This is a genomic window from Providencia sp. UF-224, from assembly GCF_058245955.1.
In genome coordinates, this window is sequence record NZ_JBSICC010000004.1 from 173015 (window position 1) to 230685 (window position 57671).

At 39.3% G+C, this 57671-nt stretch carries 51 protein-coding genes (1 of these 51 cut by a window edge); 34 read left to right on the plus strand and 17 right to left on the minus strand.

Features of this window, described 5'->3' with window-relative positions; translation table 11 throughout:
• Both AC4IFO_RS06150 and AC4IFO_RS06155 read left to right on the plus strand, forming a co-directional pair.
• Positions 1–3312, plus strand: the end of a protein-coding gene (locus AC4IFO_RS06150; protein WP_490732708.1) for a C80 family cysteine peptidase. It extends 3993 nt beyond the left edge of the window; the window shows 3312 of its 7305 coding nt (coding positions 3994–7305); the start codon falls outside the window, past its left edge; the stop codon is at positions 3310–3312.
• Positions 3313–3515: 203 nt separating this feature from the next.
• Entirely contained in the window at positions 3516–4400 is an 885-nt protein-coding gene (locus AC4IFO_RS06155) for an ATP-binding protein (protein ID WP_490732710.1), read from the plus strand.
• Between the two features lie 32 nt (positions 4401–4432).
• Here the strand turns inward: AC4IFO_RS06155 and AC4IFO_RS06160 are convergent, their stop codons facing one another.
• Positions 4433–5323: an alpha/beta fold hydrolase gene (locus AC4IFO_RS06160; protein WP_490732712.1), complete on the minus strand. Its 891-nt coding sequence runs from the start codon at positions 5321–5323 to the stop codon at positions 4433–4435.
• A 137-nt stretch (positions 5324–5460) separates the two neighbouring features.
• Positions 5461–6648 carry an MFS transporter gene (locus tag AC4IFO_RS06165; protein WP_490732714.1) on the minus strand — a complete coding sequence of 396 codons (1188 nt, stop codon included), beginning with the start codon at positions 6646–6648 and terminating at the stop codon, positions 5461–5463.
• Between the two features lie 94 nt (positions 6649–6742).
• On the opposite strand from AC4IFO_RS06165, the gene AC4IFO_RS06170 reads away from it, so the two are divergent.
• Together AC4IFO_RS06170 and AC4IFO_RS06175 are read left to right on the plus strand one after the other, a co-directional pair.
• Positions 6743–7681: a LysR family transcriptional regulator gene (locus tag AC4IFO_RS06170; protein ID WP_490732716.1), complete on the plus strand. Its 939-nt coding sequence runs from the start codon at positions 6743–6745 to the stop codon at positions 7679–7681.
• 111 nt (positions 7682–7792) lie between these two features.
• Positions 7793–8329, plus strand: a complete 537-nt coding sequence (locus AC4IFO_RS06175) for a metallophosphoesterase (RefSeq protein WP_490732718.1) — start codon at positions 7793–7795, stop codon at positions 8327–8329.
• 20 nt (positions 8330–8349) lie between these two features.
• Here the strand turns inward: AC4IFO_RS06175 and AC4IFO_RS06180 are convergent, their stop codons facing one another.
• The 3 genes from AC4IFO_RS06180 to AC4IFO_RS06190 all read right to left on the minus strand — a co-directional run bounded on the left by AC4IFO_RS06180 (position 8350) and on the right by AC4IFO_RS06190 (position 10437).
• Entirely contained in the window at positions 8350–8973 is a 624-nt protein-coding gene (locus tag AC4IFO_RS06180) for a helix-turn-helix transcriptional regulator (RefSeq protein ID WP_490732720.1), read from the minus strand.
• A gap of 78 nt (positions 8974–9051) precedes the next feature.
• Positions 9052–10020: a threo-3-hydroxy-L-aspartate ammonia-lyase gene (locus AC4IFO_RS06185; RefSeq protein WP_490732722.1), complete on the minus strand. Its 969-nt coding sequence runs from the start codon at positions 10018–10020 to the stop codon at positions 9052–9054.
• Between the two features lie 27 nt (positions 10021–10047).
• Positions 10048–10437, minus strand: coding sequence for a RidA family protein (locus AC4IFO_RS06190; protein ID WP_490732724.1), 390 nt, complete (start codon positions 10435–10437; stop codon positions 10048–10050).
• A 388-nt stretch (positions 10438–10825) separates the two neighbouring features.
• Here AC4IFO_RS06190 and AC4IFO_RS06195 point away from each other — a divergent pair, with 388 nt between their 5' ends.
• The 5 genes from AC4IFO_RS06195 to AC4IFO_RS06215 all read left to right on the plus strand — a co-directional run bounded on the left by AC4IFO_RS06195 (position 10826) and on the right by AC4IFO_RS06215 (position 21518).
• Entirely contained in the window at positions 10826–14560 is a 3735-nt protein-coding gene (locus tag AC4IFO_RS06195; RefSeq protein ID WP_490732726.1) for a DUF4132 domain-containing protein, read from the plus strand.
• Positions 14561–14583: 23 nt separating this feature from the next.
• Positions 14584–15693 carry an ATP-binding protein gene (locus AC4IFO_RS06200; protein ID WP_490732728.1) on the plus strand — a complete coding sequence of 370 codons (1110 nt, stop codon included), beginning with the start codon at positions 14584–14586 and terminating at the stop codon, positions 15691–15693.
• Positions 15694–15763: 70 nt separating this feature from the next.
• Positions 15764–18310, plus strand: a complete 2547-nt coding sequence (locus tag AC4IFO_RS06205) for a DUF5682 family protein (protein WP_490732730.1) — start codon at positions 15764–15766, stop codon at positions 18308–18310.
• Between the two features lie 2 nt (positions 18311–18312).
• A complete protein-coding gene (locus AC4IFO_RS06210) occupies positions 18313–19467 on the plus strand; it encodes a VWA domain-containing protein (protein ID WP_273838886.1) in 1155 nt (384 codons plus the stop codon).
• Positions 19464–21518 carry an SWIM zinc finger family protein gene (locus AC4IFO_RS06215; RefSeq protein ID WP_490732732.1) on the plus strand — a complete coding sequence of 685 codons (2055 nt, stop codon included), beginning with the start codon at positions 19464–19466 and terminating at the stop codon, positions 21516–21518. Before AC4IFO_RS06210 ends, AC4IFO_RS06215 begins: the two co-directional genes overlap by 4 nt.
• Positions 21519–21524: 6 nt before the next feature.
• Here AC4IFO_RS06215 and AC4IFO_RS06220 read toward each other — a convergent pair whose 3' ends face one another.
• Positions 21525–22010, minus strand: coding sequence for a MarR family winged helix-turn-helix transcriptional regulator (locus AC4IFO_RS06220; protein WP_490732734.1), 486 nt, complete (start codon positions 22008–22010; stop codon positions 21525–21527).
• An 84-nt stretch (positions 22011–22094) separates the two neighbouring features.
• Here AC4IFO_RS06220 and AC4IFO_RS06225 point away from each other — a divergent pair, with 84 nt between their 5' ends.
• The 4 genes from AC4IFO_RS06225 (at position 22095) to AC4IFO_RS06240 (ending at position 25725) form a co-directional block, all read left to right on the plus strand.
• A complete protein-coding gene (locus AC4IFO_RS06225) occupies positions 22095–22964 on the plus strand; it encodes an EamA family transporter (RefSeq protein WP_490732736.1) in 870 nt (289 codons plus the stop codon).
• Between the two features lie 49 nt (positions 22965–23013).
• Positions 23014–23649: a DNA oxidative demethylase AlkB gene (gene alkB, locus AC4IFO_RS06230; protein ID WP_490732738.1), complete on the plus strand. Its 636-nt coding sequence runs from the start codon at positions 23014–23016 to the stop codon at positions 23647–23649.
• A 168-nt stretch (positions 23650–23817) separates the two neighbouring features.
• Positions 23818–24843 (plus strand): threonine aldolase family protein, encoded by a 1026-nt coding sequence (locus AC4IFO_RS06235; protein WP_490732740.1) that lies wholly within the window; start codon positions 23818–23820, stop codon positions 24841–24843.
• A 120-nt stretch (positions 24844–24963) separates the two neighbouring features.
• Positions 24964–25725 carry a DUF4184 family protein gene (locus AC4IFO_RS06240; RefSeq protein WP_490732742.1) on the plus strand — a complete coding sequence of 254 codons (762 nt, stop codon included), beginning with the start codon at positions 24964–24966 and terminating at the stop codon, positions 25723–25725.
• Here the strand turns inward: AC4IFO_RS06240 and AC4IFO_RS06245 are convergent.
• Positions 25722–26303: a TetR/AcrR family transcriptional regulator gene (locus AC4IFO_RS06245; RefSeq protein WP_490732744.1), complete on the minus strand. Its 582-nt coding sequence runs from the start codon at positions 26301–26303 to the stop codon at positions 25722–25724. The two genes, AC4IFO_RS06240 and AC4IFO_RS06245, sit on opposite strands and share 4 nt — an antisense overlap.
• A gap of 109 nt (positions 26304–26412) precedes the next feature.
• Here AC4IFO_RS06245 and AC4IFO_RS06250 point away from each other — a divergent pair, with 109 nt between their 5' ends.
• The 5 genes from AC4IFO_RS06250 (at position 26413) to AC4IFO_RS06270 (ending at position 30662) form a co-directional block, all read left to right on the plus strand.
• A complete protein-coding gene (locus AC4IFO_RS06250) occupies positions 26413–27630 on the plus strand; it encodes an MFS transporter (RefSeq protein ID WP_490732746.1) in 1218 nt (405 codons plus the stop codon).
• Between the two features lie 46 nt (positions 27631–27676).
• Positions 27677–28168, plus strand: coding sequence for a GNAT family N-acetyltransferase (locus tag AC4IFO_RS06255; protein WP_490732748.1), 492 nt, complete (start codon positions 27677–27679; stop codon positions 28166–28168).
• Between the two features lie 169 nt (positions 28169–28337).
• Positions 28338–28799, plus strand: a complete 462-nt coding sequence (locus AC4IFO_RS06260) for a YaiI/YqxD family protein (protein WP_353241682.1) — start codon at positions 28338–28340, stop codon at positions 28797–28799.
• Between the two features lie 114 nt (positions 28800–28913).
• Positions 28914–29558 (plus strand): LysE family transporter, encoded by a 645-nt coding sequence (locus AC4IFO_RS06265; protein ID WP_490732750.1) that lies wholly within the window; start codon positions 28914–28916, stop codon positions 29556–29558.
• A gap of 78 nt (positions 29559–29636) precedes the next feature.
• Positions 29637–30662: a transketolase-like TK C-terminal-containing protein gene (locus AC4IFO_RS06270; protein ID WP_490732752.1), complete on the plus strand. Its 1026-nt coding sequence runs from the start codon at positions 29637–29639 to the stop codon at positions 30660–30662.
• A 38-nt stretch (positions 30663–30700) separates the two neighbouring features.
• Here AC4IFO_RS06270 and AC4IFO_RS06275 read toward each other — a convergent pair whose 3' ends face one another.
• Entirely contained in the window at positions 30701–31138 is a 438-nt protein-coding gene (locus tag AC4IFO_RS06275; RefSeq protein ID WP_490732754.1) for a MarR family winged helix-turn-helix transcriptional regulator, read from the minus strand.
• A 195-nt stretch (positions 31139–31333) separates the two neighbouring features.
• Here AC4IFO_RS06275 and aceE point away from each other — a divergent pair, with 195 nt between their 5' ends.
• Positions 31334–34009, plus strand: a complete 2676-nt coding sequence (aceE, locus tag AC4IFO_RS06280; RefSeq protein ID WP_490732756.1) for a pyruvate dehydrogenase (acetyl-transferring), homodimeric type — start codon at positions 31334–31336, stop codon at positions 34007–34009.
• Positions 34010–34085: 76 nt separating this feature from the next.
• A complete protein-coding gene (locus AC4IFO_RS06285; RefSeq protein ID WP_490732758.1) occupies positions 34086–34496 on the plus strand; it encodes a hypothetical protein in 411 nt (136 codons plus the stop codon).
• Positions 34497–34539: 43 nt separating this feature from the next.
• Here the strand turns inward: AC4IFO_RS06285 and AC4IFO_RS06290 are convergent, their stop codons facing one another.
• The 6 genes from AC4IFO_RS06290 to AC4IFO_RS06315 form a co-directional block, all read right to left on the minus strand.
• A complete protein-coding gene (locus AC4IFO_RS06290; RefSeq protein WP_490732760.1) occupies positions 34540–35148 on the minus strand; it encodes an ATP-binding cassette domain-containing protein in 609 nt (202 codons plus the stop codon).
• On the minus strand, positions 35135–35923 hold the full coding sequence (locus AC4IFO_RS06295) for an ABC transporter permease (protein ID WP_490732762.1): 789 nt from the start codon (positions 35921–35923) through the stop codon (positions 35135–35137). Before AC4IFO_RS06295 ends, AC4IFO_RS06290 begins: the two co-directional genes overlap by 14 nt.
• 8 nt (positions 35924–35931) lie before the next feature.
• A complete protein-coding gene (modA, locus tag AC4IFO_RS06300; RefSeq protein ID WP_272538413.1) occupies positions 35932–36681 on the minus strand; it encodes a molybdate ABC transporter substrate-binding protein in 750 nt (249 codons plus the stop codon).
• A gap of 270 nt (positions 36682–36951) precedes the next feature.
• Positions 36952–38148 (minus strand): MFS transporter, encoded by a 1197-nt coding sequence (locus tag AC4IFO_RS06305; RefSeq protein WP_490732765.1) that lies wholly within the window; start codon positions 38146–38148, stop codon positions 36952–36954.
• Positions 38149–38166: 18 nt separating this feature from the next.
• Positions 38167–39297 (minus strand): cysteine desulfurase family protein, encoded by a 1131-nt coding sequence (locus AC4IFO_RS06310; protein ID WP_490732767.1) that lies wholly within the window; start codon positions 39295–39297, stop codon positions 38167–38169.
• Between the two features lie 19 nt (positions 39298–39316).
• Positions 39317–39673, minus strand: coding sequence for a DsrE/DsrF/TusD sulfur relay family protein (locus AC4IFO_RS06315; protein WP_490732769.1), 357 nt, complete (start codon positions 39671–39673; stop codon positions 39317–39319).
• Positions 39674–39861: 188 nt separating this feature from the next.
• Between AC4IFO_RS06315 and AC4IFO_RS06320 the strand changes: the two genes are divergently transcribed.
• On the plus strand, positions 39862–40527 hold the full coding sequence (locus tag AC4IFO_RS06320; protein ID WP_490732771.1) for an ArsR/SmtB family transcription factor: 666 nt from the start codon (positions 39862–39864) through the stop codon (positions 40525–40527).
• Between the two features lie 45 nt (positions 40528–40572).
• Here AC4IFO_RS06320 and mnmH read toward each other — a convergent pair whose 3' ends face one another.
• Positions 40573–41661, minus strand: coding sequence for a tRNA 2-selenouridine(34) synthase MnmH (mnmH, locus tag AC4IFO_RS06325; protein ID WP_490732845.1), 1089 nt, complete (start codon positions 41659–41661; stop codon positions 40573–40575).
• A 186-nt stretch (positions 41662–41847) separates the two neighbouring features.
• Between mnmH and AC4IFO_RS06330 the strand changes: the two genes are divergently transcribed.
• Entirely contained in the window at positions 41848–42111 is a 264-nt protein-coding gene (locus tag AC4IFO_RS06330) for a YjbD family protein (RefSeq protein ID WP_490732773.1), read from the plus strand.
• Positions 42112–42229: 118 nt separating this feature from the next.
• Here AC4IFO_RS06330 and AC4IFO_RS06335 read toward each other — a convergent pair whose 3' ends face one another.
• Complete coding sequence (locus AC4IFO_RS06335) at positions 42230–42481, minus strand: hypothetical protein (protein WP_490732775.1); 252 nt, start codon at positions 42479–42481, stop codon at positions 42230–42232.
• Positions 42482–43068: 587 nt separating this feature from the next.
• On the opposite strand from AC4IFO_RS06335, the gene AC4IFO_RS06340 reads away from it, so the two are divergent.
• From AC4IFO_RS06340 to AC4IFO_RS06395, 12 genes are all read left to right on the plus strand, one after another.
• Positions 43069–43797, plus strand: coding sequence for a type IV pilus major pilin (locus tag AC4IFO_RS06340; protein WP_490732777.1), 729 nt, complete (start codon positions 43069–43071; stop codon positions 43795–43797).
• 66 nt (positions 43798–43863) lie between these two features.
• Positions 43864–45483 carry a type II secretion system protein gene (locus AC4IFO_RS06345; protein ID WP_490732779.1) on the plus strand — a complete coding sequence of 540 codons (1620 nt, stop codon included), beginning with the start codon at positions 43864–43866 and terminating at the stop codon, positions 45481–45483.
• Positions 45484–45494: 11 nt separating this feature from the next.
• Positions 45495–45938 (plus strand): TcpQ domain-containing protein, encoded by a 444-nt coding sequence (locus tag AC4IFO_RS06350; RefSeq protein WP_490732781.1) that lies wholly within the window; start codon positions 45495–45497, stop codon positions 45936–45938.
• Between the two features lie 15 nt (positions 45939–45953).
• Positions 45954–47354 carry a type II and III secretion system protein gene (locus AC4IFO_RS06355; RefSeq protein WP_490732783.1) on the plus strand — a complete coding sequence of 467 codons (1401 nt, stop codon included), beginning with the start codon at positions 45954–45956 and terminating at the stop codon, positions 47352–47354.
• 74 nt (positions 47355–47428) lie between these two features.
• Entirely contained in the window at positions 47429–47971 is a 543-nt protein-coding gene (locus AC4IFO_RS06360) for a hypothetical protein (protein ID WP_490732785.1), read from the plus strand.
• Between the two features lie 10 nt (positions 47972–47981).
• Positions 47982–48797, plus strand: coding sequence for a hypothetical protein (locus AC4IFO_RS06365; RefSeq protein WP_490732787.1), 816 nt, complete (start codon positions 47982–47984; stop codon positions 48795–48797).
• The gene (locus tag AC4IFO_RS06370; protein ID WP_490732789.1) at positions 48785–49306 is read left to right on the plus strand and encodes a hypothetical protein; all 522 of its coding nucleotides are present in this window, start codon (positions 48785–48787) and stop codon (positions 49304–49306) included. Before AC4IFO_RS06365 ends, AC4IFO_RS06370 begins: the two co-directional genes overlap by 13 nt.
• A gap of 1 nt (position 49307) precedes the next feature.
• Positions 49308–50852 (plus strand): ATPase, T2SS/T4P/T4SS family, encoded by a 1545-nt coding sequence (locus AC4IFO_RS06375; protein ID WP_490732791.1) that lies wholly within the window; start codon positions 49308–49310, stop codon positions 50850–50852.
• Positions 50836–51864 carry a type II secretion system F family protein gene (locus tag AC4IFO_RS06380; protein ID WP_490732793.1) on the plus strand — a complete coding sequence of 343 codons (1029 nt, stop codon included), beginning with the start codon at positions 50836–50838 and terminating at the stop codon, positions 51862–51864. Before AC4IFO_RS06375 ends, AC4IFO_RS06380 begins: the two co-directional genes overlap by 17 nt.
• A gap of 11 nt (positions 51865–51875) precedes the next feature.
• Positions 51876–53075 (plus strand): hypothetical protein, encoded by a 1200-nt coding sequence (locus AC4IFO_RS06385; RefSeq protein WP_490732795.1) that lies wholly within the window; start codon positions 51876–51878, stop codon positions 53073–53075.
• Position 53076: 1 nt separating this feature from the next.
• Positions 53077–53919: a prepilin peptidase gene (locus AC4IFO_RS06390; protein ID WP_490732797.1), complete on the plus strand. Its 843-nt coding sequence runs from the start codon at positions 53077–53079 to the stop codon at positions 53917–53919.
• A 108-nt stretch (positions 53920–54027) separates the two neighbouring features.
• A complete protein-coding gene (locus AC4IFO_RS06395; protein WP_490732799.1) occupies positions 54028–54906 on the plus strand; it encodes a hypothetical protein in 879 nt (292 codons plus the stop codon).
• Between the two features lie 35 nt (positions 54907–54941).
• Here the strand turns inward: AC4IFO_RS06395 and AC4IFO_RS06400 are convergent, their stop codons facing one another.
• Positions 54942–57326 (minus strand): M66 family metalloprotease, encoded by a 2385-nt coding sequence (locus tag AC4IFO_RS06400; protein ID WP_490732801.1) that lies wholly within the window; start codon positions 57324–57326, stop codon positions 54942–54944.
• Between the last annotated feature and the right edge of the window lie 345 nt (positions 57327–57671).

Below are 57671 nucleotides of genomic sequence, written 5' to 3' on the forward strand. Positions count from 1 at the left end.
CTCGGTAATATAGATGTTGATGAAGTCGGCCCATGCTATACGATAGAACAGGTAAATTATATTCGAGATAATTTTTTCTATGACGGAGGAAATCACAGATGGGTTAAATCAACATCATCTACAGAAATTAACTATCTAAATTTTAACTGGCGATTTAGTTTGATTGATAAAGAAGCGCCATTTTCGTACAAAGAAATAGGTAAAAATGAAACTGACGATATACTCATATTGAATGAAAATTATGCTAGTGATTTTTTTGACTTATTTTTAATAAATGAAGGTATGCAAAACTATTATGATTCACATAAGGAGGCTAATATATTTGAACAGCTTAAGTTTTTATCTAATGGAGATTTGCGTTTCTTCCGTAGTAGGAATCAATATTCAAATACATCTCATCCGAGCTTTTCTCCTAATGAGGAGGTGCGAAGTATTGGGACTGAGTATATTAGCTCTCCTGATGAAATATTTAGGGAGCTTAGCAAAAAGAATAAAGAAATAGTTTTTGAGGGAATGCATAATCTCGGTTATAGCTTTGAACCCATAGAAAGAAGTAAAAACATAAGTCTAAACTTTGGGCGAGGAAAAGATATTATAATTGGCAAGAAAAACGCAAAGAATGCATTTATTTTTCATGGTGGAATGAAGTTTTTTGCAGGAGGAGATAAAGACGATATTGTTAGTATATATTTTAACAATGAGAAACCTAATAATCCAAAAAACAAGGTGTACTTTGATGGTGGTAAAGGGACAAATGGCATTATTATTAATGACATCCCTGAGTATAGTCAGATTGAAATCGATCTTAAAATAAATAATGGGAGCATTTATACTAATGGGGGAGAGGAAGATGAACTCTATTTGAAAAATGTAAATAACGTAACATTGAATGGGCAATATAATTCTATCTTTTCATTGTCCGGTAATGAAGAAAATAATGTTTTTGATATAAGAGGTGGTGAGTGTTTTGTCAGTGGCGGTGCAGGCAATGATAGGATGTATTTTGAATCCGGTATTGTGACAGGAGATGAAGGGGATGATACATACTTCTTAAGACGCTATGGTCAATCAGTAAATAAAACTATTTCAAAAGATGATGAAAACGATATTTTTCTTTCTGCGACAATAATTGAGAATAAAAAAGGTAAAAGTGCAGTTTATTTAGGCTATTCATTAAAGGAAATAAAAAATGTTTTTGTTGTTAATAATGACATAGTTGTGACTCTTAAAATAGAGAATACCCAAGCAGTTCAGGATGTTCAGTTTAATCTAACGCTTAAAAATGCCTATATTGGTACGGCCGAAAGTAGAATTAAACACCATGACTATCAATTAATTACACGTGATGGCTTTGTACTAACTAGTCAACTTAATGATATAAATGATAGTGAGCCAATGGTCTTAGGTCAGGGAATTTATACCGTTAATTATCAACGTAAATTTGATTTATCTGACAGAACACTTAAAGCAACGGTCAATGTCAACACTAATGAAAATATTATTGCTATAGATAATGATAGCTATTTAATAGGTAGTTGGGCAAGTGTAGGCTTTATAGAAAATAGTGCTGGGTTAGTCTATCATGGCAGCGATAAAAATGAAAAAATCGTTTTGTCCAACTTGGATAATAAAGTCATGGTTAGCAAGGGCACTGATATTTACCACGTTATAACAGATGATTTTAGCCCAGGGAAATTGGTTTTTGACTACTCTGAAGTGCAAGGGATTTATGCAAAAAATGATAGTATAACGATAAAATTTACGTCTATAAATGGTTATGATCTTAAAGTCGATAATAAAGTAATTTATTTGGGAAATAAGTTTGGAGATAGGCTATTAGAAATTGAATTTATCAATTATAATTCGATAAATTTTGACCAAATAAAAATAATCGATGAAAATAATGAGTTATTCAGGTTAGGTTACAATGGTGTAAGTATAATTATAGAAAATGGCAAAAATACAATTCCTACTAATGACTCTGATTATATTCACTTGCAACCTCATTATAAATTTTCTACAGAGATAGTCGATTCTCTAGTGGGCGATGATGTGATCTTCGATGAGAGTGGCCAAGGTAACATTATTAATGGTGGAGATGGTAATGATAAGATTATCGCCGTTAATGGTGAAAACACCTTATATGGTGGTGATGGGAATGATACTTTGTATGGAGGGGCTAAAAGCGACTTGTTACTTTCAGATTTAGGCAATGATATATTAGATGGAATGGAAGGGGATGATTATTATATCGTTGATGGAAATAAAGGTATTGGAGAAACCACGATTTGTGACAGTCAAGGTTTTAGCAATATTTATTTAATGAACTTTCAACAGGACTATGAAATTAGAACGATTAAAAATAATTTATATCATATTTATACATCTAATTCGAATCAGCGTATTGTTAGAATAAGAATCCCTAAAGAAAGAACAATGAGCCCAATGAAGATACACCATCATGAACAACTCCCAAACCATATGCCAAATTATGTTAATGAAAATATGAGTCATCTAGTTCGCTATCTTGCAGAGCAAAAATATTATGCTAAACGAATGAACCCGTTAATCCCTTATCATCCCTTTAATGAGTTTAAATCTAAATTTACCCACAACTTACCAGAAGAAATTTCTTTGACTGAAAGTTCAATACGCATTTCACCACAATCAAATCCATACCATCACGCTATTCATACGAGAGGGGCAGAACAAAAAGTCTGGGATTCAAGTGGACATGGGCGAGTATTTAAAGCAGAAGCCCAAAAGGGGTTGATATCCCTTCCTAATAGGAGTTTAGGCAATAATGTTTTATATGCAGCGCAGGGTGATACCAATTTATCCGCTGGTGGTGGTGATGATGTGTTTATCTCAAATGGGGTTAACGGTTTAATGACCGATGAAAGCGGTGAAAATTTATTTGTTATAAATGGTGATCTCCCAGGCTGGAATTCACTCTATAGTTTAGGTGGGGAGAATACGGTTTATTTGGTCAATTTTAAACATAATGTAACCCGAGAATCACCTGACCATATCAGTAATGCCACTCGCTATATTTATGAGTCAGAAAACGGACGAACAGTTAAAATATTTCAATATCCGAATACACAGGCCCCAACAATTATTCATCAACGATGGGATATTGAAGAGAATACAGACAGTGTTTCACAAAAATTAGAGTATTTAGTGAACACATTAGCGTCGTTACGTATGCAAGATGAAACGCAGAGTATTGCTAACAGCAATCATGGTGATATTTCAGTGAAATGGGAGCCCGTAAAATTGGTTAAAGGCTACCTAAATCATATGGGGTAATTTGCAAACCTAGAATCTACATGAACTATTGTATTAACCCCGTAATAAACATTTTACAGTTTTTGAGTACATTGTTTGGTTTAAATCATCTTTATAGACAGTAAGTTGCAGTAAACTTACTGTCTATTTAATGCTAAAATTTCCCATGGATTTCACGCATACATTTTTACGGTCATTGTTTGCCATATAAGGAGGGCTAAGTAATGAAACGTTTTATGAATCTAGAGCTTCCTCCTGAACCCATCATTAATAGCAACTGTGTGAGAAAGCGCCTTAAAAACAGTATTTGTGACAATTGTGCAGCCAGTTGCCCAGTAAATGCTATCTCATTTAGTCACATGGATGCCAAAATTGATAATGAACTTTGTTTCCAGTGTGGCAACTGTCTTTTTTCTTGTCCAGTTGATGCGATAGAAAATATTGCGCCACATGAACGTACCTATCAACAGGATTACTTAGTGGTCAACCATGATGAGCCTGTTGCAACGACGGAAGAACTTATTGTTTGGCATAAACAATACCAAATTCGAGGTATTCAAATTGCGGAGCCATTGGTCGATAAATGGCTACCCACCTTAGCCGCACTTAATCTTAAATTAAAAACACTGCAACAGCCTGTTTGGCAACTGCGAATTGAACAACCTCCGGTGGTGGATAGTGGGCGCCGTATGATGTTGTTTCGTCAAAAATTAGACCAAAAACCACTGGATAAAGGGCAGGTAAAAACAGGGCTCAATGCACGGAAACAATTTTACCCAGAAGACAGTTGGTTTCAGATTTCACTCGATAGCGGAAGCTGCATTTTGTGTGGGGCATGCGCGAAGGTGTGCGATGAAAATGCGATACAAATTGGTGATAATCAGTTTGTTTTAGATGAAAAACGCTGTACGGGGTGCATGAGTTGCCAAGTGGTGTGTTTTCCAAAATCCATTCACGTTCATGGGCACACGGCCAAACATAGTGAGCCAACCGTATTTCACTACTATGATGCAAAATGCCACACCTGTCATTTACCGTTTTTTTCTTGGGAAGAAGGCGTGCAAACCTGCCCAATATGCTCGCAGCATAAAAAACAAGGGTGGCTATAGAAAAAAGGTGCTATCAAGAGCACCTTTTTCAGTTAGTTGCTGACCGAATTTAAATTTTCAATCACTAATTTTGCAACCTGCGGGTTAATGGCAGGGGGCGTTTCATGTCCCATTCCTTCGATAATGGCTATTTTTGCGTTTGAGATGCTATTTGCAATATCTTGACCTGCCTCCACCGGGAATAACGGGTCAATTGAGCCATGGATAACCAATGTTGGGACATTGATTTGACTCAGATATGGCCGCATATCCCCAGTCACAGCAACTGCAACAATTTGGCGTTTAGTACCTTCCGGTGAATAATTTCGCGAAAGCGCTTGCTGCACATAATCGCGGTAATAGGCTTCATCAAATGGGCAACAACTTGAGCTAATACGACGATAAAACGCAAGTTGTCCAGCCAGATAACCTTCGAAATCTTCATTGGGGTTCGCACCCGAACTCATCAACATTTGCATCACATCAGGGGCACTTTGCGGTAAATTTGGGTTCCCTGTTGAAGACATAATTGGGCACAATGTTAATGTACGTTCAGGGTATTTTGCTGCAAATAATTGGGCAATCATTCCACCCATTGAACGGCCAATAATATGTGTTTTATCAATTGATAAGCTCTCTAATAAACGCACAATATCATCCACCATTTCGAATAACGTATATGCAATATCAAATGGTTGGCCTGTTTGCATTTTTTGAATCAATTCCCCTAGGTTAATTGGTGGAAAATGATCCATATGAGGAGATAAACCTGCATCACGGTTATCAATTCGAACGATATAGAAACCCGCATCAGCGATTTGTTGGCAAAAATCAGTTGTCCAACTAATGTTATGACCGCCTAGACCGGGTACTAATACAACGGCAGGGTTCTCTGGAGTGCCAAATGAATCATAAAAAAGTGAAATAGGTTGCTTGGTTGTCATTTTTTTTCCATTGAATTGAATGTTGTGCTATTTATGCCGCCATAGTGTAGCAAATGCGAGCCCCAAAAATGCACAAAGGTTGCCAAGATAAAACTTTAGCGTCATTGCTGTTATTTTACAGAAAATAACACAGTTTATTATCTAGCCGGTATAAATCGGCTAAATACCAGCACGATAAGTGAAAAAGTTAGCAAAACCAAAGCAATAAGTAAGTTCATATTTAGCGAGTAGGCAGAAACAATAAGGCTGCCCAAGGCTGATCCTAACGCGATTCCGCCATTGAAGAATGCAATATATAGGGCGCTTGTGATCTCAATTTGTGAAATGCTATATCCGATCATCCAATTCATTAATGAAACTGATACCCCGCCGTACGCCACACCCCAAAGTGCGATGACAAAATAGCTCACAAAAACGGTTAACGGCAAATATGCAAATAAGATTAGACTAATGATAATTAAGCTAATTATCCAAAAAATGGAAAGCCTGATATTTCGACTGGAGGCCATTCCAAAGATAAAATTACCTAAAATCCCTGTAATACCATAAATAAGCAGGGCAAAACTGATTTGATTACTATCTAAATTAAAATGTGCAATTAATAATGGGCGAATATAAGTGAACACCATAAAGTGACCCGCGACTAATAACAGCGTGATTAGCAGGCCAGCGGTGATAATCGGGCGTTTTAGTTGTTGCGTAAAAGCGGATTTTACTGCGACTGAATCTGTGGGGAGTTTAGGTAAATAAATAGCCATCAATAAAATTAAAAGCAATGATATCCCCCCCATAAAGAGAAATGCGCTACGCCAATTCCATATGCCACCCATAAAAACACCAAGTGGGATCCCCATAACAGATGCTGCCGCAACACCACCAAAAATCAGTGACGTGGCAAAACCAATATGCTGTTTTTTCACTAAACGAGGGGCAATTCCACCAGCAATAACCCAAATAATACCAATACAGACTCCAACAAGTATTCGGCTGGCAAATAGTAACCAAAAATAGGGCGTGATGGCGGCTAAAAAATTACACACCATTAGTAAGCTAGCCCCAAAGATGAGCAGAAATTTCCGGTCTATTTGCTTAGCAAACAAAATAATGAAAGGGGAGCTGAGCGCTGCGACTATTGCGGGTAAAGCCATTAGCAAACCGCTTAACCCCACGGAAACAGAGAACTGTTCTGAAATTGGTGTCAGCAAGCCGACAGGGAGCATTTCAGTGGTGACAACAATAAAGGTTGCGAGGGTAAGAGAGATAACGGCCATCCATGAGCGAACTGGATGAACCGATGATACATTTTCAACAGAATTAAGTGGCATGGTGTTCTTACCGATAAAATAATGAGTTGAAAAAGCTTATAGGGGACGATATATAAGATAAATGATCTATTTGGATTAACATTTGGGAAAAAACGTGGTCAATAAAGTATCATCATCAATAGATAACTTGCTTGATTTAAAAGTATTTGTTGATGTTGTGGAAACATATAGCTTTACTCAATCGGCAGAACGGCTCGCGTTATCGCGCTCTGCAGTTGGCAAATGTATCGCACGCTTAGAAAATCGTTTACAGACGCGTTTATTTAATAGAACAACGAGAAGTATTCATTTAAGTGATGAGGGGCAGGTTGTTTATGGATCTGCGCTAAAAATATTACAAGAAATTGAAAATGTTGAAAATATTCTTAGCCAAGGGCAACAGCAGCCTCGGGGCTTATTAAGGATTACGGTTCCCGTGGTTTTTGGTAAGCGTTTTATTATGCCGCTTGTGCATGATTATTTAGCACGCTGGCCAGAGATTGAGGTCGATATTGATTTTTCTGATGATTACTGCGATATCGTCAAAGACGGTTTTGATATCGCTATTCGTATTGGCGGTAATGATGATAATCGCTTGGTTCGTAAAGTGCTCGCACCACACCGTTTCATTACTTGCGCCTCACCACAGTATCTTCAGAAATTTGGTTACCCAACAACGTTGCAAGCGCTGGAGCAGCACAATACATTGATTTTTCGCCATCGCGGTTTGAATGTGCCTTGGCAATTTAAATTGGGCTCAGCGGTACAAAATCTCATGCCAAAAGGGCGACTTGTGCTAAATGATACGGAAGCTATTTTAAATGCAGCATTACAGGGGCATGGTATTTGCCAGTTAGGTGCGTTCTTGGTGGGGGAGCACATCGCGCAAGGAAATTTAATCCCCATTTTAACTGAATTTTCGAAACAGGAGGCGCCAATCTGCGCGTTATACCCAACAAAACGTTATTTGCCACCGAAAGTGCGCCAATTTTTACAGCTGTTTGATGAACATTGGCAAGGGCGTGCTATTTGGGATCAAAATGAGAGCAGTTAAGATGATTTTTCAGCCTATTCTGTAAAGCAATTAAAAATCATTGGGATATGATAGGCATCAAGCAATTCGTTGCTTAAGAATATTTTTTAACAACAGATTTTTAGGTTTTATATGATTTACTTTATTTCAGATACCCATTTTTGCCATTCTAATATTATCAACCTTTGTGATCGCCCGTTCAAAAGTACCAGTCATATGAATGATACGCTAATTCATAACTGGAATGCTTATGTGACAGACCATGATGAAATCTACATCTTGGGGGATTTTTTATACAAAGGTAATGGCGCAGATGCGAATAAAATTTTGCGTCGGTTATCGGGCAAAAAATACCTTATTCGTGGTAACCATGACAAGTTTTTAGATGACCCTGATTTTGACGCATCCCTGTTTGAATGGGTGAGAAGCTATTATGAATTGGATTACCAAAAACAAAAAATTGTTTTATTTCATTATCCTATTTTAGAGTGGCAAGGTTTTTTTCGTGATGCGATACACTTATATGGTCATGTACATAACTCAGGTAAAGACCCAGAGCAACGTAAGCGTCTAGATATTTTAGGGCCTCGTGCGATTAATGTTGGCGTTGATGTGAATGATTTTTTCCCGATTAGTATTAAAACCATTTTAAAACGCGCAAATAGTTAACTTACAAACAATAAATAACTTTATTTTTTGGCATACAGGTAAACAGAAGCACGTGATACACCAAGGTGTTGTGCAACAGTTTCCATGGCTTTTTTTACGTCAAGCAAGCCTTCGTTACGTAAAATTTCAATGAGGTTTTTTCTTTCTTCTGCTTTTAATGTCCGCGGTGTTGCTGCAAGTGTTGCGGCATACTGATCGATTCGATGGCGAATAGCTTCAGACCCATTGGGCTCAATATGCTCTTTGATTGGGCTATTTCCAACCTCGATAAATTGCGACAACATACTTTGCATGCCCCGAAATAAAGTCATATCTAAATTTAGGCACAAGGCAGCAACATATTCACCACTGTCATTTTTGATCCCGATGGATGTGCTTTTTACTGGGCGACCATCAGAAAATTGATTGGTATAGTTGGCAACAATGTTCGGGAAATCAGCAGATTCAATGCGAGCCAAGCCTAATTCAGTGGTCGGCTCACCCACTTGACGACCAGACAAATTATTGTGGATCGATAAAATTGAGTGCTCGGGGTTTTTTAAGTCATGAACGACAACCTCACAAAATGGCGCAAAAGTTTCGCTGAGCCCTTTTGCTATTGTGTCGATTTGTGCCAGTAATGTATTTTCATTGGTGTCAGACATAAAACCCCCTTATCTAAAAGCGCTAATCACTTAATTTTAACCTATTTTTTATCTCGCTAATAGATAAAGGGCGGGGAGTTACTGTGAAACTAACTCAGCAAACCGATTAATATCAACATTACCACCACTGACGATAATACCGACACGTTTACCCTGAAACTGCGCTTTTTGCGCGAGTGCTGCTGCGAAAGAGAGGCAACCAGTTGGTTCAACAACCATCTTCATGCGCTCCGCGTAAAATTTCATTCTATCGATAAGCTGTTCATCGGTAACAGTGAAAATATCATCAACATTATTTTTAATAATTTCAAAGGTATATTGTCCCAAATGCTGCGTCTGCGCCCCATCAGCAATAGTTTTAGGGGTATCGATATGAACAATTTTACCTTGACGGAAAGATTGCTGAGCATCATTGCCTGCAAATGGCTCAACACCGTAGACTTTGCAGTTAGGGGATAACTGGCGAGCTGCAAGCGCACAGCCAGAGGTCAAGCCACCACCGCCTAAGCAAACAAATAAGGCATCCAATTCACCCACTTCTTGGAACAGTTCCATGGCAGATGTGCCTTGTCCCGCAATGATATGAGGGTGGTCATAAGGTGGAATGAGGGTTAAACCGTTTTGTTCTGCGAGTTGTTTGCATAGCGCTTCGCGGTCTTGTGTATACCTATCAAAGCGGACAACATTTGCGCCATAACCTTGAGTTGCAGCAACTTTGACGGCAGGTGCGTCATTTGGCATTAAAATGGTTGCCGGAATATTCAATAGTTGTGCTGCAAGGGCAATCCCTTGAGCATGATTCCCTGAAGAAAAAGCAATGACGCCTGCTTTTTTCTGCTCTGGCGTAAATTGAGCAAGCGCATTGAAAGCACCGCGAAATTTAAATGCACCCATTCGTTGGAAGTTTTCACATTTGAAAAACAACTCACCACCGAATTCTTTGTTGGCCGTTGTTGAGGTGAGTACTGGGGTTTTGTGTGCAAAGCCCGCTATGCGTTTAGCGGCTGCTTCAACATCTTGATAGGTGGGTAAAGTTAAACCAGTCATGTTTATGCCTCTTGAAAATTTTTTGAGTTAGCCTAAAACCGCAGTCGCTTCAATTTCGAGTGCTGCATTAAAATGGAGCTCTGAAACACCTGCAACAGCACGAGCAGGGCGAAAATCACCTATCCATGCTGCATAAATTTGATTAAATTCCTGCCAATCATTCATATCTGCTATATAAACCCGCACTTGAACTAAGCTTGCTTTTGTCAGATTGGCGGCTGACAAACAAGCATCAAGGTTGTTTAACACTAATTCCGCTTGAACCTTAAAGGGGGCATCAGTGATTGCTTGCCCAGAAGCATCAACGGGTAATTGCCCCGAAATAAACACAAACCCATTAGCACTAACACAATGGGAATAGTGGCCTCGTGGCTGGATCAGCGTAGGGGCATTGATATATTGAATTGATTGGCTCATAGCAACCTCGAACATGATAAACTCACAGATTGGATTTTTAGTCTAATATTATACTATGTGTATAGTCAATCTGTTTTTGAAGAAAAAAACATCAATCTTTTAGTAATAATATGGGAGAAAAAACAGAACAATTTACAGTGAATGTTTTTGTGGATTGTTAGCGTGGGTGTTACTCATAAATATTTTTGCTTTGCAATTCGCCATTCTTTTATTCAGTAAAAGCGAATTTTTCAGTGAAAAAAAATGTAAAAATCAAAATGAATAAAATTAAAAATCGCTCCCAATCAAAGGGAGTTATCTTAAATAAAAGTGATTAAGAATAATCAAATTGTGACGATAAAAATAAAATGGTAAGAAGTTGTTATATAAAAACTTTTAGGGATATGACATGGCGAAGTTTACGTTTGATATACTTTCTATTTTTGGGAAAAAAAGCAGCAAAGTGGCTGAACAATATGTTCAAGAAGCCGTTTTACCATTATCCGTCTTGGATGGTTCTTTACCCAAAATGGTGGTTGACTATGTACTGGAAGGAACATCGCCAGAAGTTTTGGTCAAGTTAAGCCAATTAGACACCGAAAAAGCGGTTATTTTATTAGACAAACCAGGCACTGTGGATTGGTGGTGGGGCGGTAATAATTTTAATACGGGCCAATATAATAAAGTGATCCGCCAAGGGATTAATGCTCGCCATAAACTTTACGCCAAAGTCGGTGATGGGGTGAGTGCAGAACAAATTGCGCGTTTTGCCAAAGTCTTAGCTGCTGCATGTCAAGATATTAATATTAAAGTGCTGACCTCTGAATTACCATCGTGGGTCAGTTATTTAGTTGGCGATGCATTTTCCAAAACTTTCGATAATTCTCGTGATGAAAAATTAGAGCACCGTAAGCATTGGAATATGGAATTGCTAGCTGAGATTATTGGTAAAGAAACCGATAAGCCAGCTAATTCAGTTTTATATATTATTTTTGATAGGCAACATTTATCTGACTATCACTATGAAAATTTAAACCGCTTATTTGTTCTCCCCGGTTTTAAAGAATATTTAATTGCGCAGCAAGATTTTATTAAGCAAACATTGATTGGTAATTTGTCTGCCGCTGGGCAGGTGCAGCTCATTAATGCCCTTAAAAAAGATGAGGTGTTATATTCTATTTTTGCCGATTGCTTAGTGACGTTTGCAACCAGCTCATTAAAAACGGTACGCAGTGCAGCAGAGCCTACACTGTCTATTCTGCCGGATGAGTCAGTCAAAATCTATTTAACCAAAGTACTGACTGAAGGGACACCAAAGCAACGTACGCAAGCTGCAGATTTATTTGCGCGAATTGGTAAAGATAGGGACGTTCTCGAAGCCGCGTTGCAAACGGAAACAAACAAAACGGTATTAAAAAGTATCGAAAGCGCCATTTCACGTTTTTCAGTGATGGATACGGCGAGCGAAATTGAAGAAACAGCACTACCAGCGCTTGTTGAGTTAGAAGATACTCCGCTTCCAGAAAGTGCAAAAGATATTTTAATCAGTAACTTCAATGAAATGCTGCAAAAAGCGAAAGAAAATGCAGAAAATGAAATTGAAGAAAATAAAAAGCAAAAGCACACATACAATTGGGCACAGCGCCATTATAAAGAATTCCAAAAGCTGGATGCGAAAACCTGCGCAAAAATTATTGATAAGCTGAATTCAGGTAAAGAGGTTATCACCGATCACGAATACAACGTGGTGAAATTCAAAGAGCGCATTAATAATCTTCCAGAGTTTACGTTATTTCATGCATTACGTCTGATAAGCCATAACCGTACAGGAATGGATCATTTTTCCCACTATTATCTGACCCGTGAAGTGCCACCGCGTATTATTGGCCAAATTGAATTACGCCAATTAGAACAAGTTTTAACCCATTGCCATTACCAGCAAGCGAACCGCTTAATCGCCGATTTCTGCTTGCGTTCATACAATGACGGTTTAAAACTGTTTAATCAGCCAGAGCAAGTATGGCCATTCTTTACGCAATATCCTGATTTTATCGCCGAAGCGTTAGGCTTGATCCCTCAGCAAGCCAAACAGCGTTATTACCAAGAATATGATGCTTCAAGTGGTATTGAAGTATTAGCGATGTTACCAACCATTCCTGCACGCTTTATTCCACGTATTATGGAATTAGCGTTAGGGGAAAATAAAACCCATCGCCTAAGCGCACAGAAATTACTCGAAACATTGCCGAATATTCATATTAATGCCGCAGAAGGGTTAGATTCAGGTAAGCAAGAAATTCGTGTAACGGCGATTGAGTGGCTAGCGCGTCTAAAACACCCTGACTCTTTAAAACCGCTGTATGCGTTATTGAAAAAAGAGAAACGTGAAATTGTGCGCGCTGCATTATTAACGGCGTTAGAGCAATTCGGCGAAGATATTTCCAGTTATTTATCGCCAAAAGTCCTATTAGCGGAAGCACAAAAAGGGCTTAAAGCTAAAGCTCCAGCGAGTATGTCTTGGTTTAATTTAGACACATTACCAGCACTGACTTGGCAAAATAATAAACCGGTGGATGGGGATATTATTCGCTGGTGGGTTATTTTAGCGGTGAAATTAAAAATGCCTGCAGGGAACGGCCTATTACAGCGTTATATCAGTTTGTTGTCTGTGGATAGCCAGCGCAAGCTTGGCAGCTTTATTCTAAATAGCTTTATTGCCCAAGATACTGCGGGGCCATCACTCGAAATGGCGATGGCAGAAGCAGAACGTGATGCGCCACAGCGTTTAACCAACTACCAAGATTGGGTTAAGCGTTGGCCGGAATATTACAGTCAGTATGAAAACTACACCCTTGAGCAGTGCATCAATGATATTAAAAATGAAGTGCTTCGCCGTTATTTAGGGTCAGCGATTACGGATAAAGGCATGCTAGCGCTCATTTGTGGCATTGAAGGGCATATTGCAGTTACTGCGTTACGTAATTATATGCGTGATCATTATCAGCGACGTGCGCAAATTGAAGCCATGATTGATGCAGTCGCAACTAGCAATGATCCGTTAATTATTCAGTTGTTACTCTCGCTATCACGCCGTTACCGTACCGCATCCGTGCAAGAAAAAGCCCGTGGTTTAGTGGCTCAAATTGCTGAACGTAATGGCTGGAGCGCCGATGAACTTGCTGACCGAACAATTCCGACGGCAGGTATGGATGAAACGGGGATTCTCGCCCTTGAGTATGGCGAGCGTACCTTTACCGCTAAGCTGGATGCTCAGCAAAAACTGGTGTTATTTAACCCTGAAGGCAAAGAAATCAAAGCATTACCCGCTGCACGTAAAACGGATAATGAAGAGCTGATTAAAGAATCGAAAAAACTACTGAGTTCCAGTAAGAAAGAGCTTAAGCAAGTGATTGATCTACAAACTGCACGTTTATATGAAGCGATGTGTGCAGAGCGTTTGTGGACGACTCAAGACTGGCAAGAATATATTCAAGCTCACCCAATTATGCGCGGCTTGATTGAAAGACTGGTCTGGATGGAAGTTGATAATGATAAGGTTATCAATATATTCCGTCCTTCTGATGATGGCAGTTTGCTGAACCTTGAAGATGATGAAATCGAGCTAAGCGCAGGGTCATCAATTAAATTGGCCCATGCTGCGTTGGTTTCTGAAGAAGAAAGAAAAGGCTGGATAGCCCATTTTAAAGATTACAAAGTGAAATTTTTGTTCTCGCAAATGGAGCATAAAATCCCTGAGTTAGACCTTGCACTCACTGAAATTGAAGACCGCAAAGGTTGGCTAACGGATACCTATACGTTACGTGGAGTACTCACCAAAATGGGTTATCAGCGTGGCCAAGCTGAGGATGGTGGTAGCTTTATGCATTACTCCAAACACTATGCTAGCCTAGGTTTCTACGTTTACATTGAGTTCAGCGGCAGCTATGTACCGGAAGAAAATATTCCCGCGGTCTTGTACTCCTTAAGCTTCGAAAGTGGGCAACAAAGCTCATGGAACCGCAGTTATATAGAGCTGAAAGATATCCCGCCAATTTTATTAGCGGAAAGCTATGCGGATTACTTAAAAGTGGCTGACGCGTGTGCAGGATTTGACCCTGAGTGGGAAAAGAAAACACCTTGGTAATTAGGGTTTAATAGGATAACTCGATGAGTAACAAAGACACAATAAAAGGACATGTTCTGCGCGAAAGCGCAGAAATTCGCTTTGCCGATGAACTGGTAAAACTCACGCAAGCCGATAGCCATAACCCGAAACCACAAGGCTGGTTACGTTCACCACGTGCGGTTCGCCAGTTTATTTTAGGTGATGAAGCACTAGGCATTACACCGAAGTTTTTTGGGGACGACGCCTTAGTTGACCGTGCAATAGTGACCCTGTTAGGTAAACAGGGGCTGATGTTAGTCGGTGAACCCGGAACAGCAAAATCAATGCTATCTGAATTATTAGCCGCTGCGATTAGTGGGGATTCGGGCTTAACCATTCAGGGAACTGCGGGAACAACTGAAGACCATATTAAATACTCATGGAACTATGCGTTGTTATTGGCAGAAGGGCCAACGGAAAAAGCGTTAGTTAGCTCGCCACTTTACCAAGGCATGATGGAAGGGAAAATTGTACGTTTTGAAGAGATCACCCGCTGCCCACCAGAAATACAGGATGTGTTGGTTAGCTTGATGTCTGAAAAACAGATGATGATCCCCGAAATGAAAGACAATGCGCGGATCAGCGCCAAGCAAGGTTTTAACTTAATCGGCACCGCCAACTTACGCGACCGTGGCGTTCATGAAATGTCGTCGGCATTAAAACGCCGTTTTAACTTTGAAACCGTTAGGCCGATCCAAGACCCTGCCTTTGAAATTGAGCTAATTAATAAACAGCTAACTAACGAATTAGGTGAGCTGAATGGTTTGGTAACGATCCCCGCAAATGTGATTGAATTATTAGTCACGACATTCCAAGAGTTACGCTCGGGTAACACCAAGGACGGCGGTAATATCAAAACTCCCGATGCAGTGATGTCGACCGCAGAAGCGGTGAATATCGCTTATGCATGTGCATTAGAAGCCCACTATTTAGGCGATGGTACGTTAAGCGCTGGGGCGGTAGCTCGTCAGTTAATTGGTGTTGTACTCAAAGATAATGCGGATGATATCAAGCGGATGCGCTATTACATTGATAATGTCGCACGAGAAAGAGCCAAACAAAGTCCAGAATGGAAAGCGTTTTTTGAAGCTTCTCGTCAGTTCTGGCAATAGACTCAATGACGTGTAGTGCAATGGCGAGGCCTTTGGCTTCGCCCATTTTTATCAATCAGGGAATATCACGGTGAGTTTGCCTTCCATACCTTTACCAGAGCGGCTTGAAAAAGCATTGACTAGCTGGCAACAGCTTGAATCAGAAAATATTTATTTTGCGCCGGTGCGCCACCATAGTCCGGCTTGCGCCTACAGTACACTTTCGTTAATCGAAGAAATTAAGCCTGATTATGTACTGATTGAAGGGCCTGATAGTTTTAATGGATTAATTGCAGGGCTGCTGCATCAAGACACGCTGCCTCCTGTCGCCATTATGGCGCAAACGGAAGTTAAAGCAGAGTCATTGAAGGGTGAAGGTGACACTGTCACGCGATCAGCTTATTTTCCTTTTTGTGAATATTCCCCAGAGTGGCAAGCAATTAAGCAAGGTTCATTGCATAAAGCACAATTACAATTTATTGATTTGCCATGGTCTACGCAGGTTAATATTGATGAGGCGGATGTTGGGCAAAGCCAAAGCTTGCAAAAAGAGCGTTATTTAGCACACAGCTTGTTTATTGCGCAATTAGCCAAAAAGAGTGGTTGCCGTGACCATGATGAGCTTTGGGAGCAACTATTTGAATTACGTACGCTAGAGCAGCTCACTGATTGGTCAACGTTTTTTAAAGACAGTTTTATCTGGTGCGGGTTAGCACGATTAGATTATGAGCCTGAAGTCCTTGAATCTGAAGGCTCAACACAGCGTGAAGCCCATATGCAGGCGCATATTCAAACCATTAAAGCACAACAACCTAACGCCAAAATTGTTGTCGTGACAGGCGGCTTCCATACTCTAGCGTTAATTGAAGGCTTGTCTGAACGCATATCGGCAAAATTTGCATTAACCGCGACAGAGCAAAAACAGTTTATAAAACAACAAAAAACGGCTGAAGACGATAACGCATGGCTGATCCGCTACAGTGACGATAAGCTGGATGCATTAAACGGTTATGCATCAGGTATGCCATCCCCCGCGTTTTACCAAAAGGTATGGGAAACGCTATTGCAGCAACGCCAAGACCATGAAAATGGCCACGTGCGCCCGACTCAAGCATATCGAAATGAATTGGGTGTTGCGTACCTGTCAAAAGTTGCGACTATTTTGCGCGAAAAGCAATTTGATGCGGCCCCGGGCTTTTTATCGGTAAAACTGGCTGCGGAACAAAGTATTCGCTTAGCGGCTTTCCGTGGGCATGCAGGGACAGGGCGCTATGATTTACTGGATGGACTACAAAGTGCATTTATCAAAGGCAGCTTGGATGAGAGCCAAGATGAACTTTGGCATGAAATTAAAACCTGTTTTTCAGGTTTTCGCCTAGGCCAAATCCCCAAAGGCACAACAACGCCGCCGTTGGTGGCACAGACCTATGAGATGGCAAAAGCGTTCCGCTTTAAACTCGATGATACATTAAGCAAAATCAGTCGGTTAGATGTTTACCGCAATAAGCAGCATCGTGTACGCAGTCGCTTTCTACATTTATTGGCTTTTTTAGATATTCATTTTGCTAAACACCTTTCTGGCCCCAATTTTATGTCAGGAAACCAAATGGATGTGCTATTTGAAGAGTGGCAATATGCGTGGACGCCAAATGTGGAAGGTGAGCTGATCGCGTTATCTGAAAAAGGCACCCAGCTTAAAGGGATCGCATTAAACCGTTTATTTGAAATGGAAAAAAACCTTGAGCAACAAGGCGTCAGCCGTTCAAGCCAAAGTGCAGTGACATTGCTAATGCAAGCTGCGCTTATTGGCTTACACCAGCGTATTCCTGCTTTATTTTCATTACTCGACAACTATATTCAACAAGATGCTAAATTCGAATCGTTAGTTGCTTGTGGCCATAAGTTAGTGCATCTATGGCGTGGTCGACAATTCTTTGATATAGAAGAAAACTTTGCGATTGAAGTCCGTCTGGATACCTTATTGCAACAAGTTTTTTATTGCTTTGAACAAATTACGCAGGGGGATGAACAGCAACAAGAAATGCATTTTAATGCGCTGCTTTCATGTCGTGAATTAATCACCTTTATGCCTGAAATTAATAAGGCTCATGATTACTCAAACGATTTTTATCACCAGTTGGCGCGTTGTGAAGGCAAACTAAACCATGTTCCTTTATTAAAAGGGGCCGTGGATGCGCTGCGTTATTTAGGCGCCAAAACCGATGAAAATACCTTAGTTAATGAGATCCAAAAGGCATTTAGTACGGGAAGTGATCCGGAAATTGCTATTGGCTATTTTATTGGTGTAATGCGAGCAGCCCCTGAGTTAGTTTTACGTATTCCTCTTTTAATCGAACTGTTGAATGATTTGCTTAGTGAATGGGATGAAAGTCGGTTTATTCAAGTATTGCCTGATTTACGTTTTGCATTTAGCCAATTGACACCAAAGCAAAATGCGCAAATGGCACAGCATGTCGCGCAAAACTTATCAATAGAAGCCCAAGATTTAACGCTGCACCAAACTGAGTTTAATGAGAATCAAATGCTGCAGGCGTTGCAATTAGAGCAACGGCTACAAAACCAACTTACTGAGCTTGGGCTACAAAGCTGGTTCACCCACCCGTCGGAGGCGAAATAACCATGAGTAAAAAAGAGACGCCATTGACGCCAGAACAGCTACAACTCGCTAAACGTTGGCGCTTGGTATTAGGCCAATATGCCGATAACGCACTGGGGCAAGCCGCCTTCAGTGCGCAAGAGTTAAAAATTGAACGTTCACTGGATTTTTTGTATCGCCGTGAATATCAACGGCGTGGTTTACGGCAAGAAAGCGGCCGTCATGGTTCGTTGGATGCCTCGCAACTTACCGCGGTTAATTGGTTAAACCAAGCACGAAAATTGTTTCCGAACAGTACGTTTGAGCGCATGCAATCACAGGCGCTTGAGCGCTATGAAATAAGTAGTTTGCTTAAAAACCCTGACGCATTGAATGCCATGGAGCCCACAAAGGCATTAGCAAAAACGTTAATGAGCTTACGGGGAAAAATGAACGAAGATACGCGTGATGCGGTGAAAAATATTATTCGCAAAGTAGTGGATGATATCCTCAGCCAAATGCGTAACCAGTTCCGCCAAGCACTAACAGGGCGCAAAAACCGTTTTCGACGTTCATTAATACCCAATAGCCGTAATTTCGATTGGCGGGCAACCATTGCAGCAAATTTGAAAAACTATGATGTGCAACATCAACGGTTAGTCATTAAAACACCGTATTTCAACTCACGCCAGCAGCAGCATTTACCGTGGGATGTCATTTTGTGTGTTGACCAGAGTGGCTCGATGGCAAGTTCAATTATGTATGCAGCGGTCTGCGCCAGTATTCTAGCGGCATTGCCAACGGTTCGGGTTTCATTAGTGGTTTTTGATACACAAGTGGTTGATTTAAGCCATTTAGCTCATGACCCTGTTGAGGTTTTAATGACGGTGCAATTAGGTGGTGGAACCGATATTGCGAAAGCGATGCAGTATTGCGAGAGCTTAATTCGCAACCCTAAACGAACAGTGATCAGCTTGATCAGTGACTTTGAGGAAGGCGGTGCGTTAAATCATCTGCTTAACTGCACACAGCGCCTGCACAGTCAGCAAGTGAAGCTTTTAGGCTTAGCCGCATTAGACGATGATGCATTACCTGTTTATGATCCTGAAATTGCCCAAAAATTGGCCGATAGGGGCATGCATGTCGCGGCCTTAACACCAGAGCATTTTGCACAGTGGCTGGCGGAGGTGATGCAATGAGTTGGCAAGCAATTTACTACCAATACGACGATGATGCATTAACTGTGTTTGCCAATGTCGGGTTATTGCGCCGGGCACGTAAAGATATAGAAAATCAAAAAGTTAGCCCTATAGATCTTGCGGTGGGGCAATTTGATAGTGATGGACAAACCGTACAGTTAGATGAGCAAGGTGTGCAAAAAGCAACCTGTAATTGCAGCGCATCAGGTTGTTGTAAGCATATTTTAGCCGCTGTACTTTGGGTTCAGAATAATGTGGCGAGTGAAAGTATTTCAGGCATTGATAGCGATATAGCGATTAGTGAACCTGAGCCACTACTGCCTGAATTGCTCACATTAGAACCGATGTCACTAATTAAACTCGCTTCTAAACCCGATTGCCGCTTAGCTATCCGCTTGTTAGATGAGTGGCAAGGGCGTGAGCTGACTTTTGATGATCAATGCAACCAGTTAAGAGTGACATTAACTGAATATGATGAGCCAATCATTTACCTGAAAGGTAGTGGTTTTCAGGGGATGATTTCCTCGGTACCTGAAAAACAGAAAAAAGCCGTTCACCTTGCAGTGATTGCTAAACTGTTGATACAAAATGGTGCGGTTTGGCAATGGCCTGATGATTTAACCCCTGCACCTGATACTGCACTGTCATTAACTGATGATGACAAAACCGTTATCGCCACTATCGGGCAATTTATCCAAGATTTGTTGCGCCAAGGTTTGTCGCACATTAGCCAAAGTAGCGCCACGCAATTGCATCTGTTGAATATGTCGGCGAAAGCGGAAGGTTTACCTCGGTTAGCTAATTATTTGAAAAGGCTCAGTCAACAAGTGAAATTGCTTGCTGATAAGCACTTTACCATGGATGAAGGGCAAGTTTTGCGGCTAATCGCCGAAATTGCTGCCTATCTACAGCAACTTTCAACGGCAGATGAAGCACAACTTGCCGTGCTTAAAGGTTTACAGCGTCGGCAATATACCGACCAAGCGTCAGTGCTTGATTTAACACCGATTGATGCGAATTGGTGGCAAACGCAAAGTGGTGCAATTGGCGCAACATTTAGTTTTTGGGATAACCAAGAGAAAAAAATTATTCAATGTACGCAAGGGCGCGCAAACCGACTTGACCCGATGTTTGGTCGACAAAACGTTTGGCAAACGTTATCCATTTGGAAGCAAACGGCTGATAATTTGATGCGAACGCCGTTTAAATTGCATGATCCACGGCTTTCGGATGAAGGTAAATTATCGGCCAGTGGCGACAGTTTTGCTGTAAAAAATAGCCAAAAACTGTTAGCGGATGATGACTACCAAGCGCTTCAAAGGGAATTGGGCTTTACGCATTGGCAAGAGGCTAGTGAGTTCCTTTCGAGTTTATCTAACGAAAATGTTTATCAACCGGTTATTTTGCATATTGCTGATTACGAACAGTTGTATTGGGACGAAGCAGAACAGTGCATTTTGTGGGCGGTAGCCGATAGCGAAAAAAATAGGGCGTTTTTGCGGTTAAACTGGGAAGGGAATGAAAATCATAAAATTGAAGAATTACGTTTTATCACTAAGGAAAAATGGCCTATTGCCGCGGTGAGTGCTCTGGTCAATCAGACTACACAAGGTATTCAGCTGGTGCCCAAAACGGTGTGGTTGAAGAAAGAACAAGGTATTGAGCTGTTTTACCTTGATTTTGAATCCATTCCCCGTAAGAAACAGCGTTCAGGTTTTTTCAATAAAATCATGGAATACATGGAGAAAAAACAACAAAAGCGCAATACATTCGTACCGGAAATCACACTTGCAAGTCAGTTAGTTCGTCCAATTTTATCTGTACTGGAAACCCAAGCCTGCACGGGAAGGCAGCAGCTTTCTTCATCTCAACATGCAGAAATTGGCTATGTAATACGAGTTCTGGAAGATTTAGGGGCATTATGGTTAGCCAATCAGGTTAAAGCGTTAACGGCTTCAGGGGAGATCACTCCAGAAAACGTATTACGATTAGTGTACCTATGCGATAAATTTGAGCGCTTGCAAATACCGTTACCGTTTCAATTTACATAATAGTACTTAAGATTCAAACGTCCCAAGAAATGTCCGTAATAGTTGGTTGAGCGCCTGTTGCTCTTCCAACGTCAACTTGGCGACTAGCCGTGCTTGGTTTTTTGTATGGGCCTCAATGACTTGGTTAATTAATGTTAGCCCTTCATTAGTCAGTGAAACTAAAAAACCTCGGCCATCATCTGGGTTGGTGTGTCGGGAAACTAACCCCGCTTTTTCCAGTTGATCAATGCGGTTTGTCATGGTTCCCGAGGTTACCATTAGCGTCGCAAGCATATCCCCTGGGCTCAGGGTGTAAGGTTTACCTGAGCGCCGCAAAGTGGCCAGCACATCAAAACTTGACCGATTAAGGCCAAATTCAGCGAAGACTTTTTCCATTTCACGGGTGAGATGATAGGCAATATTGCCTAACCGACCAATTAACCCCATTGGGCTAATATCGAGATCTGGGCGCTCACGCTCCCATTGTTGAGTGATTTTATCGATTCTATCCATAGGCAAATAATGGGCTTTATTTATCTTGACGTCAAGGTAAATAAAAACTATCTTGACCTCAAGATAAAAATTGAGAGTCAAACTATGAATCGCTATGTTGTTTTATGTTTCACTGCATTAGCCCCCATTGTGTGGGGAAGCACCTACTTGGTGACGACTGAAATGCTGCCCTCGGGCCTTCCATTAACATTGGCTGTTTTACGTGCACTGCCTGCCGGATTATTGCTGGTACTGCTTTTACGCCAGTTACCCTCAGGGATTTGGTGGTTGCGAGTGGCTATTTTAGGGGCGTTGAACTTTTCACTGTTTTGGTGGTTATTGTTTATTGCAGCTTACCGTCTTCCCGGTGGTGTTGCCGCAACGGTGGGCGCGGTACAGCCATTAATTGTACTGTTTTTAAGTCGTTGGTTATTGAATAACCGATTGTCCAGTATTTCAGTAATCGCTTCGCTTAGCGGAATTGTTGGTGTGGCGATTTTGCTGTTAACACCTACAGCTGCGCTAGATTGGGTTGGCGTAATAGCTGGCTTGGCAGGGGCATTTTCAATGGCCGCGGGCACGGTTATGAGCCGCCGTTGGCAACCCCCCGTTAGCGCATTAACTTTTACATCGTGGCAATTAACTGCGGGCGGTTTGATTTTACTCCCATTTGCCTTCATTTTTGAGCCTGCATTGCCGACGTTAACATCCGTGAATATTATCGGGCTCAGCTATTTAACCTTAATTGGTGGGGCATTAACCTACGCATTATGGTTCCGTGGGCTGGCATTATTAGGGCCGAGCTCAGTAGCATCATTAGGTTTTCTTAGCCCTGTCAGTGCGGTGGTCTTAGGGTGGTTTTACCTTAATCAGCAGCTCAGCACCTTGCAATTTATTGGTATGATAGTGATCTTAGGCAGTGTTTGGGTGAGTCAACGCGCAGAAGCACGCAAAGCACGGAGAAGTGGCGTTTAATGGCGTATTATGCTCAGTTATCACCGTTAAATTAATGAGATAGTCGAATATGTTATTTTCTGATGATGAAAACACCATTGAGATAGCGCCAGATGCTTTCTTGCTAAAAGGCTTTTTGCTGGGCAATAGTCAGGCGTTATTACAATCATTAAATGACATTACTTCGCTATCGCCATTGAGAAATATGGAAACTCCGGGAGGGTACCGCATGTCAGTTGCGATGAGCAATTGCGGTGATTGGGGCTGGGTGACTGACAAAACAGGGTACCGTTATGCTAATAGTGACCCTGTCACTAATCAACCTTGGCAGCCTATGCCAATAATATTTCGCCAATTAGCCCAAGAAGCGGCAGAAAGAGCGGGTTTTTTGGGGTTTGAACCAGATGCCTGTTTGATTAACCGATATGCTGTGGGGACTAAACTGTCACTTCACCAAGATAAAGACGAAGCGGATTTTTCACAGCCGATTGTTTCGTTTTCATTAGGATTACCCTGCATATTTGATTTTGGCGGGATGACACGTGAAGCGCCTAAAATTGCGCTGGCACTGGAACATGGTGATGTGCTGGTTTGGGGTGGAAAATCCCGTTTAAATTACCATGGTGTTCGAACCATAAAGGCGGGTGAGCACCCATTGCTGGGGCCATACCGCTTTAATCTCACATTTCGCCGTTCACAAAAGTAACGGTTTATAAGCGTTGGTTTTGTTTACAAATTTCGTTGGTAGCTGTTATTTTTGTGTACCTATAAAAATGTATCAGTGAACGATAAAAAAGATCGTTGAATAATAAATTAGTTGTCTCTATAACTATTAGCTAATTATTTACATAACAGGGTATTAGTGGGTGAATTAATGTACGGCTTTACAAATGATTATAACGAAATTGCGCATCCTAACGTGATGGAAGCATTGAACAACTTAGCTGGGAAACGTTTTACAGGTTATGGTACAGACGGTCTGTGCAAGCAAGTCGCTGAGCAAGTTAAACACCGTATTGGTCAGCCTAATGCGGATATCCATTTCTTTAACGGCGGAACGATCACCAATTTAACGACGATTTCCCATATTTTACGTCCACACCAAGCGGTGATCTCCGTTGTTGGTGGCCATATTGATGTTCACGAAACAGGGGCGATTGAAGCATCTGGGCATAAAGTTATCACAGTAGAATCTGCCTCAGGGAAACTGACTCCGGCGCATATTCAAAAAGTATTGTCTGAACATCCCGATGAGCATTCAGTTCAACCAAAAGTGGTTTATATCAGTAACTCCACTGAAATTGGTACGGTGTATCGCAAAGCAGAATTAGTCGCTCTGCGTAAAATTTGCGACGAAAACGGTTTGTTCCTATTTATGGATGGCGCACGTCTCGCATCGGGTTTGATGTCCTCCGCCAGTGATTTAACCATTGAAGATATCGCACAACTCACGGATGTTTTCTACATCGGTGGAACAAAAATTGGGGCATTGACTGGGGAAATTTTAGTGATTTTAAACCCCGCGATAAAATCCGATTTTCGTTATAGCATTAAGCAAAAAGGCGGGTTACAAGCTAAAGGCTGGTTATTAGCTGCGCAGTTTGAAGCTCTCTTTAATGACGACCTTTATTTCAAGTTAGGTCAGAAAATCAACGATGCCGCAAGTGAACTTGCCGATTTCTTTAGCGAAAAAGGGTTCGGCTTTTTAGCACCGGTGGAATCAAACCAAGTATTTGTGATTTTACCTAATTCACTCAGTGACAAAGTCTTGGCTCATTATGTCGTCAGTAAAGTTTGCCAGCCAACGGCAGATACAACCTGCTTACGTTTTTGTACATCTTGGTCTACAAGCTCACAAGATATTGAAAAACTGAAACAAACTTTCAATTCATTAATCTAGTTTGTTTTAGATATATTGCCCGCATGAATGTGTGGGCAAATCTTTCCGATTTCTCGTATATCGTTTTCACAAATAAAACGGCATGATCCTAGTGTCTACTCAATTGATCTGGTCGTAAGTATGCCTTGGACGTTTTCCCACCCCGCGGTGGTTTTTCCCATTAAACAGGCCAAATATTTCCGTTGGTTAAGCTTGCCAGCACTTATTTTAGGCAGCTTGAGCCCAGATTTATTTTATTCATTGACGTGGTACCGTGCGGCATCAGTGGCGCATGAATATATTGGATGGTTCTATACTGGGCTTCCATTATGCATATTGGTTTATTGGTTAACGCAAAAAATGGCACCCGCATTGAATAGAATGAGCCCTTTGGCTGTTCATACCATGAATAAACTTACTATTCGACATACGTTAATTATCTTTATTTCGCTGTATATCGGGGCGTTAACCCATATTGTTTGGGACGGTTTTACGCATGAGTCCGGGGCATTTGTGCGGGAAATTTCATTTTTACAAATGAAGCTATTTGCGATGTCTGATAGCCAAGAAATTGCGTTTTATAAACTATTACAACACCTTGGGTCTGCGGGGGGCTTCGCCTATCTTTGCTATAAATACTTTCAATTTCATCGTTTTCAACCAATTGAAATTAAAAATAAAAATAATAAAAAGCTAAAGAGATTGATTATTCTTGGTGGGCTTGCATTCGTATCGACGTTGCCTTTCGCTTATTGGCTAACGCCGAAAATAAATGGTTTTAATTTCAACCGGTTCGTTTATTTAGAGTTAACACTAACGGTACCTGTATTTTTACTAATTGTATTGATACTTGGATGGCGGCTTTATGTGAAAGATAAGCCGCTCATGGTCAATAGCGATTAGTTTTCCAGTAGTCCATTAAGAATTTTATCTATCGCAAAAATACTTTGTTGTAAGCGTTCTTGGCTATTAGCCTGAGAGATCCAATAGGCGGATTCAGCAAGCCCACCATTGATTAAAAAGGCAAGGGCGCGAGTATTAACATTGCTAATGATTTGCTGGTTCATTAATTCCTGTAGCAGGATATCGACTTGTTCGGTGCATTTAAGATTTGATTTTGCGAGATCTTCAGCCACAACAGATTTGGCATCCCGTAAAATAATCTGCTGATAGTCAGGTTCTAATGCCATCTCTAAATAAGCGTGGCAGCGTAGCCGGAAGTTATTCCACAGGTCAGTGGAATTGGCAGAGATTTTTTGTAACCGCCCATTCATTTCGCTATCAATCTGTTCAACTACAGCAGTGAATAAGCCTTTTTTATCACCAAAATGGTGATAAAGAGCACCGCGCGTTAAATCAACACTTGCCGCGATTTCATCCATGGAAGTGGCTGCAAAGCCCAAACGGCTAAAATGTTCCCGTGCTGTAGTTAATAAAAGTTCGCGCGTTTCTTCCATTTGAGCTTGTGTTCTTCTTGCCATAAAACCTCTTACAAACACTGAGTATAATTATTTACATTCACTGTGTATGATTATATCATTATTATACATACATAGTGTATGTATAAAGAATTTATTACCGGGAGCTTACATGCTAAGTCGCTATCAAGAACTCTTTAAAGCCAAAGGCAGCCAACAATTTGTCATTGCTGGGTTATTAGCCCGTTTAGCGTTACCGATGATGGGCATTGGTATTATTACTATGCTGGCGCAATTAAGGGGGAGTTATACGTTAGCGGGGTTAGTTTCAGCCACGTTTGTGCTTACCTACGCATTGCTGTCACCACAAATTTCCCGATTGGTCGATAAATTGGGTCAGTATCGAGTATTACCCGTGGTCACGCTTATCAGTTTATTGGGTGTTGTGTTGCTCGTTGCGACAACGTGGCTGGCGTTACCTGATGCTGGGTTATTTATTGGTGCGTTTTTAGCCGGCGCGATGCCGAGCATGTCGGCCATGATAAGGGCACGGTGGACGGCATTGTATAAAGGGAAGCCCATTCTACAAACGGCTTATTCACTGGAAACTGTGTTTGATGACGCGACGTTTATTGCAGGGCCTCCGTTATCAGTTGGGTTGACAGTTGCCTTATTTCCGCAAGCAGGCTTATTGGTTGCCGCTGTTTTGTTACTGGTGGGCGTGATGCTTCTTGTGCAACAACGCGGTACGGAACCCCTTGTATTTGCACAAGAAAGTTCAACGCCGAAGCAAAAATCGATTTTGTCGATGGCAAGCTTACAATTGCTTATCGCATTGATGATTGCATTGGGGGTTATTGTGGGTTCTGTGGATATTTTAAGTGTCACGCTCGCACAATTACAGCAACAACCCGCTGCGGCAAGCTTAGTTTTATCCGCTTATGCGATAGGCTCTTGTGCGATGGGCTTGGTTTTCGGGGCACTCAATTTAAAAACACCATTACACCGCTTATTATTTATCAGCGGGATAATGACATTTTTATCTATCGTGCCAATGTGGTGGGTAAGCGGCGTTTATTCCCTCGCGGTTGTGGTGTTTATTTCAGGCTTATTCTTTGCACCGACCATGATTATTGCAATGTCATTGGTGGAAAATATTGTTCCACCAAATCGATTAACGGAAGGAATGACTTGGCTATTAGCTGGGTTAAATATAGGTGTGGCTATTGGTGCTATGATGACGGGAAAAATGGTTGATACTTATGGGTTGTATGCTGCTTTTCTTGTGGCGATCATTGGAGGTGTGTTTGTTCTGTTATCTACCGCATTAAGTTATTTACAACTGAATGCGCAGCAAAAGATGGTAGAAACGTGCGAGAATAGATTTTAACAATATGAATATTTCAATAAAATAAGTAAAAACAAGAGGTTAAAAAATGCATAAGCCAATATTTAGGCAAGCAACACAGGGTGATGTCGAGGCGTGCTTCACGATTGAAATTGAATCGTATGAAGGGGATGAGGCAGCGACTAAAGAAAAAATCGCAACGCGAATAGCGCAGTACCCACAAGGTTTTTTATGTATGGAGGTGGCGGGTGAAGTTGTCGGCTTCATTAATGCCGGCTGCGCGTGGGATGTGGTAATGTCCGATGAAGAATTCAAAGAGCTCATCGGCCATGACGCACAAGCGCCAAATGTGGTGATTATGTCGGTTGTGATCCACCCAAATCACCAAGGAAAAGGCTATTCATCGTTATTGATGAAAGAATTCATTGCGTTAATGCAAAAAAATAACAAAGAAACTATTCATCTAATGTGCAAAGAACGCCACGTTGATTTGTATAAACATTTTGGTTACCAATATGTCAAACCCTCTGAGTCAGATCACGGTGGAATGACATGGCATGAAATGGTTATGGTGCTTTAGTTTACCAATTATTGCCAAGTTTATTTCAGATTAATTGCTAATATTATCAGTAATAAGCTTGGCCGATATAATGTTTAATTAACCCCCGCTAAAATCACATCGGTACTTTTTCTTGCTGTGATCGTGTTATGATATCCCCATAATATACCGCTAAGTTTTGGATAAAATAATGGAAATATGGGTTGATGCGGATGCGTGTCCTAAAGTTATCAAAGAAGTTTTATATCGCGCAGCTGACAGAGAAAATGTGCAAATTACATTTGTTGCCAACCAACGCTTGTCGGTTCCACCATCTCGTTTTTTAAAAACCTTACAAGTTCCCGCGGGCTTTGATGTCGCAGATAATGAAATTGTTCTTCGTGCGCAAAAAGGGGATTTAGTGATCACCGCAGATATTCCTCTTGCCGCAGAAGTGATGGAAAAGGGCGCGTCCGCACTGAACCCTCGTGGCGAGCGTTACAGTGATGCAACTATTCGTGAGCGTCTGAATATTCGTGATTTCATGGATACGATGCGGGCGAGTGGTGTGCAAACTGGGGGCCCTGCAAGTTTAAACCAACGGGATCGCCAGCAATTTGCAAATGAATTAGATAAATGGTTATTACAACGAAAAAAAGTGTTAAGCCAATAATACGATTTGTCGAATAATCACCCTGATTTTGTGCAGTAAATCTGCATTTTGAAATAGAGTTGATAATAATTTCGTGCCTATAATGGAAAACCCTAAATTTTCGAAGACAAAATTATGGATCCGTTACACAGCATTATTATCACTCTATTTTTATTTGTACTGACGTTTTTTAACCCTGGCGCCAATTTATTTATTGTTGTTCAAACCACGCTTAGTTCAGGGAAAAAGGCGGGGCTGACCTGTGGTTATGGTGTCGTTTTAGGTAATGCCATTTATTCTGGCCTTGGGTTATTTGGGCTTGTGACCTTAATGTCAGAGTTCGGTGCGTTGTTTTCGTTAATTAAAGTACTAGGCGGATTATATTTACTGTATTACGCGATTAGCGTTTTTAAAAATAAAACCCAACTCAATTTATCCACGGAAAATATTACGGAACATTTCCCAAAAGGTGTGTATTTTCGCCGAGGTTTAATTTCCGATCTTTCGAACCCGCAAACTGTGCTGTTCTTTATGAGTATTTTCTCAACAACCATTTCCCCCTCAACGCCATTATGGGCAAAACTAGTGATTTGGCTTGGGATCGTCTTGGCTTCATTGATATGGCGAATCATTCTCTGCCAAACATTTTCTCTTTCATCGGTCAGACGGAGCTATTCGCGCATCCACAAAGTGGTGGGGAAAGTGGTCGGGTTGATTTTGGGGACATTGGCGACAAGGCTTATCTACCAAGGCGTTACTGAGCTAGTGATTAAAAAATAAGGGCATTAGACGTTATTTGACTTCGCCTTATTATTGCAATTACAATAATTGCAATTGCAACAATAAGAGTGAGCGATAATGTTTATCCAATCAATGAAAATGCCAGCTGCAACAGCACAAACGCAAGCCGCCGCTAATTTGTGCTTACAACAGATTCATCAGGTCGCTCATGACAGCGCTAATCTGCCAAGCTCTCCGGCAAGTTTGCTTCATAAAGCGATTAAACATAATAACGCTTCGATTTGGGTTATTAATCAAAATGGCGTTACGGGCCAACAAGAAACAGCGTGGCCAATTTGGTTTAATAGCCAAGAAACCTATGAGAAACCCTTGTTTTACTTTGTGAATACTCCCTTAATTGAGCAGTTAGGCGCACTAGAGACAGAAACAAACCATAAAGGAATTTTCCTCAACTGCATCGATACCAGTGAAAGCTATTTACCAAAAGGGGTTTATCCGTGGTTTCCATTAAAGCTTACGTCGATGGAAAATTGGCTAGCTTATGATATCGCGAATGCGCAAGAAGCCGCAGCTATCGCCCAACAAGCATTAACACATTTGTATATATATGGTGATAAGTCATTGGTGTATATGGCATTACACAGTGTTAATCAAACAACTGAGCCTTTATCTGAAGACGCAGCCATAGCAGCTTTTAAAGGTATGTACCGGTTATCACGTAGTGCACCAAAAATTGATATTCAATTGTGTGGGGCAGGAAAATCACTCGAAAGGGTTAAGCAAGCAGCCCAATTATTGCAAACAGAATGGGGCGTTGAGTCTGAAGTATGGAGTTGCCCAAGTTATACGCGACTCGCGTTTGATGCAAAGCAGCAATACGCTTCTTCCCACCTTAAACACTGTTTAGGGAATACCAAGGTGCCTGTCATTGCGGTAACGGATTACTCTCACCATATCGCTAAGCAAATAAAACCATTCATACCTCAAGAGTTTATGGCGTTAGGTTCTGATTCTATTGATAAAAATGGCATTATTTACCCATCAGTAAATTGGATTGCCTTGTGTGCATTGAAGCAACTTTATGAGGCAAACCAGCTTTCTGTTGCTGTTTATGAAGAGGCAATTGAAAAGCTAACTCATTAGATTGTCGCGGTATCGTGAGTGGTACCGCGATATTTACGTTAATCTTTTGCACTTAATGCGGCGTTATCAAGGGCATTGGCAAAATCATTGATTTCAGTTTCGCTAAATTGACTGAGAAAATGTGTTTTAACCACTTCTCGGTAGATTTCCCACATTTGCTTGCGCAGCAGTTTGCCTTTTTCTGTGATTGTGGCAAAAGATGCTCGTCTGTCATCGTCTGAACGAGAGCGAATGACGAGGTCTTCCTTTTCTAAGCGGTCAATTAAACGTGTTAAGTTATAGCGTTCAATCACCACGACATCCGCTAATTCATGCATTCGCCGCGTTCCGTTTTCGCCGCTTTCCAAGCCCCATAAAACATCATACCACGCATAAATAGGCAATTTTGCTTCGGAAAGTTTAGCTTCGATTTTTCTGATGATGATCCGATGTGCGCGGACAAAGGAAAACCACAAATCCGCTTGTTTAGTTTTCATATGGCCTTTCTTGATTAAAGGGAGTTAGTTGCAATTGCAATTATAAAAGGATAAAGTCTTTTTTACCATTATTGTATATGCAACTATACCGTTAGGTATGATAGTAATCGCAACTATAGCAATTGCAATTCAAGGTCAATAATCCGGTTTGAGACGTAAACCTGCCCTGACGGGAAAGTAGATTTGGGAGAAAGTATGAACCACACAACAATAGAAAAAGATGTCGATCCTCAGGAAACCGCGGAATGGCTTGAGTCCTATGAAGGCGTTACCGAAATTGATGGCCGTGAGCGCGCACATTTTTTACTTAACAAAATGGCGCAAGCGGATCAACGAAAATACGGTGATTTTCAAAGCATTGTGACCACACCGTATATCAATAGTATTCCTGTCCATAACCAACCTGAATACCCGGGTAATTTGGCAACGGAAGGGCGCTTAAACGCGTATATTCGTTGGAATGCGATGGCGATGGTGCTCCGCGCGGGGAAACACTCTAATGTGGGGGGACATATTGCAACCTACCAATCCGCGGCAGTACTATACGATATTGGTTTTACACACTTTTTTAGAGGGAGGACGGATGATTTTGCTGGGGACATGGTGTATATCCAAGGGCACTCTGCACCGGGAATTTATGGCCGTGCCTATTTAGAGGGGCGAATTGACGAAGAACAGCTCGATAATTTCCGCCGTGAATCTGTCCGCCGTGGCTTATCATCTTATCCTCACCCGCGCTTAATGCCTGATTTTTGGCAGTACCCGACAGTATCGATGGGGCTTGGGCCATTAACTGCGGCGTATCAAGCGCGTTATATGCGTTACCTTGAGTATCGTAACCTCAAACCTCATCAAGGCCGTAAAGTTTGGGCATTCCTTGGTGATGGGGAAATGGATCAGCCTGAATCACTAGCGGCAATTTCCTTAGGTGGGCGAGAAAAACTTGATAACTTAGTGTTTGTCGTAAACTGTAATCTACAAAGACTCGATGGCCCAGTACGTGGCAATAGCAAAATTATTCAAGAGCTTGAGTCTGTATTTAAAGCAGCTGGTTGGAACGTCATTAAGGTTATTTGGGGAAGTGCTTGGGATAAATTACTGGAAAAAGACACTTCTGGCTTATTGATGCAGCGAATGATGGAGTGTGTAGATGGTGATTACCAAACGTTTAAATCGCAAAGCGGTGCGTATGTGCGTGAACATTTCTTTGGTAAATACCCTGAGCTGCTTGCTTTAGTGGCGGATATGAGTGATGACGACATTTGGAATTTACACCGTGGGGGACACGACCCAGAAAAAGTTTACGCTGCCTATCATCAAGCGGTAAATACCAAAGGTAAGCCATCTGTTATTTTAGCCAAAACAGTAAAAGGTTTCGGGATGGGAGAGGCGGGTGAAGGGCAAAACATTAATCACCAATTGAAAAAGATGAGCCAAGATGCGGTTCGCGCCTTCCGTGACAAACTCAATTTGCCTGTGGCAGATGAGCAATTAGACGAAATTCCGTATCTCAAACCTGAAGTTGATAGCCCAGAAGCCCTGTATATTAAGAGCACGCGTCAAGTGCTGGGAGGCTATATTCCAGCACGTTTTGGCCAAACAAGCCCTGTGGTTATTCCGCCATTAGCCAATTTTGCTAATTTATTCAAAGGCAGTGGGGAGCGTAATATGTCCACCACGATGGCATTTGTGAACATTTTGAATGTGTTACTTAAAGATGCCGAAGTTGGCAAGCTGGTGGTGCCAATTGTACCTGATGAATCAAGAACCTTTGGAATGGAAGGGCTATTCCGTCAAATAGGCATTCACTCCTATTTAGGCCAGCTTTATACCCCACAAGATGCAGGGCAATTAAGCTACTATAAAGAGGCAAAAGATGGGCAAATTCTGCAAGAAGGGATCAACGAATCTGGAGCCATTTCTACATGGATAGCTGCGGGTACGGCATACAGCAACCATGATGTGCCAACGATCCCTTTCTATATTTTCTATTCCATGTTTGGTTTGCAGCGCGTAGGCGACCTAGCTTGGGCTGCGGCCGATGCGCGCACCAAAGGCTTTTTGCTGGGGGCAACGTCTGGACGAACCACCTTAATGGGTGAAGGCTTACAGCATGACGATGGTCACAGCCATGTTTTATCTTCCGTGATCCCAAGTTGTGTCTCTTATGACCCAGCGTATGCTTATGAGTTAGCTGTAATTATTCAAAATGGTATGCAACGCATGTTCGTTGATAATGAAGATATTTACTATTACATCACGCTACTCAATGAGGGCTACCCGCAACCCGCCATGCCAGAAGGGGTCGAGGATGGTATTCTAAAAGGCGCTTATTTATTTAAATCCTACGATAATGCACCTGAAAATTCCCCGCGTGTTCAGTTGATGTCCAGTGGTTCGATTATGCGTGAAACCCTTGCGGCGGCGGAGCTTTTAGCAAATGATTTTGGAGTGAATAGCGACGTTTGGAGTGCAACCAGCTTAAACGAATTACGGCGCGAAGCGATGAAAGTAGAGCGTTGGAATATGTTGCACCCGGAAGATGAGCCTAAAAAACCGTATGTGCAGCAAATGATAGAGCCATACAAAGGGCCATTGGTGGTTGCGACAGACTATATGAAAATCGTAGGTGACCAAATTAAACCCTATGTATCAGATAGAAAATTCATCTCATTAGGTACGGACGGATTTGGGCGTTCAGATACTCGTGAGGCATTACGCGAATTCTTCGAAGTCAACCGTCATTTTATTGTGGTGGCTGCACTGAAATTATTAGCGGATGAAGGCACGATTGCTCGTTCAGAAGTTAACCGTGCGCTACAACTTTATGAGATAAATGTGGATAAACCTGCACCTGATTCGATAAACTAGCCTTATAAATGAATGTGTATAGCGCAGCGGGGGGTAATCCCCGCTGTTGCTATATTCAGACAAACAAGGGCTTAACATGAGCAATATCGCATTGTATCTCGGTTCATTCTGTACATTTATCGCTGCATTACTGCATTTTGCGTGCTTGTTTCTCGGTGCAAAAGGGTACCGTTTTTTAGGTGCAGGGAACTCTATCGTAGAAAAAGCGCAAAAAGGCCATTGGTATCCGCATGTTACAGCCATTGTTGTCGGAACTATCCTGCTTATATGCTCTGCTTATGCGTTGACAACAGCGCTAGGGCAGCCAATTTTACCGTTTCACCAGCCTATTTTGTTCGCTATTGCGACCGTATTTTTACTTCGAGCCGCTTTATTTCCATTGATAAAAGCACGTTTTGTAGGAAACAGTGATTTATTTTGGTATGTCAGCTCGTCCGTGTGTTTTGTGATGGGAATGCTGTATTTAGTTGGTGTGGTTTTTATCTAATCGAGAAAGACAAAAAAGAGGTCTAAGCCTCTTTTTACTAACTCTAGAGTATATTGCCATTTTCTATGGCAACGTGGTATTCCGCCAATGCAGCCGCTTCTTTCGGTTCATGAGTAACTAATAAAATAGTGACGCCATCTTGTTTTAATTGATTCACTTGCGACCAAAGTTGCTCCCTTGTTTGCCAATCTAAGCTGGAAAACGGTTCATCCAATAAGAGCAAAGATGGCGATGAAATCATTGCGCGAGCAAGTGCAACACGTTGTTGTTCACCTCCCGAGATTTCATGGGGGTAACGTTTGGCCAAGTGCGCAATATTCATCTTATCTAACAAAGCGATAATGCGTTGCTTATCTCTGGGTATTTTAGCCGCATACTGGGCTAAACGGAGGTTGTTCATCACGTTCAACCACGGAAATAAATACAAACGTTGGTTGAGATAACGGCAAGGGCGCTGCCAGATGGGCAATTTATTCAATAAATTACCTTGGTAATAAATATCGCCTTGATAACGTTGATAGCCTGCAATGCAATTGAGCAGCGTGGTTTTCCCGCTACCAGAGGGGCCACAAATCGCGGTACAACATCCCTCTTTAAGTGACAGCGTCACGTCTTTTAAAATCCCTGCGTGAATATTCTCAAGGTTTAGCATGGGTTTTCCGCCTTTTTAAACGGTGAAGCGCGAGCAACAACACAACCGCTAATGCCATTAAAATCAGAGCACACCCAAGTGCGAGTGAAAAATCCCCGCTGGCAATATTCAAATAAATTGCCATGGGCAACGTTTCTGTTTTAAAGCGAGTGGCGCCAGCCAACATTAAGGTAGCTCCGAATTCCCCCAAAGCCCGTGAGTAGGCCAATATGCCGCCACTCATTAGTCCTTGCCAACAAAGCGGGATCTCAACCAAAATTAATGTTTTCGCAGGAGATAGCCCCAAATTTAACCCGGTTCTGACAAAAGCAGGGTCAATGGAGGCAAAAGCCCCTTGTGCAGAACGATACAGCACCGCACTTGCCACATAAGTTTGTGCAATGATCACGCCGAGTGGGGAAAATAACCAACGGCTGAGTTCTGGGAAAATCACGGAAAAAGGCCCTTGGCTACCCAAAAGTAGCAATAAGCCAATCCCAATGACTAAAGGTGGGGTGACGAGGGGCAAGTCAAATAATGCGTCAACGGCACGTTTGCCGAAAAATTCGCTGCGTGCCATCACCCAAGCCGCTGGAATGGCAATTAAGAATGCGAAAAATAATGACGTCAAGGACGTAGCAAGGGACATTAAAATCGCGAAATGGAACTCAGGCTCTGCAATTAATTGCGAAAGTAGTGACGGCGTGAGTTGAAACAACAGCGCCGTCAATGACCCGACAATCAAGAGTAATAAGAGTAATAGGGGCACAAGTGCCCACTTCATGATTGGGTACATATTGAGAATTATTTTTTAGCAGTAACAGGTAAAAAACCGTAGTCTGTAAAGGCTTTGATACCTTCAGGCGCAGCAAAATACTCAGCAAGTAATTTAGCCTCTTTTGGCGCAGCACTGGTGCTTAGTACCGCAATAGTGGCGATTTCTTCAGGGCTACCTTCTGGGGATGGCAACACAAGCAGTTTATCTTGGTTTTTCATCGCATCCGCTCGGCCAATAATTGCGGCATCGACTTCGCCATTGAGCAAATACATGGACAGATGTTTAATTGTTGCGGCGCGCACTATCACTTTATCACGTAATTGGTCGCCATAACCGCTGGCATCAAGTAACAGTTCACCACTACGACCTAAAGCGATAGCTTTCGGATCGCCCATACCTAGACGCAAATTACTTTTGGCGAGATCTTCAATACTGGCTATTCCTTGGGCTTTATCTTTTCGTACGGCAACGACTGGGATATGGCGTACGATAGGGTATGCATCAGTTGCTAAAGATTTGGCTTGCAGTTTTTCAACATAATCTTCAGATCCTGGGAAAAACAAATCCCCTTGCTGAGTTAACTCAAAGCGCGTCAAAATTTGCCCCGAACCACCATATTCAACAGTGACCGTGTTGCCTGTTTCTTTTTCGAATTTTTCGACCACTTTTTCAATCGGTGGGCGCAATCCTGCTCCTGCGTACATGTGTAGCTGAGCAGCCATCGCTTGGGGTAACGTAAAGCAGATAAATAAAGAAGAGAGTAATAGGCGGCGCATGAGTACCTCGTTATCGTTATATAAAAAAACACATAATGAAGAATCAGGTTAAGTTGCGCAAGGCACAACTGCGTAAGTTTTGATATTCATTAAGCTATTTGAGAATTTAATGATGCGTTGGCTTATCAGTCGAATGAACTTAAAGCCAAATCTGATTTGCAGGAGAGACAATTTGAAAAGGTTTCACACTCCCTGTTATCGAGGGAGTGGAAGCTAAAATTAGCGCTCTTCTAACACCTAACTGCAGAAGATTGGCAAGCCAAGAGAAATTTAATTAATGCGGGCGGTTTTACGTTGAACGTAAATCAACCACACAATGGCAAGAACAGCACACACTAACCATGGCAACAACATGATATTTAAGGTTTGCCAACCTAGGTAATCTAATAGCCCGCCAGCAGCTAACGAACATGCAAGGCTAACCATAAAGATACTCATGTCATTGGTTGCTTGTGCTTTAGCCTTTTCTTCTGGCGTGTAAGTTGATGTCAAAAGAGCAGTGCCACTGATATACATAAAATTCCAACCAGTTCCTAATAAAATCAATGCACTAGCGAATGATGCAAAAGAAACGCCAGAGAGTGCAAATAGAATATGCCCAATAAACATGGCAATACCCGCAAACATGATCTTAAGCACACCGAATCGAGTGATAAGGCTACCAGTAATAAAAGAGGGTAAAAACATACTTAATACATGAAGTTGCATTACGGTCGTGGTTGCACCTAATGAATGCTGATGGTTCATCATTGCAATCGGCATTGCAGTCATCGCAAGTACCATTACGCCGTAGCTGGTCATCCCAATAAATACCGCGACCAAATAGGTTGGTTGTAAAACGAGGGTTTTCCATGAGCGAGCTGATATAGGGGTGTGAGCCACCGTTTTTGGCTCAGCCATTGGGATATCCAATTTGCATAAAACGGCGATAGCACCGAGGGAAATTACCGCTAATAATAGAAAGGTGCCTAAATATTGTGCGTCAAAAAAGCTGGCACCAGAACGGGCGAGTAAAGGCCCTAAAAGCGCAGCGACGACGCCACCAGTCATCACTAACGAAATTGCTTTTGGGCGATACAAATTATCGGCTACTTCACTGGCTGCAAATCGATAAAATTGCGCAAAAGCTTGGTAACCACCAATTAAAACTGTTCCAAAGCTAAGAACATATAATGATTGGATAATTATTCCATATGCTGCAACTAACCCACCGATTATCCCTAAGAGTGCACCAACCAAAAAGCCATTACGCCGCCCAATTTTTGCCATCCAAAGAGACGCGGGAAACATCATCGTGGCCGTTCCCAAAAACATACCTGCAATGGGTAATGTAGCTAATGTTGGGGATGAAGCCATCTGAGCTCCCGCAAGGGCTCCAACGGTCATCACCATGACAGAGACAATTTGAAATAATGCTTGGGCACTCGCTAGCAGCCACACTTGTTGGTACATTTTTCTGGGGTGCATAAAATACGGCCTTAGAAATTAATTAGAGGGCAGAACATGTTTGAGCTTTTGAATTACCAAGTCTATGTCTGCTTGGGTTACACCAAGGCCAAGACTAAAGCGGATAGCACCAAGACCATAACTAGGATCAACGTTCATCGCCGAGAGCACAGGTGAAAGGGTGGCTTGACCTTCGTGGCAGGCAGATCCTGTCGACGCAGCAACACCCGATAATTTACCTAGAAGATCAGCGCCTTGTTGGTGTTTAAAACCCACATTTAATGTATTTGGTAAACGGTGAGTTTCATGGCCGTTTAGTAAAACCCGATCACCATAAAGATCAACAAGTTGCTGCCAAAAATTGTCGCGTAATTGTTTTATGTCAGCGTTTTTATTTTGTGTTTGTGCAATTTCACATGCAAGGCCAAGTGCCGTGGCAAGTAATAGGCTTTCCGTACCAGCACGAAGACCATTTTCGTGCCCAGCACCGTGGTTAATGGGCTCTAACATCGTGCCGCGGCGGACATATAAAGCCCCAATCCCTTTAGGGGCATAGACTTTGTGTCCAGCAATACTTAACAAACCTACATTCAGCTGATTAACATCGATTGCGACTTTTCCAATGGATTGTGCTGCATCAGTGTGAAAGCAAATATTGTTCTGTTTAGCAATCTCACCAATTTCCTCAATGGGTTGGATAGTGCCAGTTTCATTGTTGGCGTGCATAATACTAATGAATGTCGTGTTAGACGTGATTGCATTACGCACATCTAGCGGTGACACACGACCCAATTTACCAACAGGAAGATAAGTGACTGTTGCACCTAATTTCTCAAGGAATGCGAGAGGGCTTAAAATTGAAGGATGTTCAGTGACTTGCGTAATGATATGTGGATTAGGATGGCGTGATAACTGCTTAAAAAAATGCCCTTTGAGTGCGAGATTATTTGATTCAGTTCCGCCACTGGTAAAAATAATTTCATCAGTATGTGCCCCTATTAGCGATGCAACTTGTGCTCGGGCATGTTCCAAACGCGATTTTGCATTATCGCTAGCCCAATGCTGGCTAGAAGGGTTGCCATACAGTGAATTCAATAGCGGCTGCATTGAGGCTTGAACTTCAGGGTGAATCGGTGTGCTTGCATTAAAATCAAAATAGAGAGATGGCATAGTTAACCCAATTAAGTAATTAGAATGTTAATAACTTATCACTAGTCATGACCCAAGTAGAGAGATCTTGCATGGTTGCTTTCTGCGCCCCTGCAAAATAAGGCTCATTTTTATAAATACCGCAGCGAGCTTGGCAAGTACCACACACTTTGACATAAGCACCTTGGGTGATTAGGTCTTTTAAATTTTGGCTAAGATCTTGGTCGTAGTCTGTCGGTGGTATGCAGATATCACGGGCGAGATCCACTGAGTCATTCATTAAAAAAATGCGAATTTCACATCCATCGGATAATAACTGTTTTGCTAAACGCAAAGCATTCCATGTGACATCGGTTCCATCATAGGGCTCACGGTTTAATATTATTAAGGCTTTCATGGCATTTTACCTGAATTTGGATTATAGTAACAATTGAAACATTCAATCAATATCGATAATGATTGATCATGAAGTTGACTATGTCAATGAGTTAAACGAAAAATTGCGGTATAGGGGAAAGGGATAAGGTACAATTCAATACAGATGAGCATGGCAGGTGAAAAGAAGTGGGATTTTCGGAGGAAAATATGGCCAATATCGACCCTAAACAGCGTATTTATGCCAATTTGGCAGAAATAGCGCAAAGTATCAGCCATCCAAGCCGATTAGAACTTTTAGAGTACTTAGCACAAGGAAAAAGAAGTGTTGAGGAACTTGCTACCCTTTGTGGCATTGAATTTGCCAACGCTTCCCGTCATTTACAAACATTACGTCGTGCGCGATTAGTTGAAACGGAGCGTAAAGGAAAACATGTTTATTACTCAATTGTGAACCAAGATTCGGTGATAGAACTCCTTAATGCTTTAGGCATTGTTGGTAAGCAAAACAATGCTGAAATTAAGCAAATCATGGCAGACTATTTTGAAGCAAGAGACAAACTAACACCGATTTCGCGTGAGGATTTGCTGGCTCAATTAATGGATGGCAGTGTCACTTTATTAGATGTTCGTCCTGAACACGAATTTAACCAAGGTCATCTACCTGGTGCGTTAAATATTAGCGTGGAGAAGCTTGCAGAGCAGTTGTCACAACTCCCTAAAGGAATGGAAATTGTGGCGTATTGTCGCGGCCCATATTGTTTGTTATCACTTGATGCCATTGAATTACTTACAGCCCAAGGGTTTAAAATTAGGCGGCTTGAGGAAGGTTTTCCTGAATGGAAAGCAGCAGGTTTGCAAATAGAAAATGCTTAAATTTTTAAATGAGAAAAGGCCCACAGTGTGGGCTTTCAACGTCTATTAACGGTGGTTTAGCCACTGTTCAACTTCTTGATATGTACCTTGAAAAACAATTCGCTCTTGTTTCTGGCTTAATTGATAACGATACATTGGGTCATAATATTCATGCAGTAATGGGCAAAGCCAAGAAAAATGTGATTGAGTTTCACCTGTCGCTTGTTGGTGAATTAATGCAGTATCTAATAACTCTGTTAATTCAGCAGCCCGTTGAGAGCCCAATCGCTTTCGAATTGCAAACAGGCCATGATGCAAATACTCACTGTAAAATTGCCAGCCTCTCTCTTCACCGTATGCAGCAAGAAAATCATGTGTCATTCGGTCAAAATATTCATTTTTAAGGCGTTCAAGACGTAATTCAAAAGGGTCATCAATAACAGCGATAGCCGCTGATTCCATTTGAGAACGTAATGATATAGGCAGGCTATTTGCACCAATTGCTCGCCCTTCATCTTCAAGTACCCAACGCGTATGATTTGAAGACTTTTTGAGCATCTCGACAGCGAGATGATTTTCAAAAGTTGCTTGGGAAAACTGTGCTTGTAATGTACGGCCAAAAGATGAACCTCGGTGGTGGGCAATACCTTCTAAATCAATACCATCAGATTGGCTATGCACTAATGTTGTTTTGCCATTCCCCGTACAACCTCCAATTAAAATGGTTGGTCTCATCGAAAATTCATTGATGATATCGATGGTTGTTTGTCGAAGGGCTTTATATCCACCATTGATAAGAGGGTACTCAACGCCATTTTCTTTAAGCCATGCTTGCACAATATGAGAACGCATTCCTCCTCGAGCACAACAAATAAAGCCATTCGGATATTGTTGGCAGGCTGCCTGCCACCTGGCGATACGTTCGTCTTTGATATCACCTCTGACTAATTGATGGCCAAGTTCAACCGCTTTATGAGAACCTTGCTGCTTGTAACACGTGCCAACGGCGGCGCGTTCTTCATCATTCATTAGTGGGATATTTATTGCAGAGGGCATGGCTCCTTGCTGAAATTCAATCGGTGCTCGAACATCGATAATAGGGGTGTCCGAAATGAGTATCTGCCGAATGTTTTGAGGTGAGGGGGTTAATTCCATATTATGACAAGTTAGTTCATCTAAGTGATATTGCGCCATACTATACGCTTAATTCTGTCTTTTTGCAGCCAATGAACAATCAAAAAACACGACTGTCGCGACGGGAGACGCAGTTTTTCATATTCGGGTTTAACGAATGATGGTATATTGAATTCAGGTGATTAAACATGAGTAAGGGGCAGTAGAATGAAAATGTTAACTATCCAAGAAATGACCGAAACACAAAAAAATCGTGTTCGAACTCGGTTAGCACAAGAACGGAAAAAATTAGAACGTGAATTAACCAATGCAGAGCAGGCAAAAGTAAGAAAAGAAATTATTACTGAAATTTCTAATGAAGTTGATAAAGAAGCAAAGAAAGCTAGAGCTCAGCAAAAAAAAGATAAATTAGTACCAAGTGATGCAACATACAGTTGGTCATCAACAAATCATAGGCGGGGATATCGTTAAGTTAAATGTACTAATAATATGTTCGATTTAATTTTCATTGTAATTCAGTATAAAAAAATCGCGTATTTCAGGGGGTATGAGATACGCGATTTTTTTATATTATAAGAGTTAATATAGTTTATGAGTCCAACCTGGAAACATCGCAGATGATTTTTTCTTTTAATGCTTCGATAAGATAAGATGAAAATGATAATGATGTGTAACCTTCATTTTTGATACTTTCAAATGCATCTATATATATCATTGGAACTTGTATTAATTTTGCTTTTTTTACATCAGACTTGATTTTTTTTCCTTTTTTTGGATTCAGTGTGGATTCATGATTTGATGTAAAAGAAGTACCAGTAAAAGCTAATTTAGAGTATGCCATATTTATAATCTCATATCAGAGCTATTTGCTTGAATGTCATGCTATGCAATAGCGATAATAATTAGTAAAAGTAGTAGTTCGACTAAACTATAGAACATGATTTTATGTGTGAATAATAAATTGCATTTTAAAAGTAATAATTACTTTGAATAAGTTTATTTAGTCGAATATAGAGTAAAATATATTAATATTGCTTATTTGTATATGCTTGCAATGCATGAAATTAAATAAATAATGTAAGAGAATATTTCTTTTGATTTTAATTACATTAGGAATAATCCTAATTAATTTTTTTTGTTATATTTGGCGTGTATTGAATATATATGTATTTAATATAGTCAGTGTATACAATATTGAAATAAAGTTAATGATAATAACGTTAAATTCACAATGAGAAATAATAACAGTAATAAAATTCTATTGACTGATAAATAATTTGAACTAATAATTATTGTGATGAGAGGCAGTTATAAGGAAGTTAATTAGTCAAAAAAGTTATTAGTTTAATTAAAATAGTTTTCGTGTGTAATGTAAAGATTGAAATTAATAAATCAAATTAAATAAGATTAAATTCTTGAGGAATACCTATGTTTAAAGTCTACCAACAGACACAAAGCTTAAAAATGAAACTGCTTAAAAAAATACATAAACATCATGAAGCAAAAAAACAAAGGGGTATGACGTTATTAGAAATTATCATTGTATTGGGTATTATTGGAACCATCGCCGCAGGCGTAGTTATCTTGGCTCAGCGTGCATTTGATAGCCGTGCTATTTCTGATTTAGTCAGTAATACAAATACCGTTCGAATTGTTACCAAAGAAGCATACCAACGTGCTGCAGGCTATCCTGTTAATGTAGGAACTGAATCGGCAAATTATACATTTGATACAATCAAAGACCCTGCAGTAGCAAAATCAATTGTGGCACGTTTAGTACAACTCGGTAAAATTTCAACGGATGAAGCTTACAACAATATTGCGAGTAATTTTGTTGCAATTTCTGGTGCTAAAACGGCTGCAACTCAAACAGATAAAGGTTTACGTGGGTTTGTTATTGAGCTGAATGGTCTTAGTCAAGAGCAGTGCCGTGCGATAATCTCTCAATCAGGTAATTTATGGGATTATGTTGAGGTTGCAATTGCAGGTACAGGCGCGAGTAGTTTAAACGCAACAGCAAGGGATATGTCTGTAAAAGTAGAGGGAAATATTTTGAGATCGCTTGATGCGGATGGTAATAAAAATATTCAGCCTGACGATATTGCAAACGTCTGTGTAGAATCCTCAACCAATGCTGTAGTACTAGGTAGCCGCTAATTAATCAGTAGTAAAAGCAAACTAAAAGTCTCCCTATATTTTTAGGGAGACTTTAGAGAAATAAAGATGAAAAAAAATAAAATAGCAGGTTATTCATTACTCGAGGTGATCGTCGTTTTGGGTATTATTGGCGTTATCATGATTCCATTAAGTCGATTTATTATTAATCGAATCGAGGACAATCATCGGCAGCACATTGCAGATGTTGTTGTAGATGAAATTTATCGTTTTATCGATTTTATAAATAATGATGAGCTAGAGAAAGAAGATAACAATTTTATACGTAACCCTTTATTTCAAAAAGGCCAGAAGAATATCGCTTATAGTAAACGTACAAAAAATTATAAAATTGAAGACGCGATAACGAGCGATAATAAACAGTTTAATTGGGGAATTGGTTCGAATAGTGATAGACATTTATTTATTGATGAATCCTGTAAAGGGAGCATATTAGGTTTATCATTAAAAAAGGAATTTTTAAAATGTTCATTGGATTCATTACTTACTAACAATCCAGAGTTTTCTATAGAAAGAATAGACTTAGTTGGTGATGAATTAACAAAAACTATCGAACGTGTGGATTTTATTCTACTGTATCATCCGGTAGCAGATGAGAAAGGCCTCTATATTGAATCATTTTATAATAACTTCACTGAGGCATTTAAAAATAAATCGCTCTATATAACACAGGCAAGCATTGTTAAACGGAAAAAATCAGCTAACAACACAAGTTGGGAGTTAATTAAAAAAAATGAAAAAAATATTCTTTTTGGTGAGTTAGCATTGGATGCGGAACTATTGAATAATGCAAATTTTGAGTATGGTATTCGTTTTAGTTTTAATGTAAAAGCAGGGAAGTTTTTAAAGGCTGATGGTTCCGTAAATGCAGATAAATTATGTTGGAATACAAAAACAAACCAATATGGCCCATGCCTAAAAGCGAAAGATGAAAATACATTAATCTTGACAAGCGGTGATATGGATAATGAAAAAAAATCTCCAACCTTATGCTGGGATAGGGAAAATAAAACAAAATCAGTCTGCTTAGCATTACGAAAACAAGATCCAAAACTTTCAATTACGGATGCTCAGTTTTTACCTGAAAGTAATTTCATGCTAACGGAAACTGATAATAATGGTAATGAAACTACCGGTACTTTAGTGGCGAATGTCATTATTGAAGATAGTCATTATGAGGGGGGGCAACTTATAAAAGAGTATAGGACAGTACCTGAAGTGAGTTACCACAGTTTTACAGGTAATGATGAGATGATGATTAAGGACGAAAACTATGTGGGTGATGATGAAAAGGAAAATGGCAAAATAATTATCCCATTAAAAACGTGCCCTGTGGTACAGAATACTCGGTTATGGCCAAGACTCACTGTTGCTGTTTCATCAATGATGCCAGTTGTTTATGACAATGGTTTGGATATTGACCTAAGCAAAGAAGCTGGCACGCGTAAGAATAAGATAACCAATGTCGGTTTAGCCGCTGGTATTGTTTTACAGTCAAGAAATTCTTTTATCAACGGTAAAAATGTATGGATTATTAGCGCATCATTGGGTGTGAATAATCCAGCATTAAATGAATCTAAAATGTATATAAATCCGAAGTCTTTATCAGTAATGGCAGTTGAGTGGTGTAGCTCAATCAAAGGGGATTACACAACAGCATATGATTAAAAAGGCAAAAAATGATGAAATATAAATATATTATTCTTCTATGTAGTTTTTCATTAACCAGTTTTGCTGATTCTAATATAGAGCAGCAAGAATGGATTAATTTAAAACCGATCAAAGAGATTAAAGCCGTAGACAGTTTACCTCAAGCCGACACACAGAAACTTGATGAATTGAATTCTACACAAAATATTACTCCTGAAATAGATTACCTTAGTGAGTTAGTTTTAAAGAAAAATGAACTTCTTAGCCAAAGTGTAGATGATTGGGCGAAGTATAATGGTATCGATTTTATATGGAATAGCCCAAAAGACATCGTCGTATTTAATGAAATTAAAATTAATGGTAAAAACAAAATTGAAGTGATGGAGAAGCTAGGAAAGCAATTATCTTATCAAAAGGCCGGTTTTTACCTAAAGTTTTATGAAAAAAATAATGTTCTTGTTATAGATAACTAATAAGTAGAAACAGCAATGAAACTAAATAAAATACTTTTTTTACTACTACCATTATTAGTACAAGGTTGTAGCAGTTTTTTTGAAGAAAAATATGATAAAAAGGAGCTTTTTGATCGCGTGACAGGGTTGAAAGATATTGATGACAGTAAACAAAATACTTTTATGTCACTTGATACCCCATATCTAGGAAAAGAAGTGGATTATGGTCAGAAACAAAAGAAGGTATTAGATAAAGAAATTTCATTAACATCCTATTCACCCATTAACATTTATACAGTAATGGAAATGTTGGGTGAGCAAATGGAAATCACCTATAAAATTGATGCAAGTACACCTGGTGATGTCGAAAATCAAACATCAGGTGACGAAATATTAAAAAATACGGTTTACACTATTAACTTTACAGGTGATCTTAAAGAGTTTATCAGTTATTTATCCAATTTGTATGATGTAAACATTCAGCTTAAAAAGAATAATTTACTGGAAGTTAACTTATATACAAACTACGCGATAAGCCTTGACTATTATGGCAAGGATAATAATTACGAGGCTAGTTTAGATATCTCCAATAATGAAGCAGCATCATCAAGTGGTTTAAAAGGAAAATCAACAACATCTTTTAAATCCTCATTTTGGGAGGATGTAAAGGATATGATGGAGAAATATATATCCTCGGGTGTTTATAATATTTTTCAAGACTCTTCAATTTTAACCTTTGTTGGGCGACAATCTGAGTATGATCATGTTAGTCAGGTTTTAGAACAGTATAAACAAGCTAATAATCGTCAGTTTGTTGTGAGTTATAAAATATATATCATTGATAAAGGCAAATCAAAGAACCTCGAGGCGGAATTAGGTTTTTCTTACAATAATGGTGGTACACAAATTGGTTTCAACCAACATTTGTTATCGAAGTTAACTGGAAAACTTAATGCGAACTCTAATTTTCATGGTGGAGAAGATGCTAAATTTCGATTAGCGAGCCAGCTAGATGCGGTATATAAATTAACGGGAAGTAAAATATTGCAGAGCGGATCCTTTATTACCCGTAATAATATGCCAATACCGCTGAACTTAACGAAGACACAACATTATGTTTCAGGGGTGACAAGTACGAAAAATGCAAATATGGATATTACTGAAAGCCAATTAACAACAGATCAAATTGTAACCGGAAGTAGTTTTATTATTACCCCAAGGGCATTATCAGATGGTAAAATTGAAGTCGCAAGCGGATTCACTCGTAAGAATTTGATAAGCATAGAAAAATTTGATGGCGTGCAATTGCCGAATTTCACTACAACGGAAATGTTTAATACTTCGACAATTAAACCTGGGGATTTGCTCATTGTCGGGAAATATGATGAAGACAGTGATTCAGACATGCAACAAGCAGGTATTTTTCTGGCATTTTAAATGGTGAAGATGCAAATTCCACGGTGATTATGATCGTAGGTATAGATAATTATTTTTCAATTAATGAGTAAGTTATGACATTAAATGAATTATTAAAAGACAAACTAACGATTAATGGTATTTGGGTTGATTCCAACCAAACTGATGAGCATCGCCATCGATTTTGGCTGGAATCAATGAAAAAAAAGTATAAAAAAATACGTTATCAAACACAAAACGGGATGAAGGAAGTTTTATTTCCTAAACACGTTAAAGTACATGAAATTTTAGCTTTATATATTAAAGAACTATATGGTGATGGTTTTTTTTATGCTCCAATATCTGAAAATAATATCATCAACTATTATTTGATCTGTATTAAAAATGATTGTGTTATTTCACCTATTGACACTATCGTTTCAGAAAGAATGTTAACATATTTAATTAGTAAAAAAGAAAACACAGAATATGATTCATTAAATATCACTGTAATAAATGATGATATTTTTAATGCGATCTATGAGGAATACTTAAATCAAGAAAGAAAATACAAGAGTAAGAAAATGAAAATATGCATATCAATATCGATGGGTATTTTTTTGTTTTCATTATTAACCTTTATTCTATCCATATATTAAGGCTGTTAAAATGAAAGACATTCTTTCTGGGTGGCGTGAACATGGCGTGATGAAAAATAAGCGCATGATTATAATGCTTTCATTAATTGTTTTTTTGATAATGAGTTCGGGATTAATTTATCATTTCTATCAAAAAAAAGTTGAGGCGGATAATTTAGAAAAACAAAGACTACAATTAATTGCGAATGAAAAAAAGAAAATTTCAGATTTTTATATTAAAGAATCAAATGGCTATCAATACCATGATTTATTAAAAATACTTGAGCAAATCATGTTTAGCCGATATGCACTAACAATGAGTGGTTTTTCTGAAGAAAGCTTTCATTGTGATACACAAGATTGTCATTTCTTATACAAACTAAGGCAAGGGGCAGTTTATAATGTACAAGAGAAATTGTTTTTTAATGAAAATTATGAAGGAACAATAAGCCCAGACAGCATTGAGTTTTCAAATTTAAGTATTAAATACAATGCGAATGAATCGATTAATAAAATAATCTCTTCAGGAGAAAATACACCACTGTGTAACGATTATATCAACTATGTTTATGCATTTAACTCCACAAAAAAAAATCAAGATGATCAAATTACTCTAATGGATTTGCCATCATCCTCTGTCACTAATTTAGAGGAGAAATACTCAGATTACATAGATAGTCATAATTTACTATTTGCAAGTTTTGAAATGATTTTTGATGAAAACCCAGCGAAAATTAAAAGCATACTAGATAGGCAACCTTATATTAATTTTTATATTTTTAATTCAATAGAAAAATTTGAAAGCAACAAAATTAAAGTAACAGGAGTTTTTACATGTACAAGGTAATTTTTTCTATATTGATTATTTCTTTAAGTATGAAAACTGTATTTGCTGAAGAGTTGACGCAAGAAGAAAATGAAGCACCAGTTACATCAGAAACAACACCTTTATCAGTTGAACAAAAAAATATTATAGATTTAATGCAAAACAACTTAAAGTTTGAATCTGAAAAGTTAAATATTGAAAATCAAATAACATTAGCGAAACTTAGAAAAGAGCTTAAAGAAGTTAATGAACTTCTAAATGAGCCTTCAATTCAAGAAAAGCCAGTTACTAATGAACCCGAAAATGAAGCTTATGAAAATAAAATTAATGAGTTAATGGATGCACCTATAAAGCCAGCTGAGAGGCCTAAAGTTATTATGATTTCTCATATAGCAGGCGTTAAAAAAATTGGGGTGATGAACCCTGAAAATAAACAAGTTACCTTCATTGCAGAAAATATTCCTTTTAGAATGAATGGGATGCGTTACCGTGTCGTCATGAAAAATCAACAATATAGAGTTGTTGAATGAAATGAATCAACCTGTAGATTTTATTTACTTAAATAACCTTGATAATGGGGTTAAAGCATTGGAGAAATGCCACTTTGATTTGCTTGAAAAGGGCTTGATCACTGTTGACTATAATAATCAAAAATACCTTATTGTTAATAAGCTAGAGATTGACCAACTCGAAAAAGCTTATATGGATTTGAATTATGTAATATCAGTCTATAAAAAGAAAATATCGGGGTTTATGTTAAGCACTGAATCCCAGTACTATCAAATAATTGAAAATGTCACCAGAGCAACGAATAGTAATATCTTGCTTGAATCGAGCAATGTACAAAAGGAGCTTGAAAGCCTTTTACAAATTGCGGTAGATACAGGTGCGAGCGATCTACACATCACCCGTGGAGATGTGATATCAAGAATTGAGTTTAGAGTTAATGGTTCTTTGATTCTTTATTCACAGATGACATCAAATAGTTGCGATGAGCTTGTGTTTGTATTGTATAACGTCGAGGCAACAACAAAAGAAACAACATGGAACCGTCAACAGCCTCAAAGCGCGAATATTCTTTATGACTTGCAGGGTAAAAAATATCGTTTTAGGTATGCTCATTTTCCTATCTTTGGCGAAAGTAGTGATTGTTATCATTGTGTATTAAGGATAATTCCTGCAACGATTGACACTAATCCTAACCCCAAATTGGAAAATACAGGGCTTTCTACCGTAGAAATTGAAGATATTAAAGCAATTTTAAGCAACCCTTATGGTGCATATTTTATTGCTGGTACGACAGGTTCAGGTAAATCAACAACATTGAAAACATTGATGGAATGGTTACAGATAAACCGCTTCAACAATAAAGGTTGTTTTTTAACTGTCGAAGATCCTGTCGAATATTATATCTACGGGACAAAGCAAAGCTCGGTATTAGATGTAGATGGTGGCGGTTTTCATTCAGCAATTAAATCTGCATTACGTCGTGACCCTGATGTTCTTATGATAGGAGAAATTCGTGACAAAATTTCTGCTAATGCATTATCTGGTGCAGTTGAGAGTGGTCATTACTGTTTCACCACAGTACATGCAGGAAGTATTGTTACCTTATTACAGCGATTATCTGCGCTAGGTATTGCGGGCGATAAGTTGTGTACACCAGGTTTTATCGCAGGCTTACAATGCCAAAAATTAATGCCTCTTTTATGCACACACTGTAAAAAAACGGAGACAGCGGTATTTGGCCAATTACAAAAAGAAGTTTCGGTTATTAACAATAATGGCTGTAAGCATTGTAAAAACACTGGCATCAGTGGGCGTAAATTAGTGATTGAATATATGCTTCCTTCTTTAGATGAACTTTCTGCGATTGCTAAAAATAACTGGTTAGAAGCTTATATGCATTGGCGAAAAAAACGTTTTGTAGGTAAAGGGATCGGTGAAGGTTTTCAAATAAAAGAAAAAACAATGCTACTCGTGATAGAAAATAAAGTTTGTTATCACTGGTTTAATCATGAATTCGGTGTTATTCCACAAGAAGATTTGGAGGTGATATTTGAAAAAATTCACTAAGTCTCAACGATTGTATTTATACCAATTTTGTGCAGATATGATTAATGCTAATCTTCCTATCTACGATTCTATTATAAAATTAAAGAATGAAGGCGGTAGCGTTATTGGTAAAGGTTTTATAAAGAAATTAAATTTTCTTTTAGATAAAATGACAAATAAAGAATCAATAGCTTCTGTTTTCGATGGCATGGTGCCAAAAAATGAATTGAGTTTGATTTATTCGGCAGAGAAAAGTGGTGCGCTAGCGAGTGGTTTTACAAGTATTGTAGATGTTATAAAGTATAAAGATCAGTTAATGGCGAAAGTGATTAAATCAATTACTTTCCCAATGATTATGTTTATTTTATCACTAATTGTCATTACGGGCTATGCACTCAAAGTATTTCCTGCTTTTGAGCGTGTTTTACCGGTAGAGCGTTGGCCTTTTGTAACAAGTTCACTGTATAACTTTGGATTATCACTCTATAATGGATTGTGGATGTATATGCTTGTTTTTATTATCATAATGACAGTTATTACCCGCTTTTTAATGGCCAATCTGACAGGGACAATACGAGATCGATTTGTTGATAAGATGATTCCATTTTCAACGTTCAAGCAATTAAATGCATCAATTGTGTTAAACAGCTTATCTGGAATGCTTAAAAATAAAATACCAATAAATGATGCACTGACTATATTAAATTTGAATGCAAACCGGTGGTTGAAAAGCCATATTAAAATTATGCAAATAAATATGGCGAAAGGTATGAATTATGGAGATGCTCTTAATACTGGATTGTTAAATGTTCATGAGCTTTTGAATATTAGTTTATATTCTGCATTACCTTCTTTTCATGAGGTATTAACTTCAGTATCTGAAAAATCAAAGGTTAATATTAATGATAAAATGGATAAACTAGCGGCTATTTTAAAATCTTTTTCGACCTTAATTCTTGGCGGATGTGTAATTTGGGTTTTTATAGCGCTATTTTCGCTTTCCGATCAGCTATCAAAAATGTCACAAATGTAATGGAGATAAAAATGAAATTTAATAAATTATATTTAATAACATTATTGTTACCATTGGCTGCAAATGGAATTACGACTAAAGGGACTAAGTATATCGATGGTTCCGGGCCAGTGAACCCTGAGGGCATAGTGTGTGCTAATGCCTCGACACCACTGCCAATAGTGATATCAACATTAAGAGATTTTGGCTTGACTTCAATTTATAAAAACCGCGTAAAAGTAACATTAGAAGTGGTATTTTGGACTGAAAAAGAGCGAGGCATACCATTAAAATTAGCTAATTTTTTTAGTGATAGGCAAATTGATTGGGGGGGAACGCCGGCTTTTGGTGAAGAGGTATCAGGTAGCCGTGTTTCTCAGATTCCATTGAGCACTCGATATGTACCAGGAATGAGTGTGGCTGATGCAGGGATTGGCAGGCCAACTAATGCTGATCAAAAAAAGAAATTTGAAGCGTATTACAGCCAAGTTGACTATGCAAAATCGCGTAATTTTTACACCATTAAATATAGCCCAACAGAGCAATATGGCGATTATCTCTTAAGGCAACCAGATGAAATTATTTGGTTACCAACACGCTCAATAAAGAGTTTAAAAATAAAAATTGAGGACAAAAAATCCCCACCAAGGCCTGAGATTTCAAATATCACCGCTTTTGTTGCATTTACTTGGACTGCAAAACCAGGTTATAACCCTAAATCCATAGCACCACCTGTGTTAGAACTTAGTAAGGTTGAAATGTCTGGCTGGGATGCAGAGAATGGCAACAATATTTCAATGGCGGTTGATAAGGAATTACAGGTTGCATATTTATCAAACTTAAGTGCAAGAGTGAGTATGTCCTTAGGAGAAACGTATGTTTTAGCTATGAACTGGAGCCGCATTCCGGATATTCGAAATCTTGCAACGAATACTCATTATTCAAAGCAATATAGAGAAGCGAGAAATGCATTTGGTAACACTAAAAATAGCTTTGCTGACCTTTATAATGGAATGGAAAATGGCAAAAAATTTCCACAATATGATATCTATTTAAAAAAGCTTGATTTCATTTATACCAATGCAGATTTGATTAAAGAAAATCTAGGCGATTTTGGTTATAACAATTTCGAACAAACGTATTTCCGAGGAAGTATTAATGCCTACAACAATGTTTATATAGATGAAGTAGAGTACAGAAAGAACGGAAATGTTTTAAAGGTTTGTGATTAGCATGAATGACTGTATTTATTTATTTTATGCTTTTCTTACTTTCATCATCGGTTGCTGTATTGGCAGCTTTATTAATGTTGTTATTTATCGATTGCCATTAATTATATTTAATCGAGGGGAGGGGAAGTTACTGACATTAAGCTATCCACCATCTCATTGCCCAAATTGTAAAACTAAAGTTTTTAAACGAGATAATATCCCTGTTATTAGTTGGTTTCTATTAAAAGGGCATTGTAGACATTGCCATAATAAAATTTCAAAGATATACCCATTTTCGGAATTTATTTTTGGCATTGTTTTTTTGAGTGTTTTTTGTTTTTTTTACCCGAATGTCGGGTTAATGACACTTGCTATCTTTCTAGTATTGTTCAGCACTTGCTATGCCATAATTTTTATTGATCTAAAATGGTTTCTCATTCCTGATGAGCTCAATTATTTCTTAATTTGGTTGGGGTTACTCAGTTCAGTGATGAAATGGACATCCGTTCCTCCAATTCAAGCTGTTTTTGGTTGTATCGTTATTTGGTTATTGATTAAAAGCATCATAAATTTATTTAAATGGGTGACAGGGAAAGAGGGGATGGGAGATGGCGATGCTAAATTATTTGCAGCATGTATGCCGTTTATCGGTATTGCACAGATCCATTGGTTGATTTTACTTGCCTCACTATTTGGTTTTTTACTGTTTTTTATCATTAAACATATCAGCTATATACCGGATAGAGGACAATATGCAATTTATTATGATATTGATGAGAAATATCACGTGCCTTTTGGCCCAGCTATCTGTATAGCGGCTTTATTATTATATTTTTATAATCAAGTTATTTGGCCTTGGTATTAACAATAGTGATGATGCTAAATATTATTTAATGCACCTATAATTATTTGTATGCTATTCATTTATCAAATTCCTAGTTATTGTTTTTTATTTTAATAGCGAGGTATCATAATGAAAAAATATGAAATTATAGATGAATCAATGGAATATGAAGGTACAATATTATACCGAATAAGGCTGATATTAACCGGTGAATTGGGGGGCTGGATTGAGCACGAAGGTAACTTAAGTCAAGCAGGAGCAGCTTGGGTTTCCGATGATGCTAAAGTATTTCAAGGCGCCTTAGTCACTGGAAATGCAAAAGTTAAAGAAAATGCGACTATTTCAGGTCAGGCGAGTATATTTGAAAATGCCATTGTGACAGGTAATGCGAAAGTGACTGGACAAGCAAATGTATTTGGTTCGGCATTTTTAGACCAGCAGGCGCATATTAGTGGTGCAGCTAAAATAAATGCATTAGCGATCATCAGTGGTTCTGCAAGAATTAACGGCACAACAGAAATTACAGGTCATGCATATGTTTCAAGTCAATCACAAGTTACTGATAGCGTAGTCAAAGATTATGCTAAGGTGGCTAATAATACGGTCATTAATGACTCAACTGTCGCTGGAAGCGCTATTATTTTAGAGAATGCAAAAATTGATGGTGGTGCCTTGGTGACAGATAATGCGATTGTAACTGGAGATGTTCGGTTAAATGGAACGGTTGTCATATCGGGTAATGCAACTGTTCAGCAAGAGGCGATTATACTCGGTCATTCTATTGTGACAGACGATGCAACGGTGAGTGGAAAAGCCATTATCCGGGGTAATTCACATATATATGAAATGGCGTCTATCTTTGAAAATGTTATTACAAGTGGTAATGCAAAAGTGTATGGTCATGCGGTCATTTCAGGGCATGCCATTATTGAAGATGATGCTCAAGTATCAGGCAATGCGGTTGTTTCTGGCTTTACAAAAGTCTCTGGCTCCCAACATATCACATAATTAAAATCGCCCCACAGTAGTTGCGGGGCGAACTATTAGCTCGTGATTATACTAACAGGCAAGCTGTCATTCCCTAAATCAATTTTTCGGTCTGCAATGATATTACCCTGATGAATAATCCTCGCATGTATTGGATGCAAACTACGATCAATATTGACATGAAACTGGTTCATTTCGCTCGACGAAAGGCGGGCAGATAACAAAGGGTAAACTAAGCTTTCACCGTTTGCCAATTCGACTTCTAAATAATTTTTATTAAAGTCTGTTTCACTTTTTTTATCGGCGTAGATCATACCGTATGAACCATTCAGCGCAGGGTAGATATAGCTACTAAGTTGTTCTTCTGGGTCATGTAGGCCGACCAGAGTAATAACTTTCGCTCCTTGTTTTTTTGGTATGGCCATGTCTAGTAAGTCATCTTCATTATGGATAACCCATTGTTTTCCATCAGAGGTATAATTTTTCGTCTCTCCTTTATGGATGATAACCTCCACACCATTAACATGTATAGCGATGCTATAACCTGCGGTTGTTCTAATCGAAATAAAATAATTTGGATAATCTGTTGCAGAAGGAAAATAAACATTAGGCGCATGGCTACCATCAAAGCAAGTTATGCTCACCGCATTGGTACGGTCAAATAACTCAATAAAGGTATTTTCATTAATATCTACACCATTTTGTACATCAATGATGGTGAAATAGTATTTGGGAATATAATGGCTGTATTCCTCCATTTGATTATTTTCTTTGTTCCATCGACGAAATCCCGTGGCTGAATTAGCATCAAACGTTATTTTTTCTTCTAAAAATTTTTGAATATCAGCAAGTGAATATGGGGTATGTAATGTAAATGTATTGTAGGTTTCATACATAGGCCCACCTCCACCCATCGCATCTCGACCAAATGAGTGCTCTTTGAATGGTAAAGCAAATGGGCCAACACCTTCATCTTCAACATAGGTTGGTTTATTCCTTCTTTCTTCTTCGAAATTAGGAATAAATACGTCAAGATCGCTATCCCAGCCCCAAGTGGAGTTTCTCTGGCTAGGGATATTATTGACAGTGCCGTAAAAATCACCAGGGTAGTGATTTAAGCCATAATTGTGACCAATTTCATGGCTAAACTCATTACGGATTGTATCATCTAGCGTGGCGAGTCCTGCACCGCCAGAACCGCCATGTATTTGTATTCCATTTTCGTAATTACCAATGGCGGTGTGCACTGTAATTTGTGCGGCAAACATTTGGTTTGCTTTTTCTCGTATGCTATGAAAAATGCCATAGTTGGCATAATTTATGCCGGATGCAATGAGTGACTTAGCGATATTTTCACGCATAATTCCTGTATGCCACCCCCCATCCCCTGGGGCATGATCAACTAATAATCTTCCATCTTGCAGCATCACTTCGCTTAAATAAATAGGATCATAATGTGTGACAATTAGCTTTGAGAGGGGGACCTGGTGGAAATATTGACGATGGAACTCGGGAGTTAATTGAAATTCGAAGTTGTCTCTATATTTTGTTAATAAGCCAATAGCAATTGTATTTAATATAAGTTCATTTGGTGCGCCTAGTGCAATATTGTCAATATAGCCTATTTTATTTTCTTTGATTATTTTTAGTGTAATGCCTGGGTGAATATAGTCACTTGGAATAATTGCTGACCAGCAATTCCCCATGTATTTAATCGGTGAGAGAAATTCCCCATGATTGGTGTTATCATTGATTTGGTACCAAACACCCTCGAAATTTTGCAAGTATAACTTCTCACCACTGTTTAACTGTTTCTTTTGCGAGTTAAAAATAATTGAGTAACTTTCTTCTGAGCGGTTTTCAAAAATAACTTTTTTCCCTGATAATTTAATGTCATTGAATAAATCATATAATTTAGCCTGTCCCCCATCTTTTACTACAATATTAATAAAATCATGTTTTAAGAAGGCTTCATTTAATTTTATTGTATTATTTATATTAACAAATTCTTCCTTATTTTTAATGACCAAGCCTGACTCATAAGGAAGGGATTGTTCAAGGTCAATTTTTGCATAAACAGGTATGCAAGTTTCAGTGAGCAAACTTGGCGAACGAAAAGGGGTGCTGAATATCAAAGTATCCTTTTTGTCGTAAACTTCCAATTTGAGATCATCATCAGGGTTTGTAAATTCTGCTGGTTTGAATAAAACCATCGTTTTTCTATTTACAATTAGGGTTGGTTGTACATCATTTTCGACTGCTTCTTTGGCGGCAATAATGCTATTTTGAGCAAAATAGATTGCCCCCGCGATACCTCCATACAGATGGTTTTCGTGCTTATGGTCATTAAAATAGGTAGCATCAGATAAGGATAAGAATGTATTTTTACTGTAACCTATTGACTTTATATTATTTAATATTGATTTTTTATCCTGTCTCACAATATGTCCTTTTGAATAGAGTGGAGGGGAAAATACTCAGAATTATCGTTGATTAATCTATTAAATGACTTAATCAAAATCTTATTTTATTTATATCTAATGTGTATTTAAATAATATATTTTAATAACATTAGGTTGAAATTTATTTACTGTTCATTGTTTCTTTTAAATTGTTGCCTATTTAATTGTTGTGTATTTTATTTTTTGAAGTTATATTGTCTTGGTAAGTAATATTTAACTTTCATTTTCATGATTCGCTATTTTGGGGCACGTTGTGCCCCATTTTTTTATTTTATAATTATATATATTTTTATAATATTCAAATGATATGCTCCTCCCTGTTAT

Bases quoted from the DNA above. Each gene is read 5' to 3' on its own strand.
- AC4IFO_RS06155 (WP_490732710.1), top strand. From the start codon at position 3,516: ATGAAACGTTTTATGAATCTAGAGCTTCCTCCTGAACCCATCATTAAT.
- AC4IFO_RS06160 (WP_490732712.1), bottom strand. From the start codon at position 5,323: ATGACAACCAAGCAACCTATTTCACTTTTTTATGATTCATTTGGCACT.
- AC4IFO_RS06165 (WP_490732714.1), bottom strand. From the start codon at position 6,648: ATGCCACTTAATTCTGTTGAAAATGTATCATCGGTTCATCCAGTTCGC.
- AC4IFO_RS06175 (WP_490732718.1), top strand. From the start codon at position 7,793: ATGATTTACTTTATTTCAGATACCCATTTTTGCCATTCTAATATTATC.
- AC4IFO_RS06180 (WP_490732720.1), bottom strand. From the start codon at position 8,973: ATGTCTGACACCAATGAAAATACATTACTGGCACAAATCGACACAATA.
- AC4IFO_RS06185 (WP_490732722.1), bottom strand. From the start codon at position 10,020: ATGACTGGTTTAACTTTACCCACCTATCAAGATGTTGAAGCAGCCGCT.
- AC4IFO_RS06190 (WP_490732724.1), bottom strand. From the start codon at position 10,437: ATGAGCCAATCAATTCAATATATCAATGCCCCTACGCTGATCCAGCCA.
- AC4IFO_RS06195 (WP_490732726.1), top strand. From the start codon at position 10,826: ATGGCGAAGTTTACGTTTGATATACTTTCTATTTTTGGGAAAAAAAGC.
- AC4IFO_RS06200 (WP_490732728.1), top strand. From the start codon at position 14,584: ATGAGTAACAAAGACACAATAAAAGGACATGTTCTGCGCGAAAGCGCA.
- AC4IFO_RS06210 (WP_273838886.1), top strand. From the start codon at position 18,313: ATGAGTAAAAAAGAGACGCCATTGACGCCAGAACAGCTACAACTCGCT.
- AC4IFO_RS06215 (WP_490732732.1), top strand. From the start codon at position 19,464: ATGAGTTGGCAAGCAATTTACTACCAATACGACGATGATGCATTAACT.
- AC4IFO_RS06220 (WP_490732734.1), bottom strand. From the start codon at position 22,010: ATGGATAGAATCGATAAAATCACTCAACAATGGGAGCGTGAGCGCCCA.
- AC4IFO_RS06225 (WP_490732736.1), top strand. From the start codon at position 22,095: ATGAATCGCTATGTTGTTTTATGTTTCACTGCATTAGCCCCCATTGTG.
- alkB (WP_490732738.1), top strand. From the start codon at position 23,014: ATGTTATTTTCTGATGATGAAAACACCATTGAGATAGCGCCAGATGCT.
- AC4IFO_RS06235 (WP_490732740.1), top strand. From the start codon at position 23,818: ATGTACGGCTTTACAAATGATTATAACGAAATTGCGCATCCTAACGTG.
- AC4IFO_RS06240 (WP_490732742.1), top strand. From the start codon at position 24,964: ATGCCTTGGACGTTTTCCCACCCCGCGGTGGTTTTTCCCATTAAACAG.
- AC4IFO_RS06245 (WP_490732744.1), bottom strand. From the start codon at position 26,303: ATGGCAAGAAGAACACAAGCTCAAATGGAAGAAACGCGCGAACTTTTA.
- AC4IFO_RS06250 (WP_490732746.1), top strand. From the start codon at position 26,413: ATGCTAAGTCGCTATCAAGAACTCTTTAAAGCCAAAGGCAGCCAACAA.
- AC4IFO_RS06255 (WP_490732748.1), top strand. From the start codon at position 27,677: ATGCATAAGCCAATATTTAGGCAAGCAACACAGGGTGATGTCGAGGCG.
- AC4IFO_RS06260 (WP_353241682.1), top strand. From the start codon at position 28,338: ATGGAAATATGGGTTGATGCGGATGCGTGTCCTAAAGTTATCAAAGAA.
- AC4IFO_RS06265 (WP_490732750.1), top strand. From the start codon at position 28,914: ATGGATCCGTTACACAGCATTATTATCACTCTATTTTTATTTGTACTG.
- AC4IFO_RS06270 (WP_490732752.1), top strand. From the start codon at position 29,637: ATGTTTATCCAATCAATGAAAATGCCAGCTGCAACAGCACAAACGCAA.
- AC4IFO_RS06275 (WP_490732754.1), bottom strand. From the start codon at position 31,138: ATGAAAACTAAACAAGCGGATTTGTGGTTTTCCTTTGTCCGCGCACAT.
- aceE (WP_490732756.1), top strand. From the start codon at position 31,334: ATGAACCACACAACAATAGAAAAAGATGTCGATCCTCAGGAAACCGCG.
- AC4IFO_RS06285 (WP_490732758.1), top strand. From the start codon at position 34,086: ATGAGCAATATCGCATTGTATCTCGGTTCATTCTGTACATTTATCGCT.
- AC4IFO_RS06290 (WP_490732760.1), bottom strand. From the start codon at position 35,148: ATGCTAAACCTTGAGAATATTCACGCAGGGATTTTAAAAGACGTGACG.
- AC4IFO_RS06295 (WP_490732762.1), bottom strand. From the start codon at position 35,923: ATGTACCCAATCATGAAGTGGGCACTTGTGCCCCTATTACTCTTATTA.
- modA (WP_272538413.1), bottom strand. From the start codon at position 36,681: ATGCGCCGCCTATTACTCTCTTCTTTATTTATCTGCTTTACGTTACCC.
- AC4IFO_RS06305 (WP_490732765.1), bottom strand. From the start codon at position 38,148: ATGCACCCCAGAAAAATGTACCAACAAGTGTGGCTGCTAGCGAGTGCC.
- AC4IFO_RS06310 (WP_490732767.1), bottom strand. From the start codon at position 39,297: ATGCCATCTCTCTATTTTGATTTTAATGCAAGCACACCGATTCACCCT.
- AC4IFO_RS06315 (WP_490732769.1), bottom strand. From the start codon at position 39,673: ATGAAAGCCTTAATAATATTAAACCGTGAGCCCTATGATGGAACCGAT.
- AC4IFO_RS06320 (WP_490732771.1), top strand. From the start codon at position 39,862: ATGGCCAATATCGACCCTAAACAGCGTATTTATGCCAATTTGGCAGAA.
- mnmH (WP_490732845.1), bottom strand. From the start codon at position 41,661: ATGGAATTAACCCCCTCACCTCAAAACATTCGGCAGATACTCATTTCG.
- AC4IFO_RS06330 (WP_490732773.1), top strand. From the start codon at position 41,848: ATGAAAATGTTAACTATCCAAGAAATGACCGAAACACAAAAAAATCGT.
- AC4IFO_RS06335 (WP_490732775.1), bottom strand. From the start codon at position 42,481: ATGGCATACTCTAAATTAGCTTTTACTGGTACTTCTTTTACATCAAAT.
- AC4IFO_RS06340 (WP_490732777.1), top strand. From the start codon at position 43,069: ATGTTTAAAGTCTACCAACAGACACAAAGCTTAAAAATGAAACTGCTT.
- AC4IFO_RS06345 (WP_490732779.1), top strand. From the start codon at position 43,864: ATGAAAAAAAATAAAATAGCAGGTTATTCATTACTCGAGGTGATCGTC.
- AC4IFO_RS06350 (WP_490732781.1), top strand. From the start codon at position 45,495: ATGATGAAATATAAATATATTATTCTTCTATGTAGTTTTTCATTAACC.
- AC4IFO_RS06355 (WP_490732783.1), top strand. From the start codon at position 45,954: ATGAAACTAAATAAAATACTTTTTTTACTACTACCATTATTAGTACAA.
- AC4IFO_RS06360 (WP_490732785.1), top strand. From the start codon at position 47,429: ATGACATTAAATGAATTATTAAAAGACAAACTAACGATTAATGGTATT.
- AC4IFO_RS06365 (WP_490732787.1), top strand. From the start codon at position 47,982: ATGAAAGACATTCTTTCTGGGTGGCGTGAACATGGCGTGATGAAAAAT.
- AC4IFO_RS06370 (WP_490732789.1), top strand. From the start codon at position 48,785: ATGTACAAGGTAATTTTTTCTATATTGATTATTTCTTTAAGTATGAAA.
- AC4IFO_RS06375 (WP_490732791.1), top strand. From the start codon at position 49,308: ATGAATCAACCTGTAGATTTTATTTACTTAAATAACCTTGATAATGGG.
- AC4IFO_RS06385 (WP_490732795.1), top strand. From the start codon at position 51,876: ATGAAATTTAATAAATTATATTTAATAACATTATTGTTACCATTGGCT.
- AC4IFO_RS06390 (WP_490732797.1), top strand. From the start codon at position 53,077: ATGAATGACTGTATTTATTTATTTTATGCTTTTCTTACTTTCATCATC.
- AC4IFO_RS06395 (WP_490732799.1), top strand. From the start codon at position 54,028: ATGAAAAAATATGAAATTATAGATGAATCAATGGAATATGAAGGTACA.